This is a genomic window from Nocardioides sp. (assembly GCF_030150155.1).
In the GTDB taxonomy this organism is placed as follows: domain Bacteria; phylum Actinomycetota; class Actinomycetes; order Propionibacteriales; family Nocardioidaceae; genus Nocardioides.
The window spans coordinates 1-57,550 of record NZ_JASLGR010000030.1 but is presented as its reverse complement, the minus strand read 5'-3'; the positions used below and the strand labels follow the sequence as shown (position 1 = coordinate 57,550).

Sequence of the window (57,550 nt, the reverse complement as noted above, 5' to 3'; positions counted from 1 at the left end):
GACCCGCATCGTGGAGTCCTTCAGGTTGAACTGGAGGAGACGCAGGAAGCTGGCGCCGAACCACATCAGGTCGGTGTCGCGGTGGTCGGCGGTGCCGTCACCGTCGACGTCGATGGTGCCGTCGCCGAGCGGCTTGCACTTCGTGCCGGCCTTGGTGGTCGGGTTGTAGACGTCGCTCAGCCCGGCCGCGGTGCAGCGCTCGTAGGTGAAGATCTTGCTCGCCGGCGCCTGGTAGTTCTGGTAGTCGGCGAGCAGCTCGACCGTCTTGTGCGTGACGGTCGCGGTGCTGTTCTTCACCTGCAGCAGGTTGGTGCCGACACCGTGGACGTGACCGGCCAGGACCAGGAACACGTTCGGGTTGGCGGTGACGACCTTGGTGAAGAGCCGTGAGCCGTCGCCGCTCTTGTTCGCCCCACGACCGTCGACGTTGGTCGAGGCGCCCAGGTAGGCGTGCGTGATCAGGATGCCGTTGCGGTCGGCGTACCGGGCGAAGATCGAGCTCGCCCAGTCGGCCTCGGCCTTGGTCACGCCGTAGGACAGACCCACCGAGACGAAGTCCTGGCCACCGGCGGAGAACAGCACGTAGTTGTTCTGGTTGTCGGTGCCCGGGGTGATGGTGCCGTCGGGCGCCACCGTCTCGTCGATGGTGTGGTACGACGCCCCCGCGGGCCACTGCTGCGCCTGGGCGTAGTAGCTCGCGGCGGTGAAGGTGTCGTTGTAGAAGTTGTCAGCAGTGGTGTCCTGCGCCGCCCCGTTGGTCGGGTCGGTGGCACTGGTGACGGTGTCGGTGCCGCCGCGGTTGTCGTGGTTACCGGCGACGACCTGGCTGGGCAGGCCCTTGCCGTCGGTCCCGCGCCAGCTCCAGACCTTCTCGAACGCGTTCTTCGCGACCGTGTTCTCCCGGTCGATCTGGTCCTTGACCTCGGAGTAGGCCTGACCGGACTTGTTCACGGTGCCGCCGGCAGCGGCGCCATACTTGGCCATCGCCTCCGCGCTCGCCGGGTCGGAGTGGTTGTTGTTGATGATGTCACCGGTGTTGGACGCCCAGACGATCTTGCGCTGCTCGGCGTTGGTGACGCTCCACTCGGCGGCCTGGTCGTAGGCCGACTTCCAGACCTTCTGCTCCGCGGCGGTGGAGCGCTCGACGTTGGCACCCTTGACCGTGGTGTACGTCGGGCTCGCCGGGTAGTAGCCCGAGCCGCCGGCCGCACCCTCGGCGACGTACTGCGGGTCGGTCCAGTGCGTGAAGGCGAAGTCGTACGCCGACGGGTCGGCGAACTTCTCACCGGCGTTGGACCCATCCCGCGGGGTGAGGTCGTCGGCGAACGGGTCGCTCGCCACGGCCAGGACGTGCACGACGCCGACGGACGGGGCCGCGACGCTGACCGTGGTGTCGACCATCGAGTCGACCACGGCGCTCTCCAGCTGGGTGAGGCCGGCGGCGTTGCCCCGGGCGGTGGCCAGCTGCTTCCAGGCCAGCTCGGAGGTGTCCCAGGCGTAGAGCGTGAGGGCGCGTGCCGGGTCGACGGTGCCGGCCCAGCGCACGTGCCGGACGTCACCGGCCGGGACCGCGACGTCGAACTTCTGGTACGGCAGCTGGTCGTGCGACTTCAGGGACGCGACGGTGGTGCCGTCGAACGCCTGCGCGCCCGAGAGCGGCTTGGTCGCGGTCGAGGAGAACGCCAGCGTGGACGGGATCGAGGCGATCGTGCCGGTCTCGCCACCGTCGGCCACCGAGGCCTCGGCGACCTTGAAGGTGGTGGTGACCTTGCCCCCGGTCGGCGAGGTGCCGACGGCCGAGAGCGTGACCTTGCCCGAGCCCTGGTCGGTCCCGGCGGCAGTGGCGGCCGGGATCGCGGCGGAGGTGAACGGCACCGTGTAGGAGATCGGCAGCCCGAAGGAGTCGGTCGCCGTGATGGTCAGCACGTGCGCGCCGGCAGCGAAGCCGGCACCGATCGTGGAGCCGGGCTGCACCGCGACACCGTCGATGGCGTAGGCCCAGCCGAAGGCCTGCTCCTTGTTGCGCACCTTCACCTTGAGCTCGGCGGCCTTGGTGAGGGTGTCACCGGCGGCGGGCGAGGTGGAGAGCAGCGCGACGTCGGTGGCGGCGTCGGCGAGGTCGGCGCTGTAGAGCGCGGCGACCTCGTCGGCGGTGATGGCGTGACCCCACATCCGGGCCTCGGCGATGGTCACCGGGGCCGAGGCCTCGGGCTGGCCGAGACTGTTGATGTCGGCGCCGACGGCCCAGGCCTTCGGGTTGGCCTCGGGGTCGTCGCCCGTGCCCGACGCCGTGCCGATGCCGACCAGCTTGCCGTTGAGGTAGAGCCGGTAGTCACCGGTGGTGGAGTCCCAGGTGGCCACGGCGGCATACCAGATGCCGGCCTTGATCGGGGAGCTGAGCGTGATGCAGGTGGTGCCCCCGGTGCCGACACACGTACGGATCCGCACCGAGTTGCCCGACACGTTGAGCGAGTAGCCACCGGCCTGCTTGCCCGAGCACACGTTGGACTCCGAGCTGGCCGGCAGGGTGCCGTCATAGCGGAAGTCGCACTGGATGGTGAAGCCGTGGACGATGTTGAGGGGCGCGGTCGCGTCCCACATCGGGGTGATGTCGTAGACCTGCGCGGAGCCGTCGCCGGCGAACGTGCTGACCTGACGCTTCAGGGTCGGGTCGGTGACGATCTGCGGGGTGCCGTACTCCTCGGGGACCAGCTGGTTGGCCGAGGCATCCAGGGCGTTGTTGCCGGAGAAGTCGACGTCGAGGACGTCGGCCTTCGGCGCGGTCGCCGTGGTGGTGTCCTGCTTGTAGAGCAGCTTGACCTGCTCGTCGCTCAGCGCCGAGCTCCAGATCCGCGAGGTCGCGATCGTCGCGGCGGTGAAGCTCTCCGCGGTCGGGTAGGAGCCCGCGATGTCGGCCCCCAGGTTGAAGCCCAGGCCACCGGGCGGCGAGACCCGACCGGTGATCTTGGAGAAGCCCTTGAGGACGCCGTTGACGTAGACCTTCTGGCCGGCACCGTTGTAGGTGAAGACGACGTGGTTGAACGCGCCTGCGGTGATCGGCACGGTGAGCGCCTTGTAGCCGCCGGCGATGTAGGCCTCGGCCTTGACCGTCGAGTTCGACGAGGCCGGGATCTGGATCGAGACGCCACCGGTCTGCTCCCCGGAGCAGGTCTTCTGAGTTGCGCTGCTGGTGGCGTTGAGCTTGAAGTAGCACTCGACGGTGAAGCCGGTGGTGAGGTTCGGGGTGTTGGCCGGGTTCCAGAACGACGAGAAGTCGTAGGAGAGCGCGTCCTTGCTGCCGTTGAACGTCACGCCGGTGTGCTTGATCGCGCTCTGCCAGGTCTTGGTCGGGGCACCGAAGACCGAGGGCGAAGAGCCGTCGGCGTGGTTGGTGGTGTCACCGTGCAGCAGGTCGACGTCGAGCACGTCGGCCTTGGGCACCGACGTCGCGGTGGTGCCGGTGCCGGTGTCGCTGCTGGGCACGCCGGAGAACGTGTAGAGGGCGCTGATCTCGGCCTCGGTCAGCGGCTTGGACCAGACCCGCGACGAGGCCACCGAGCCGTAGAGGCCGTTAAGGGAGCTGGTGTTGAGGGCCGTGGCCGACTTCGCGGCACCGCCGACGGTGAAGAAGTTGTACGTCGGCGCGGTGAACTGCTTGCCCGCCATGTTGGCCATCGCAGCCAGGGCGCCGTTGACGTAGAGCGCGACGTTCTCGCCGTCCCACACCGTCACGGCGTGGTACCAGGTGTCGGTCTTGATCGACGTGGAGACGTCGGTGTAGCTCGGGAAGCCGACCCGGCCGCTCAGCGTCGCGGTGGCCGCACCGGCGGCGTAGGTGGAGGTGACGAAGCCGGCACCACCGCTGTAGATCTGGCTGCACGGGTAGGAGCTGTGCGTTGCCGCGACGGAGGAGTCGAGCTTGAAGACGCACTCCATCGTGATCGCGTTGCCGCTCACCAGGGTGCTGGTCGTCTTCCAGGCGTCGGTGGCGAAGGCGAACCCGTTGGTCCCGTCGAAGGCGGCGACCTGCTGGTCGAGCGTCGCGTCGGCGACGTACGCCGGCGAGGTCGTGCCGCTGCTGCGCGCCACGGTCGCGGTGTTCCCGCTGACGGTGTCGGTCGCGCTCGCGGTGGCGAAGTTGGCGTCGAAGACGTCGGCCTGCCGCACCGAGGCCGGCCAGGTCTTCCCGGTCGGCAGGACCGGCGCGGACAGGGCCGCCAGGGAGGTCCGGGTCAGGGCCGGGGCCGCCGGGGTGGCGGCGCTGGCGCCGTCGATCCCGGCGGAGAGGCCGGCGAGGGTGCCGGCCGTCAGGGAGAGGCTCGCCAGGAGCGCAGTGGACCTGCGCCGCCAGTTCCTCAGGGGTGGTGTTGTCACAGCTCTGCTTTCTGGTGGTGATCGGATACAGCAGGTGGTGAGGTCAGCGACGTCGCCGCCAGCGCACGACGGCGGCGGTAGCGACGCAGGCCGACCCCGGCCGCCCCGAGAACGATGAGGAGACCGATCACGGCGCTGATCTGGAGCAGCGCGGACCGGCCGGTGTTGAGTGCCGCAGGTGCGGCGCTGGGATCGAAGCTCCAGCTGTACGACGTCTGCGAGCCGTTGTAGGCCTCGCGCTGCCCCTCGGGGCCGGTGGCGAGCGTCGTGTAGTACGCCGACAGGTCGGTCAGCATGCTGATCATCACGTCGGCCCGGGTGACGTCCCCGGTGCACTGGAAGTCGACGTCGACGCCGTCGGCGACCAGGTCCTCGATCGGCTGCACCGTGCCCCGGCAGGCGGCACCGTTGGCGGTGACGCCGAGGTGGCGCAGCAGGTAGGCGGTGAACTTCGGCGACGCGGCGACCAGCTCCGGGTCGCCGTCACGGGCGTCGACCACCCCGTCGAGGAGGGTGCGCTCCTCGGGAAGGAGGTCGAGGCTCTGGGCCAGGTAGGTGTAGTCGTCGACCATCCCGACCTGCCAGTGCACCCGCACCGAGTCGGTCGTGATCAGCGAGATCGCCGCGCTCTCCGGGTCACCGAAGGGATGGGCGGTCGCTGATCCGGCCGGGAGGGCGATGGCGGTCGAGACGACGCCGACCAGCATCATCACCCTGAGCCACCAGACCTGCGGCCTACCCCTGTTCACCACAGCGAGTACCCCATCGGGGTCGGCTCAACGAGCGGACGCTTTCAGGTGTCTCTCAGGAAAGCCTCGAGTGAACAAATGGGGACCGCCCCCGGGCTGCTCGCGCAGCCCCGGGGGCGGTCGACTCCGGTCGGCGTACCGGAGCAGGGATCACGCGATCGGTGGATCAGTGGAAGAAGTGCCGGGTCCCGGTGAAGTACATCGTCACCCCGGCGGCCTTGCAGGCCTCGATGGTGAGCTCGTCGCGGACCGAGCCGCCCGGCTGCACGATCGCCTTGACCCCGGCCTCGATCAGGATCTGCGGGCCGTCCTCGAACGGGAAGAAGGCGTCGGAGGCAGCGACCGCGCCGCGGGCCCGCTCCTCCCCCTCGACCAGGGTGTTGGCGCGCTCGACGGCCAGCTTGCAGGAGTCGACCCGGTTGACCTGGCCCATCCCGATGCCGACCGAGCCACCATCGGCGGCCAGCAGGATGGCGTTCGACTTGGCGGCCCGGCAGGCCTTCCAGGCGAAGGCGAGCTCGGCCAGGGTGGCCTCGTCGGCCGCCTCACCGGTGGCCAGGGTCCAGGTGGAGACGTCGTCCCCGGGAGCGTCGACGTGGTCGACCGTCTGCATCAGCAGGCCACCGGAGATCGGACGGGTCTCGACCGGGCTACCGCCCTCGGTCGAGGCGATCAGGATCCGGATGTTCTTCTTGCCCTGCAGGATCTCCACGGCGCCGTCCTCGTACGCCGGAGCGACGATCACCTCGGTGAAGACCTCGGCGACCTGCTGGGCCATCTCGACCGAGACCGGCCGGTTGGAGGCGATCACGCCACCGAACGCGGAGACCGGGTCGCAGGCGTGCGCCTTGCGGTGCGCCTCGGCGATGTCGGCGCCCACGGCGATGCCGCACGGGTTGGCGTGCTTGATGATCGCCACGGCCGGCTCGGCGAAGTCGTTGGCGGCACGACGGGCGGCGTCGGTGTCGACGTAGTTGTTGTACGACATCTCCTTGCCGTGCAGCTGCTCGGCCTGGGCCAGGCCCTCGGGGCCGAAGCCGTTGAGGTAGAGCGCCGCGGCCTGGTGCGGGTTCTCGCCGTAGCGCAGCACGGTGGCCTTGTCGTACGTGCCGCCGATCCAGGCCGGGAAGCCGGTGCCCTCGCTCGAGTCGACGAGCACCGAGCCCATCCAGGAGGCCACGTGCACGTCGTACGACGCGGTGTGCACGAAGGCCTTGGCGGCCAGCGCCTTGCGCTCCTCGTAGGTGAAGCCCTCCCCCTGGGCCGCAGCCAGGGCACGGCCGTAGTCGGCGCCGTCGGTGATGATCGCGACGCTCGGGTGGTTCTTGGCGGCGGCACGGACCATCGAGGGGCCGCCGATGTCGATCTTCTCGATGATCTCCTCGACGGTGCCACCGGCGGCGACGGTCGCGGCGAACGGGTACAGGTTGACCACGACGAGGTCGAACGGCTCGACGCCGAGGTCGGCCAGCTGGGCCTCGTGGTCGGCCAGGCGACGGTCGGCCAGGATGCCGGCGTGGACGCGCGGGTGGAGGGTCTTGACCCGGCCGTCGAGGCACTCGGGGAAGCCGGTCAGGTCCTCGACCTTGGTGACCGGCAGGCCGAGGGACTCGATCAGGGCGGCGGAGCCACCGGTGGAGACGAGCTCGACACCGGCCTCAGCCAGGCCGCGGACCAGGTCGTCGAGACCGGTCTTGTCGAAGACGGACACGAGTGCCCGCTTGATCTTGATGGTGTCCTGCTGCCCGGCCATGCCGCATCTCCTCAGTCGTGAACTCGACGAGGGGGCACCCAGGCGGACGATGCCAACTCACGCCACTCCCTGGTGGTGACCCACCCGCGCCAGTCGTGGTTGACCTCAGTTTAGGCGCTCAGCCCTGACCGAAGCGAACCCGCCGACCCTCGACGGTGAACCCCTCGCGGGCCACCCGGCCGACGGTGTCGACCAGCATCGTGCGCTCGGCGACCTTGATCCGCTCGTGCAGGCTGGCCACGTCGTCGTCCTCGGCGACCGGCACGGCGGTCTGCGCCAGGATCACCCCGGTATCGACCCCCGCGTCGACGACGAAGAGCGTCGCACCGGTGATCTTGACGCCGTACTCCAGGGCGTCGGCCGGGCCGCGGGTGCCGGGGAAGCTCGGCGAGAGCGCCGGATGGGTGTTGAGCGTCATTCCGCCGTACGCCGCCAGGAAGGACGCCCCGACGAGCTTCATGAACCCCGCCAGGACGACCAGGTCAGGCTCGTACGACGCCACCGCAGCGCTCAGCGCCGCGTCCCAGTCCTCGCGGCTCTCGAAGTCGCCCAGCCGGGTGACGAAGGTCGGCACCCCGGCCGCCTCGGCCCGCTCCAGACCGAGGATCTGGTCACGATCGGCACCGACCGCGACGATCTCGACGCCGTAGCCGGGGTCGGCACTCGCATCGAGCAGAGCCTGGAGATTGGAACCGGTCCCGGAGACGAGGACGACAACACGCACGAGGCGGGACCCTACCGGGCCGACGCGGCACGCCGCTGCCACCAGGTCATCGCCAGGCCACCGACCATCCCGCCGATGCCCATCGTGGTGACCGCCTTGACCGTCGCGTCCATCGCGTGCGGAGCGACGGCGACCATCCGGCCAGGTCCGACGGCGCCACCGGACCAGTGCGCCAGGATGCCGAACAGCAGGCCCGCGCCGACCCCGCCGGCCAGGCCGCGGATCAGCCCCTCGGTCCAGACCGTGGTGGGGTGCTGGCGCTGCACTCGGGCCACCACCGCGGCGGCGACCAGGGCCGGGACGAGGACGAGCCACGCCATCCAGGCCGGCTGCGGTCCGGCGTCGGGCAGCGCCGCGAGCAGCGGCACCATCGGCAGCGGTCCGAGGACGACGCCGCTGGGGGCGACCAGGGTGCCGGTGCCGACGGTGAAGCCGGGACCGAGCAGGAACGCACCGCCGAAGATGACCGCGTTGGGCACGATCAGCAGCATCGCCAGGACGTAGACCAGGCCCTGGCTGCCGCTGGTGCCGAGCTGGTCCATCAGGTTCGCGGCGGTGGAGAAGTCGAGCAGGAGGGCTGCGACCACGGCGACCGTGCACACGGCCAGCCAGGTCAGCACCACCTTCCAGGCGATCAGGGCCGCGACCCGGATCGTGCCGGGGACCGCCATCGCCCAGATCGCCGCGCGACCGGAGCCGACGCTGATCCCCAGGCCACCGACCACGGCAGCGAGCACGACGGCCCACATCGTGGCGCCGGCGACGTCGATCCCGAGCGCGGTGGTCGAGGTCAGGGTGCCCACGATGGTGACGGTCAGCGCGTAGCCGACCGTGAACAGACCGGCGCCGATCGGGACGGTCCAGTCCCGCTCCCCGTCGGCGAGACGATCGGCGTCGGGGCCGTGGTCGGAGATCGCGTCACCGACGCGCACCCCCGAGCGCCACAGCGAGCAGCCGACCAGGCCGACGAGGCCGAGCGGCACCATCGTGATCAGGCTGCCCGAGGCGTGCACCCCGGAGCCGTGCGCGACGAGCCAGGCGACCGAGCCGATCTGGACGGCGTCGCCGGGCGTGCCGTGCGAGCCCGAGTCGGTCAGGAACCAGCCCACCAGCACCAGGGCGCACAGCACTACCAGCGCACCCAGAGCAGCCAGTACGCCGCCGAGGGTCGCCACCAGCACCAGCGGTCGCCGGTGCCGCAGGTCGGCCATGATCTCCTCGGAGCCACGGGCCTGCGGGCCGAGATGAGGGAGCAGCGAAGTCATCTCCCCCATCATCACCTTGTCGTCGGCTGATGCGGACGACGGCACGCCGGGTACGGTGTCCTTGCTCATGAGGACTGCCACATCGACCACCGCCGACGCTGCGACCTTCGAGACGTTCTACCACGACGTCCGAGGGCGCTTGCTGCTGCAGACGTGGGCGCTCACCGGTGACCTGCCCGCCGCCCAGAAGGCGGTGCGCGACAGCCTGATCGTCGCCTGGCACCACTGGCGCAAGGTCAGCCTGCTGGAGGACCCGCAGTCCTACGTCCGCCCGGTGGCCTGGCGGCACGCGCTGCGGCGCGCCACCGCCCGCCCGTTCCACCGCGAGCGCGGCTTCGACGAGGGCATCCGCGCCACCCTGAGCGCCCTGGCGAAGCTCTCCCTGACCCAGCGCCGCATCCTGCTCCTGGCCCACCTCACCACGCTGCCGCTGGACGACATCGCCCGCGAGGTCGGTCTCCCCTTCGCCCGGGCCGAGGCCGAGCTCCAGACCGCCACCACCAAGTTCGCCATCGCCCGCGACGTCGCCGCCACCGACGTGCTGCGGGTCTTCGAGCCGATGGCCGCCGAACTGCGCGAGGTCCGCTGGCCGCGGACCTCGATCATCACCCGGGCCGGCACCGGTCGACGCCGGATCCACACCGCTATCGGTGCGACGGTCGCCGTGGCGGCCTTCGTCGGCGCCGGCGCGATCGCGACCGACTCCTCGGGCTCGCACCCGAGCCTGCACACCCTCGCGCTGCACTCCCCCACGTCGGCCGCCCCGAAGACGTCGTACCCGCTGCGGACGCAGAACCTGCTCAGCGAGGGCATCGTCACCAACGAGCTAACCGGCCAGTGGTCCACCGAGCAGACCTCGGACAACACCAGCGGCGACGGTCTGGTGCTGCCGTGCCAGCAGGCACGCTTCGCCGACCGGACCGCCCAGGCGACCCTGATGCGCACGCTGTCGGCCTCCGACGGCCGCACCGTGGGTCAGGCCGTCGAGGTCTCGGGCAACGCCACCCAGGCCCACGCCGCCCGGGCGTCGTCGCTGGCCTGGTACGCCGGCTGCAGCGACTCCCGGGTGCAGCTGATCTCCACCCAGTCGATCGGGAACGTCGGCGACGAGGCGACCCTGGTCGTGCTGCGTGACTGGGAGGACCAGGGCCGCACCATCGTGGCCAGCGTCGCCCGCACCGGCATCCTCACCACCACGATCGTGACGGCCCAGCCGCGCACCGCCCCGAAGGCCGTCGGGCAGAACACCGACCTGCTCAGCCTCGCGGTGACCAAGCTGTGCGCCCTGCCGCAGGCCGGCAAGTGTGCCGGCAAGGCGACCACCGCCGACATCGCCCCGATCCCGGTCGGCAAGCACCCGGCGATGCTCAGCACCGTCGACCTGCCGCCGGTGGCCGGGGTCAACCAGCCCTGGGACGGCACCGACCCGGTCGCGGCAAAGACCAACCTCGCCGCGACCCGGTGCGACAGCCTCGACTTCAGCACCAAGGGGATCAAGAACGGCCTGACCCGGTCCTTCGTGATCCCGGCCGCCACCTCGCTGCCCGCACAGTTCGGCCTCACCGAGTCGATCGGCACCTGGGCGAACCCGTCGGCGGCCGCCGGTCTGATCAAGGTCGTCCGCTCCAAGCTGGCCGCCTGCCCGCGCACCGACCTCGGCACCGAGGTACAGCAGCTGGAGTCCACCTCGACCAAGCAGCGCGACCTGGCCGTGTGGCGGGTGACCGCGGAGATCTCCGACAACCGGTCCGTGACGTACCTGATGGGTCTGACCCGGGTCGGCTCCCACATCGCCCAGGTCGGCTTCGTGCCCGACGGCACCCACACCATCGCGACCAGCGACTTCGTGGACCTGACCCACCGGGCCGCCGACCGGCTCGCGGCCCTCTCCTAGCCCACTTCCGGGTTCACCACCACCGACTTCCGGGTTCACCACGCGCGAGATCCGGGTTCACCACCGCCCAGATCCGGGTTCACCACCCCCGACTTCCGGTTTCACCACCGCCCAGATCCGGGTTCACCACCCCCGACTTCCGGTTTCACCACCAACGCGAACGCCCCGCCCGGTCGAAACCGGGCGGGGCGTACGTGTGGTGCTTGGTCAGCCTCGGGAGGCTGGATCAGCAGGCTCAGAGGCCCTGCATGATCTCCCGCATCAGGGCGGCGGTCTCGGACGGCGTCTTGCCGACCTTCACGCCCACGGCCTCGAGGGCCTCCTTCTTGGCGGCGGCGGTGCCGGCCGAGCCGGACACGATCGCGCCGGCGTGACCCATCGTCTTACCCTCGGGGGCGGTGAAGCCCGCGACGTAGCCGACGACCGGCTTGGTGATGTGCTCGGCGATGTAGGCGGCGGCACGCTCCTCAGCGTCACCACCGATCTCACCGATCATCACGATGGCCTTGGTCTCCGGGTCGTCCTGGAACGCCTGGAGGGCGTCGATGTGGGTGGTGCCCACGATCGGGTCGCCGCCGATGCCGATGGCGGTCGAGAAGCCGAAGTCACGCAGCTCGTACATCATCTGGTAGGTCAGGGTGCCGGACTTGGAGACAAGACCGATCGGGCCCTTGCCCGCGATGGTGTGCGGCGTGATGCCGGCCAGCGACTCGCCCGGGGTGATGATGCCGGGGCAGTTCGGGCCGATCATCCGGGTGGACTTGCCCTGGAGGTAGCTCCAGACTTCGGCGGTGTCCTGGACCGGAACGCCCTCGGTGATGACGACGATCAGCGGCATCTCGGCGTCGATGGCCTCGATCGCGGCGGCCTTGGTGAAGGCCGGCGGGACGAAGAGGACCGACACGTTGGCGCCGGTGGCAGCCATCGCCTCGGCGACGGTGCCGAAGACCGGCAGCTCGACGTCGGCGCCGTTGGCGTCCTTGTGCGTAACCGTGGTGCCGGCCTTACGAGCGTTGACACCGCCGACGATCTGAGCGCCGGAGTCGAGCATCAGGGCGGTGTGCTTGGCACCCATGCCGCCGGTGATGCCCTGGACGATGACCTTGCTGTCCTTGTTGAGGTAGATGCTCATGTTTCTCTCTCCCCGTCTCAGGCGTTCGCCAGCTCGGCGGCCTTGTCGGCACCGCCGTCCATGGTGTCGACAACCGTGACGAGCGGGTGGTTGGCGTCGTTGAGGATCTGGCGGCCGAGCTCGACGTTGTTGCCGTCGAGGCGGACCACGAGCGGCTTGGTGGCCGCGTCGCCGAGAAGCTCGAGCGCGCCGACGATGCCCTTGGCGACCTCGTCACACGCGGTGATGCCACCGAAGACGTTGACGAAGACGCTCTTGACCTGCGGGTCGTTGAGGATCACGTCGAGGCCGTTGGCCATCACCTGGGCGTTGGCGCCGCCACCGATGTCGAGGAAGTTGGCGGGCTTGACGCCGCCGTGGTTCTCACCGGCGTAGGCGACGACGTCGAGCGTCGACATGACGAGACCAGCACCGTTACCGATGATGCCGACCTGGCCGTCGAGCTTGACGTAGTTCAGACCGAGGTCCTTGGCCTTCGCCTCAAGCGGGTCGGCCTCCTCGCGGATCTCGAACTCGGCGTGCTCGGGGTGACGCACCTCCGAGGCGTTCTCGTCGAGGGAGACCTTGCCGTCGAGAGCCTCCAGCTTGTCGCCGGCGAGGCGAGCGAGCGGGTTGACCTCGACGAGGGTCGCGTCCTCTTCGACGAAGACGGTGTAGAGGGCCTGGATCATCTCCACGGCCTGCTCGAACACAGCCTCGGGGAACTTCGCCTCGGTGGCGATCTCACGGGCCTTGGCCTCGTCGACGCCCTTGCCCGGGTCGATGCCGATCTGCTTGACGGCGTCGGGGTTGGTCTTGGCGACCTCCTCGATCTCGACGCCACCCTCGACCGATGCGATGCACAGGTACTGGCGGTTCGAGCGGTCGAGCAGGAACGAGAAGTAGTACTCCTCCTCCGGCGGGGTGGCCGGCGTGACCAGGACACGGTTGACCGTGAGGCCCTTGATCTCCATGCCAAGGATGTTCGTGGCGTACTCGAACGCCTCGTCGGGGGTCTTGGCGAGCTTGACGCCACCGGCCTTGCCACGGCCACCGGCCTTGACCTGAGCCTTGATGACGGTCACGCCGCCGATCTTTTCGGCAGCGGCCTTCGCGTCCTCAGCGGTCTCCACGACAACGCCGAGGGTGGTAGCCACACCATGCTTGGCGAAGAGCTGCTTCGCCTGGTACTCCATCAGATCCACGGATCCACCACTTCTGTTGAGTAAGTCGGCGAGCCGAACGATGACCTCGTTTGGCCCCCCGCGACTCTAGACCTGTCAAGGCCTCCTGTAACCATCCAGGTCCCACAGCGTGACGTACGCCACGTCCCGGTTCGCCTAGCCCATCGGCGTGCGAACCAGCCCCGTTCGGTCCGTTTCTCCCCAAATTTGTCCATCTGCACCCACATTTACCCGGCAGAACGATTTACAGCCGCTGGGACCCGTCGGCTAAGGTCGGTTCTCGCCGTCTGAACCCGAGCAGCGGAGATGTGAACTGTGGGATCCCACCGGGCCAATGCGGCCGTCGATCAACCGAGCCATGCCTCGGTGACCCCGAACGCCGGCAAACGCGCCCGACGCTCTGCTGAGACCGGAGAGCTCGCGCTCGACGTCAGCGCCCCCGTGACGCCGTACGTCGGCCGCCGCGCGATCCGTAGTGAGGCGGCCCCCGTGCCGACTGCTGCGGTCGTCCCGGCGCCCGCCGCGCCGCTCGAGGTCGAGTCCCCGCTCGCCCGTGCCGAGGCCGCACTGGCCCTGGCCGGGATGCCCGAGCCGCGCCAGCCCGTCGGCTGGGAGCTGTTCGCTGCGGAGTCCCCCGAGGACACCGGCGCGCTCCCCTACGCACTGACCGAGGACTTCACCGGCTCGCTGCCCAAGATCACCGACGACATGGTCTTCGGTCCGTCGGGCACCGACCTCTCCTACGACACCACCACCGCGCTGCCGATCGCCAAGGCCGGCAAGCGCCGCGCCGGTCCCGACGCCAAGCCGTCGGTGATCAAGCGGATCCCGTCCCTGCCCAGCCTGGTCGGCGTCGCCGTCCTCGCCGTCGCGGGTCTCGGTGCCGTCACGTCGGGTCGCACCGACCTGGTCAACGTCTCCGCCGGCCCGCTGCACCAGGCCGGCGCCCTGTCGGGCACCTCGGCCGTCGCCGTCGTGGGCAGCGCCCGCGAGGCCAGCCTGAGCCGCAGCGACAACCGCACCGAGGACGCCGACACGACCGCCGCGGCGATGGCGAAGGCCCTCACCAAGCTCCAGGCCGCCGCGCAGGTCCAGTCCGACAAGCGCAAGGCCAACCAGTGGCAGCTGCCGATGGCGCACGGCGTCTACCGGCTGACCGCCCGCTTCGGCGACTCGGGCCTGTGGGCGAACCGCCACACCGGCCTCGACTTCGCCGCGCCGGTCGGCACGCCGATCCACGCGGTCGCCAACGGCACGGTCAGCTCGGCGCAGTACAGCGGCGCCTACGGCAACCGCACCGTGATCACGCTCGATGACGGCACCGAGCTCTGGTACTGCCACCAGGTCCGCTTCGGGGTGAGCCCGGGCGAGTACGTCCACGTCGGCCAGGTGATCGGCTACGTCGGCGCGACCGGCCACGTCACCGGCCCGCACCTCCACCTCGAGGTCCGCCCCGGTGGTGGCGACCCGGTGGACCCGTTCACCGCGCTGGTCGCGCAGGGCCTGCAGCCCTGAGCCACCCCGACGACAGACAGATCAGGCCCGGCGATCCGCCGGGCCTGATCTGATTTCGGGGGTTCGGGTCGAGGCCGCTCAGAGCTTCTCGACCGGGGCGTAGCGCAGCAGCAGCCGCTTGACGCCCTCGCTGCCGAAGTCGATGTTGGCGACCGTCTTCTCCGCGACGCCCTCGATCGAGACCACGGTGCCCATCCCGAAGGTCTGGTGCAGCACCCGGTCACCGGGGTCGAGGGACGGGATCTGGGCCGGCTTCTTGGCCCGGGAGGCGGTGTCGGCCCGCAGCGCGGCACTGCTGAAGTTGCGCCGCCCCGCCGCGGTCGGGGCACCGAAGCCGGCGAAGCCCGAACCGCCGGAGCGGTCGCTGTCGCCGTACGCCGGCCGCGACCAGGAACTCTGCTCGGGTGCGGTTCGACGCCAGTCGATCAGATCCACGGGGAGCTCGTCGATGAAGCGGCTGGCCGGGTTGTGCATCGGGGCGCCCCAGGCGCTGCGCACGACCGCGCGGGAGATGTAGAGCCGTTCGCGGGCTCGGGTGATGCCGACGTACGCGAGTCGGCGCTCCTCCTCCAGCTCCGTGGTGTCACCGAGCGCGCGGGAGTGCGGGAAGACGCTGTCCTCCATGCCGGTGAGGAAGACGATCGGGAACTCCAGGCCCTTGGCGGTGTGCAGCGTCATCAGCGTGACGACGCCCTCGCCGTCGGTGGGGATCTGGTCGGAGTCGGCGACCAGCGCGACCCGCTCCAGGAAGTCGTCGAGGCCCGGGACGGGCGGCTCGGCGCCCTCCTCCAGGTCGGCCGGGTCGGCGCTCGGCCCGACCACCGGGCTGTCGGCGAACTCGCGGGCGACGGCGACCAGCTCGGCGAGGTTGTCGACTCGGCTGGCGTCCTGGGGGTCCTCGGAGGACTCCAGGGCCGCGAGGTAGCCCGAGCGGTCCAGCACGGACTCCAGGACGACGTCGGCGCGCTCGCCGCCGGCGACCATCGAGCCGAGCTCCTCCATCATCTCGACGAAGGCCTTGATCGGGTTCAGGGAGCGGCTGGTCAGGCCGGGGGCCTCGATCGCCCGGGTCAGCGCGGTCCAGAAGCTGATCCCCTCACGCTCGGCGAGGAGGTTGATCGAGGCGATCGCCCGGTCGCCGATGCCGCGCTTGGGGGTGTTGACGATCCGACGCAGGCTGACCTGGTCATCGGGGTTGGCCAGGGCGCGCAGGTAGGCCAGCGCGTCGCGGACCTCCTTGCGCTCGTAGAAGCGCACTCCCCCGACCACCTTGTACGGCTGGCCGGTGCGGATGAAGACCTCTTCGAAGACGCGGCTCTGGGCGTTGGTCCGGTAGAAGATGGCGACGTCGTTGGCGTGGTGGCCGTCGTCGATGAGCCTGTCGATCTCGTCGCTGACGAAGCGGGCCTCGTCGTGCTCGGTGTCGGCGACGTACCCGACGATCCGCTCGCCGTCCCCGGCATCGCTCCACAGTCGCTTGGGCTTGCGGCCCTTGTTGAAGTCGATCACCGCGTTGGCCGCCGACAGGATCGTCTGGGTGGAGCGGTAGTTCTGCTCGAGCAGGATCGTCTGGGCGTCGGGGAAGTCTGACTCGAAGTCGAGGATGTTGCGGATGTTGGCGCCGCGGAAGGCGTAGATGGACTGGTCGGCGTCACCGACGACCATCAGCTCGGCTGCGTCGACCCGCTGGCCGTCGAGCTCGTTCGGATTGGGGGCGCACAGCTCGTGGACGAGGGCGTACTGGGCGTGGTTGGTGTCCTGGTACTCGTCGACCAGGACATGGCGGAAGCGACGCCGCCAGGTCTCGCGCACCTCGGGGAAGTCCCGCATCAGCATCACGGTGGTCATGATCAGGTCGTCGAAGTCGAAGGCGCTGGCCTCGGCCAGGCGGCGCTGGTAGAGCGCGTAGGCCTTGGCGTAGATCTCCTCGACGCCGTTGGAGGCAGCGGCGGCCGCCTCCTTCACCCCGCGCAGTTCGTTCTTCTGGTCCGAGACCCAGTTGAGCACCTGCTGGGGCTGGTACTTCTTGGCGTCGAGCTCGAGGTCGTGGCAGACCAGCGTCATCAGGCGCTTGGAGTCCTGAGCGTCGTAGATCGTGAAGCTGGTCTTGTAGCCCAGCCGGGTGACCTCCTTGCGCAGGATGCGCACGCAGGCGGAGTGGAAGGTCGAGACCCACATGATCCGGGCGCGCTTGCCGACCAGCTCCTCGACCCGCTCCTTCATCTCGGCCGCGGCCTTGTTGGTGAAGGTGATCGCGAGGATCGAGCCGGGGTGGGCGTGACGCTGGCTGATCAGCCAGGCGATCCGTCGGGTCAGCACCCGGGTCTTGCCCGAACCGGCACCGGCGACGACGAGGAGCGGCGCGCCGGCGTGGACCACGGCGGCGCGCTGGGGCTCGTTCAGGCCGTCGAGAAGGTCCTCGGCACTCGGACCGCGTGGAGCGGCCGGTGGCGGGGTCGGGGCGGCAAAGGACTCAAGACCAGGGATCACAGACATGCTGGAACCAGCCTAGGGGGAACCACCGACAATCTCGGACCGCTCACACCCTGCTGCCGGAATACTCCTCCTTAGTTGAATGTTCCAGTGACTGTGAGCGATCAGCGCAAGAACATCGGCTTCCTGTCCTTCGGACACTGGACGCCCTCCCCGCAGTCCGCGACGCGGTCCGCGTCGGACTTCCTCCTGCAGTCGATCGATCTCGCCGTCGCGGCGGAGGAGATCGGCGTCGACGGCGCCTACTTCCGGGTGCATCACTTCGCCCGCCAGGCCGGCGCCCCCTTCCCCCTGCTGTCGGCGATCGGCGCCAAGACCTCGACCATCGAGATCGGCACCGGCGTGATCGACATGCGCTACGAGAACCCGTTGGCGATGGTCGAGAACGCCAGCGCCGCCGACCTGATCAGCGAGGGCAGGCTCCAGCTCGGCGTCTCCCGAGGCAGCCCCGAGCAGGTCGTCGACGGCTTCCGCTACTTCGGCTACGAGCCGGCAGAAGGCGACGACTCGGGCAGCGAGATGGCCCGCAGCCACACCGAGATCTTCCTCGAGCTGCTCAAGGGGAACGGCTTCGCCCAGCCGAGCCCTCGCCCGATGTTCGCCAACCCGCCGGGACTGCTCCGCCTGGAGCCGACCTCGGAGGGGCTGCGCGACCGGATCTGGTGGGGCGCCGGCTCCGACGCCACCGCCCGCTGGGCCGCCGAGCGCGGCATGAACCTGCAGTCCTCCACCCTCAAGGAGGACGAGTCCGGCGAGCCGTTCCACGTCCAGCAGCGCAAGCAGATCGAGGTCTTCCGTGAAGCCTGGAAGGAGGCCGGCCACGAGCGCACCCCGCGCGTCTCGGTCAGCCGCTCGATCATGCCGATCGTCACCGAGACCGACGCGATGTATTTCGGTGGCGAGGGCGAGAGCCGCGACCAGATCGGCTCGATCGACAGCTACCGGGCCGTCTTCGGCCGCACGTACGCCGCAGCCCCCGACAAGCTGATCGAACAGCTCGCCGAGGACGAGGCCATCGCCGCCGCTGACACCCTGCTGTTGACGGTGCCGAACCAGCTCGGGGTGGACTACAACGTCCACCTGATGGAGTCGCTCCTGACGCACGTGGCGCCGGGCCTCGGCTGGCGCTGACTTCCGGGTTCACCACCGCCGAGATCCGGGTTCACCACCGCCGAGATCCGGGTTCACCACCGGTGACTTCCGGATTCACCACCGGCGACTTCCGGATTCACCACCGGCGACTTCCGGATTCACCACCAAGCGCCGCCCTTCCGTGTCATGGAGGGGCGGCGCTTCGGTCTGTGCCTATGCGGGGCTATCCCACCAGCCCGCGCGAGCAGAGGATCCGATCGATGTCGATCCTGATCGCCGCCCTGCCCTCACGGTTCGATGACGGGGGCCGGTAGCGCTCGGCGTACAGCGTCGTCGCCCGCTCGATGCCGACCGGATCGAGCACGACGCTGGCCCGGCCCTCGATGGTCGACCACTGCCCGCGCTCGACCTGGCACACGGTGACGTGGGCGGTCTCGCCGTGGCGTTCGGCCTCGAGGATGTTGGTCACCTTGCGCGACGTGGCGCGGGTGATGATCCAGCCGCACTCGTTCTCCGCATCGAGCATCACCCCGACGGGCACCGTGTGCGGTCGCCCGTCGGGTCTCAGCGTGGTGAGCGTGCTCAGCCGGTACGTCGTGTAGAACTCCCACAGGGCAGATGGGAAGGCGTCCCATCCGGGACGGAAGGCGGTCATGCCCCCATTGTCCGGCGAAGCGTGACGAACCCGGATCTCGGCGGTGGCGAACCCGGAAGTCGCGCGTGGTGAACCCGGATCTCGGCGGTGGCGAACCCGGAAGTCGCGCGTGGTGAACCCGGAAGTCGGTCAGTAGGAGCCGTGGGCGGGCTTGAAGAAGAGAGCGACCAGCAGGTTCACCACGGTCAGGCCGAGGACGAGGTAGTACAGGGCCTGGGTGACCCGGGCCTTGCGACCGTTCGCCTCGACCAGGCCCAGGATGACCAGGCCGACCAGGAGCTTGATCCCGACCTTGGCGTGGTTGACCGTGACGTCGTCGTCGGACTCGAGCACGCCGACCAGGCCGAGACCGGCCAGGAACGCGATCCGCGCGCCCCAGCGGATGACCTGGGTGAAGGACCGCTCCGACTGCCCGAGCTGGGCGAGCAGGCCACCGGCCAGGGCGGCGAAGCCGAGCAGGTGAGCGGTGAGCAGGATGAGGCGCAGGATCTCCATGGGCGGATCCTAACAATCTGTCAGGAACTACAGCAGTCGGCGGTCGTTCGCCCACCGGGTGAGCTCGTGGCGCGAGGAGAGCTGGAGCTTGCGCAGCACCGAGGACATGTGGGTCTCGACCGTCTTGATTGAGATGAACAGCTCCTTCGCGACCTCCTTGTACGCGTAGCCGCGGGCGATCAGCCGCATCACCTCACGCTCGCGCTCCGAGAGCCGGTCGAGGTCCTCGTCGACCGCCGAGACGTCGATCGACCCGGCGAACGCGTCGAGCACGAAGCCGGCCAGGCGGGGGCTGAAGACGGCGTCACCGTCGGCGACACGGCGTACGGCATCGACCAGCTCGGGCCCGGTGATCGTCTTGGTGACGTAGCCGCGCGCACCCCCGCGGATGGTGCCGATCACGTCCTCGGCGGCATCGGAGACCGACAGCGCCAGATAGAGCGGCCCGGGCGCGCGCCGCATCACCTCGACCCCGCCGCCGCCGGGCAGGTGCACGTCGAGGAGTACGACGACCGGGGACGCCCCACGGATCACCGCGACCGCCTCGTCGACGTCGGCGCCCTCCCCGAGGATGGTGATCGGACGCCGCGCGGCCTCCGAGCCACCCGATCCGCCCGATCCGCCCGATCCGCCCGGACCACCCGTGGCAGCCGCCTCGGCCGCCATCTCGGTCTCCAGCTCGGCGTGCACCCCGCGCCGGAACATGGCGTGATCGTCGACGATCACCACCCCGATCTCGGCCGGGTCGCCCGTCGTGGGTCCGTCGGTCTCACTCATGCCTGGCTCACTCATGCCTGGTCCTCCTGCTCCCGTGCCGGGCTCCGCATCGGCATCCGCAGATGCACCTCGGTGCCCTCCCCCGGCGCGGACTGCACCTGCGCGACGCCACCGTGGCGTCGCATCCTGTCGATGATGGAATCGGTGACTCCGTGCCGATCCTCGCCGATCGCCTCCCGGTCGAAGCCGACCCCGCGGTCGCGGACGAAGACCTCGGCCTCGTTGCCGCCCACCTCGGCGTAGAGCGAGACCTGCGTGACGCCGGCGTGCTTGGCCGCGTTGGTCAGGGCCTCCTTGCTGGCCGCGACCAGCGGGCGCAGCTCCTCGGTGAACGCCACGTCGCCGACGACCACGACCTCCACCGTGAGGCCACGGGTGTCCTCGACCTCGGCGGCCACCGCCCGCAGCGCGCTGGCCAGGGTCTCGGGGCCGTCCGCGTCGCCGGCGTACAGCCAGGACCGCAGGTCCCGCTCCTGGGCGCGGGCCAGCCGGGCGACCACGGTCGGGTCCGCGGCGCTCTTCTGGATCAGGGCCAGGGTCTGGAGCACCGAGTCGTGCAGGTGGGCGGCCACGTCGGCCCGCTCCTGGGTACGGATCCGCTCCTCGCGCTCGGCGGAGAGGTCGCGAGCCAGCCGGGCCAGCAGCGGCCCGACCATCAGGGCCAGCGCCCCCAGCACCAGGATGACGGTGACGCCCAGACCGGTCACGGTCGCGTTCATCACCGCGACGTAGACCGCCGCCAGCGCCAGCAGCGTCAGCCCCGCGCCGATCCGCACCCAGGACTGCCAGCCCCGGCCGAACAGCACTCGCATCGGGTCGATCCGGCCGGCGCTGTCGATCCACCGCTCGCGCTGGGCCTCGTCGGCCTGGCGCCAGATCAGGCCGATGCCGACGCCGGCCAGCAGCAGCGGCCAGAACGCCTGGCGGAGCCCGAAGACCGCCTCGAGGATGAAGATCACGCCCACCCCCAGCGCCGCCAGGGCGACGGTCGGCCCGGCATCGGCCAGCCGGCGGATCGGTCCGGGACGCCGCCCGCCCCGGGAGGCGGACTCGCCCCCCGGGGTGGAGACCTCGAACCGGTCCCGCGAAGGCAGCGCCGCCCACAGCGCCAGGTAGAAGACGGCACCGAAGCCGCCCAGCGCGCTCAGCACGATGAAGGAGACCCGCGTCCACAGCACCGGGACCGCCAGATGCTCGGCAAGTCCCGCCGCGACTCCCCCGAAGATCGAGTTCTCGGTGTCGCGGGTGGCACGCCGTACCGGCGGGTCCAACGGCGTCCGGGGGAAGGTCTGCTGGGTCATGATGGCTCCATCGTCGCCCATCGGGCGCGGCGCGCGCGATGCGGTGATCCCCTGACCCACCCCTGAATCGGTCGCGCGGGTCGGCCGGGGCGGCTCAGGGTGCCTCAGGTCCGGTTCAGGGTCGCCCCCGATACCGCGACGCTGGACGAGCCGCCAGGCTGGAGCCATGAGCGACACCGGCACCCAGGCACCCCAGGGACCACGGACGAACCGCGACGACCTCCGCGATCTCGGCCGGCTGGTCCGCACGACCTCCTCCAGCCCCGAGAACCGCCACGTCGCCGGTGTCGCCGGCGGCATCGCGCGCCACCTCGACATCGACCCGATCATCGTCCGGATCGCCCTGGTGATCTCCGTCTTCTTCGGCGGCTCCGGCCTGATCGTGTACGGCGCCGGCTGGCTGTTCATGCCCGACGAGCGCGACGGCAAGGCGATCGTCACGGTCGACGCACGCTCTCGCACCTTCGTGCTGTGGCTGGGCCTCGCTCTCGGCGGCCTGGCCGCGATCAGCGACATCGCCGGCGGCTTCAACTTCCCGTGGTGGCTGGTCGTGGTGCTCCTGGTCTGCCTCGGCCTGAGCCAGGTCTGGGGACGGCGCTCGGATCCCGAGGCCGACCGCGGCGCTGCCGAGATCGCCGTCGCCGACGCCCTGGAGCAGGCCCAGGCCAGCACCCAGGAGGCCTTGGAACGGGCCAAGCGCGAGGCGGACGCAGCACGGATCGTGGCGCTGACCAAGGCCCAGGTGGCTACCGAGCAGGCACTGGCCAAGGCCCGCGAACACGCCGACCGTGCCGCCGCCCGCCGGCTGCGCGGCTCGACCAAGCGCGGACCGCTGCTCTTCTGGTTCACGATGGCCCTGGTCATCCTGGCCGAGATCGGCCTGGGCGTGATCGACGCCGCCGGCGCCACCGTCGCCGAGCCCGCCTACCCGGCCCTGGCGCTCGGACTGATCGCCCTGATGCTGCTGGTGGGCTCGGTCTGGGGTCGCGCCGGGGGGCTGATCGCCGCCGGCCTGATCGCGGCACTGTGGCTCGGCGGTGCGGTCACCCACGACCGCTGGGGCACCAACGACACCGTCAACGCCCGGCCGGTGACGGCCTCGGCCGTCGACGACTCCTACCGGATCGGGGGCGGGGACCTCACCCTCGACCTGCGCGACGTCACCGACCTGACCGGCCTCGACGGCCGCCGGATCGAGCTGCACGCCAACGTCGGCACCATCCGGGTCTACCTGCCCAGCTCGATCGGGGTCCGCGCTACGGCGAAGGTCTCCGGCGTCGGCCACCTGGACGTCCTGGGCCACGAGCAGGGCGGGATCAACCTCAACGCCAGTGCCGGCGACTCCCCCGTGACCGGCCAGCCCACCGTGACCATCGACGCCAGCGTGGCGGTCGGCGACATCCGCATCACCACGCCGAACGAGAGCGAGAACTGAGATGACCCCCCCTCCCGTCGAGCCGACCGCCGGTCAGACTCCCGAGCCCGACACCACGCACGACACCAGGTTCGACACCACGCCTGACACCACGTCTGACATCGCGCCGGACGTCGCAACGACCGGCGAGGCCACCTCGCCGACGATCAGCTTCACCAAGGAGACGCCGACCGCTGCGTTCTCCCCCGACGAGCCCCCTGCGCAGACCGAGCCCACTGACCCGACGGACCCGACTGGGCCGATCGGACAGACCGAGCAGAGCGAGCCGAGCGAGGTGGAGCCCTGGGAGCCCGCACGCCGCACCTCCGGCTGGCACCCGCTCAACATCGGCCAGCTGGTGATGAGCCTGGCCTTCGCCTGCATGGTCGGTGCCTGGGCGCTGGTGCAGACCGACACCGTCACCGGCGACGACATCCGCTGGCTGATGCCGATCCCGTGGCTGATCGCCGGGGCGGTCGGCCTGATCGCGACAGCGGTGACGAGCGCCCGCCGCCACGGCGTACGCCGTTAGAGGGCGGGCACCAACCCACGGGCCGTCAGCGCGACCTCGGGGTCGTCGCTGAAGACACCGTCGACCCCGGCGTCGAGGAAGCGCCGCGCCTGGGCGACGTCGCCGCGCAGCGTCCAGGCGAAGACGTAGAGCCCGGCCCGGTGCGCCTCGGCCACCAGCCCGGTCTCGACCGTGTCCCCGGCGAGCACCAGGCTCCGGTCGGGCCCGATCGCGTCGGCGTACGCCGCCACCGCATCGCACCGGAAGGGCTGGTCGGCCTCCAGCAGCTGCACCAACGGCAACGTGGTGGCCGGGGAGATCAGCCGCAGGAACTGCTCGTCGAAGGACTGGATCCAGACCCGCTTGCCGCGCCGGTCGAGGCGGTGGTCGCGCAGGGTGGCCAGCAGCGGGCCGGCGATCGGCAGCCCGGCGGCCGCGAAGTAGGCGGGGTTCTTCACCTCAAGGTGGAGGCCGATCCGGCGCCCGGCGGCAGCCGACTCGGCCGCAAGCAGCAGGAGCAGCTCGTCGAGGGTCGGGATACGGCGGGACTCGGGGGTGAGCGTGCGCAGCTCGGCCAGGGTGAAGTCGTCGACGAACCAGCCCTCCAGGAGCTGGTCCCCGACCACCCGGGTGGTCCGCCGCTCGGCGTACTGCGGAAGCAGCGCCACGTCGGTGGTGCGCGACAGCTCGGTGTCGTGGACCAGCACCAGGACGCCGTCGGAGGAGACCTGGACGTCGGTCTCCACCGAGTCGGCGCCTGCGCGGCAGGCGAAGCGGAAGGAGGCCAGGGTGTTCTCAGGGAGGTGTGACGGCGCACCGCGGTGCCCGATCACCAGCCCCAAGCCGAGCGAGGTCATGCCTCCAGGCTCATCGCCCCAGGTGTCACCCCAGCACCATCGAGGTGAACACGAGCCGTCGCCTCAAGGACGGCTCACGGTCAGCTCAGGGGCGGTCCTCCCCGTCCCAGGTGACGCCCTCGCGGATCACGCGGGCCGGAGCGCCGGCCACCGCGACCTGGGCCGGCACCTTCTGGTTGCGCACCATCGCGCGTGCCCCCACGACCGAGCCGTCGCCGATCTCGACATCCCCGGTCACGATCGCGTCGCGGCACAGCCACACGTGTTCCCCGAGCCGGATGTGGCCGCCGTACGGATTGAGTCGGGCTCCGGTGGCGACGTCGGTGAGCCGGTGCATGTCGTCGGTGGCGAGGTAGACGTCGGCGGCCCAGAGCTGGTCGTCGGCGCAGTAGATGGAGCCCCCGTTGCGGGCGTCGATGATCGCGCAGCGGGTGGCGACCACGTGGCCGACCAGCACGATCGAGGAGCCGGCGCCGCAGTAGATCTCCGCGGCGGTCAGCGCGCAGCCGGGCCCAAGGAAGATCAGCTCGTCGTCTCCCCCGACCAGCATCGAGACCACGTGCTCGATGTCGGTGGCGATCACGATCAGCACGTTGCTGAACGGATAGAGGGTGAGCGTCTCCAGCAGCCCGTCGTGAATGACGACACCGGGTGCCAGATAGATCGCGCTGCCCGAGCCGGGCCACCAGGCGGGCAGGTCGGAGTCGGCGATGGCGCGCAGGTCCAGACCGTCCAGCACCTCCGCCGGGACACCGGAGGCGGTCAGCCGCTGACGATGCTCGGTCGTGAGCGACGCTCCGAGGGTCCACGACCGAGGTGAAGTCATGGGCTGATTCTGCCCTAGTTGTGGGCTAGGTTTCGGTGGGTGAAGATCTCGATGGCTCTCCAGTACGCCGGAAACCCCCGCGACGCCGCCGATCAGGTGGTCGAGCTGGAAAAGGCAGGACTCGACCAGGTCTGGGTTGCTGAGGCCTACGGCTTCGACGGCGTCTCGCTGCTGGGCTACCTGGCGGCCAAGACCGAGACCGTCGAGATCGGCGCCGGCATCCTCAACGTCTTCTCCCGCACGCCGGGCGCGATGCTGCAGACCGCCGCCGGGCTGGACAACGTCTCCGGCGGCCGCGCGATCCTCGGCCTGGGCGCCTCGGGGCCGCAGGTGATCGAGGGGTTCCACGGGATGCCCTACGACAAGCCGCTGGGGCGCACCCGCGAGATGATCGAGATCCTGCGGATGGGCCTGCGCCGCGAGCCGCTGGTCTACTCCGGCAAGCACTTCACCCTGCCGCTGCCCGAGGGCCAGGGGCTCGGCCTGGGCAAGCCGCTCAAGCTGCTCACCCGCCCCGAGCGCGCCGACCTGCCGATCTGGATCGCCGCCCTGGGTGATGCCAACGTGGCGCTGACCGCCGAGGTCGCCGACGGCTGGCTGCCGATCCTGTTCGCCCCCGAGCACGCCGACAAGGTCTGGGGCGAGGCCCTGGCGAAGGGCACCGCGAAGCGCTCGGCCGACCTCGGTCCGCTCGAGATCAGCGCCGGTGGCCTGGTCGCGATCGGCGACGACGTCAAGGGCCTGCTCGACTTCGTCAGGCCGCACGTGGCGCTCTACGTCGGCGGCATGGGCGCCAAGGGCAAGAACTTCTACAACCACCTGATCTCCTCCTACGGGTGGGAGAAGGAGGCCGCGGAGATCCAGGAGCTCTACCTCGCCGGCCACAAGAAGGAGGCCGAGGCGAAGGTCCCGCTCGAGCTCCTGGAGCTGATCAGCCTGGTCGGCCCGGAGTCCTACGTGAAGGAGCGGATCGCCGCCTTCGCCGAGGCCGGCGTGACCAGCCTCCAGGTGATCCCGGTCGACGAGAACCCGGCGTCGGTGATCTCGCGGCTCAAGGAGTGGAGCAACTAGACGCAACTCCGAGCGCGCCTCACCGACGCCGCTGCCCCCACACCACCCCGAGTGCGAGGTGGGAGGTGACACCGAAGTGGTCCATCGCGTCGGCGAGACGCCGCCGACCGGTGCGTTCGGAAATGCCGAGGATCCGCGCGGCTGCCTCGAGCGTGGAACCGGTCGCCATCAGACGGAGCAACGGGTCCCAACTGTCGGCCGGGGTGTGCGGCGAGACGGCTCCCACCCACAGTCGGTCGAATGCCCAGGACGCCAGCCCCGCAAGAGCGGGGCTGGCGATCGCCACCACCGACGTCGGCCAGTGCTCACCCCACTGCAACGGCAAGGCCACGATCTGGCCGTCCGCGACCCAGAACCACGACGGCGGCTCATGCATGAACCGGATCTCCACCCCCGCTGCCAGCTCATCCGACATCCGGCGTTGCAGAGCCGGGGCGACGGCGTCGGTGACACTGCCGAGCACGCGTGCCCGGTTGCCGGGGGCGGCGATCACTTGGTGCCACGACTCTTGAAGGGCCGGATCGGCCACCGCCAGAGAGGAAGCATCGGGCAGGACGATGTCGGTCTCGCGCAACGGCATCCGTCTGAGCAGGTGGTGCCACAGGTCGGTCACCGCGCTCTCGCCGTGGAACAGCTCCACGCTCAACCGGGGCACGTCGTCCCCGAGTGCCTGCGCCGCAACCAGATCAGGCAACGCCTCCACGGTCGACGTCATCTGCTCGACGAGAGTGCCCAGGTCGGCCAGCAAGGCGGAGGCCTGACGACGTACGTCGGCAGCGACGGCCCCGGCGGGCTGCTCGTAGATGACCCGCTCGCCGGCGAGCACCAGATACCCCGCCTCCGCCAAGGCATCGAGCTGGCGGCGCGTGGTGCCCACGTCGCGGCGGGCCAGCGACGCGATGTCGGTCACCGTGGCCGCGCCGGATCGGAGTCCGACGGCGAGCAGATCCAGTGCGAGTACCACCGGGCCATCGTTGCATCGCCCAGGAGGAACTGGTGGTCGGGACCTACGTCCTCTCGTGGTGACCAGTCCCTGACATGGCCAGAATCGGACATCGCTTCCCCGGCCGCTGCCATCACCCTGAGTACCTGGTGGCCGTACTGCGCTGCCGCGAATCGACACTGAAGGACCCCGATGAACCTCACCTCTCGCCGCATCGGCGTCGGCCTGGCCTCCGCCGGCCTGATCTGCCTCGGCCTCACCACCGCCCCGGCGCATGCCGATCCCGCGCCGTCGACGGCGGGCACCTCGATCGACCTGAACGCGGCGGCGTACGGCTTCAGCTACGCTGCCGACTTCGCTGTCTCCCCCGACGACTCCACCGCGTACGTGGCCGGATACGGCCAGGCTGAGGAGACCATGGTCGAGGCGATCGACCTCGCCACCGGCAGCGCCGAGATCCTCGACACGAGCGAGGCCGCGGGCCTGGTCACCACCCCGACCGGCGTCTTCTTCACCGCTGGCGGAGACGTCTGGTCCTGGTCCGGCAACAGCGAGGACGAGGCGGTCCGCTATGCCTCACCGGAGGGTGTCGCGGCCTCCGCCTTCACCCTGGTCGACGGTGTTCCCGTCGCCGTCGGAATCGCCGACGACGACCCCCACTCACCCTTCACCTGGACAGCGCACGCTGACGCCGCCCCGACCGCCGTGGCGCAGCTCACCTACGTCCCCGACAACGCCACCCTCGTCGACCTCACCTTCGTCGATGGGGCGAGCCAGCCGGTGGTGATCGGCTCGACCTGGGAGGAGGACGGACAGGGCGGCTGGTTGTGGACGCCCGAGGAGTCGACGAACCTGGGCGGCTACCAGCCGGTCGACCTGCTCAAGGCCTCCGACCACCAGGTTCTCGTCTCCGGTGGCGCACAGAACGACCTCCACTCCTACACCGTGGCTGCCGACGGCACCCTCAGCAACACAACCGACGTCTTCATCGGCAACACTGCGGGAAGGATGACCCTCTCCGACGACCATCAGCAGGTCTACCTCGGGACCAACCAGACGCTCACCATGGTGGACCTGGACAAGCTCGCGAAGTACGCCGACGAGAGTCTCTACCCGCGCTGGTACTCCTTCAACGACGACGATCTGCGCATGACGTCCTTCGTCGTCTCCGCTGCCAGCCGGACGGCATGGGCCCTGGATCCGGGGTCCTCGAGGATCGTGATCGCCGGGGCGCCGACGCCCGGCCACCCCACCGCGCGAGCCACTGCCAGTGACCCGAACTCGATCACTGTCACGTGGGACGCGGACTACGACACCACGCACATCGTGACCGCCACACCGGTGAACGCACCTGCGTCGGTCAAGCCCCGCACCTTCACCGTCACCAACTCGCACGGGTGTGACGTCGACGAGACCACCACCAGCTGCAGCCTCGGTGACGCCACCACCCTCGCAGCCGGAACCACGTACGCCATCACGATCGCGGTCAGCGATGCCCTCTTCGTCGGCGACCCGGTCAGCGTCGGAACCGTCACCACCGCTCCGCCGTTCGTCGCTCACCCCAGCGCCTTCCGGATCACCGGCACCGCCAGGGTCGGCGGCACGCTGTCGATCGCACCGTCAGCCGGCGCGTGGGCACGCGGTGCCACGGTCACCTACACCTGGGCCATCAACGGGACCCCGTTCGCCACCGGCACGCGGGTGGTGCTGGCCAAGGCCCAACTCGGCGGTTACCTCGCGGTTGCGGCCACGGGCACCCTGCCCGGCTTCACCACCTGGTTCGCCTACGCCGCCGGTCTCAGCACCCCGATCGCGGCTGCCGCAGCACCGCCGACCGTGAAGGTCACCGCTGCCCCTCAGGTGAAGACGAAGGGCAAGACCAAGGTGGGCACGAAGCTCACCGTCACGAAGCCGAAGGCTCCCGCCGGCGCGACGACCAGCTACCAGTGGCTGCGCAACGGCACTGCCATCAAGGGCGCCACCAAGGCCACGTACAAGCCGACCAAGAAGGACAAGAAGAAGGTCCTCTCGGTGCGGGTCACCGTCACCCAGGCCGGCCACGCCCCGTACGTGAAGGTCATCCGCGTCGGCAAGGTCTCCTGAGCCCTCCGACCCGGCAGGCACGAACGAAACGGTCCTCCCCCGTGGGGAAGGACCGTTTCGTCGTTCTGCGGGATGCGGACCGTGAGCGCTAGCTTCTGCCGCTGCTGGTCCGAGCCCGACGGCTGACCGAGTCGATCGCGACAGCGAGCAGCAGGACACCACCGGTGACCATGAACCGCACCGAGCTGTCCACGCTCAGCAGGTTCAGGCCGTTGGAGATCGCCTGCAGCACCAGGATGCCGAGCAGGGCGGCGTACGCCGACCCGCGCCCGCCGAACAGCGACGTGCCGCCGATGACGGCCGCGGCGATCGCGGTCAGGTTCGTGTCCGTCGTACCGCTGGCCTGGGAGACCGAGGTCTGGAGTCCTGCGGCCAGCAGACCACCGACGGCCGCGAAGAAGGACGTCAGGGCGAAGACCGAGAGGTAGACCCCGGTCACCTTGATGCCCGAGCGCCGGGCGGCCTCGACCTGTCCGCCGACGGCGAAGACGTGCCGTCCCCAGCGGGTGCGGCGCAGCACGAAGTCCATCACGATCACCAGGGCGACGAAGAAGACGAACAGGTAGCTGAACCCGCGGTCGCGGTTGACGTACCAGGCCAGCAGCCCGAGGCCGACCGCGAGGCCGACGGCCTGGAGGCCGATCATCGGCATCCACGGGGTGCTCAGACCGGCCGCCTTGCGGGCTCGTGTCCGCCACAGCGTGCTGGCCACGAAGACCAGCACGACGAGCGCGACCAGCACGTACGACGCCGCCGGGCTGACCCACTCGGTGCGGGCGAAGGAGCGCAGCCAGGCGTCGTTCTTGAGGTTGATCGTGCCGTCCTTGCCGAGCACGTAGAGCAGCAGGCCCTGGAAGGCCATCAGACCGGCCAGGGAGAAGACGAAGGACGGCACCCCGACCCAGACGAAGAGCGCCCCGTAGACCAGGCCGATCGCCAGGCCGACGAGCATCGAGATCGCGATCGCCACCCACTCGGCGTAGCCGTGGTTGACCACCGCGACCGCCATGATCGCCGAGGCCAGACCACTCACCGAGCCGACCGAGAGGTCGATCTCGCCGAGCAGCAGGACCAGCACGATGCCGAGCGCGATCACCCCGGTCGGCGCGGCGAACTGGGTGATCGAGACGATGTTGCGCGAGGACAGGAAGCTGGAGTCGGCGCTGTAGAAGCCGATGCAGATCACGAACAGGCCGAGCACGACCGGCAGGCTGCCGAGCTCACCGGAACGGAGCCGACGCAGCTGGGAGCGGACGATGCCGCCCAGGCCCTGGTTCTGGATCAGCCGCTCGTCGGCCAGGTCGGCGGCGACACTGCCCGCAGCGGGCTGGCCGGACTGGCCGGGCTGGCTCGGCGGAGCTGTCTTCTCACTCATGGCTGCCCTCCTGAGTGTGGCGTTGGCTGCGGGCGGCGACGACGTTGTCGGAAGCGCCCGTGATGGCGGCCACGAGCTGCTCGGTCGTCGTGGACTTCACGTCGAACTCGGCGGCGTTCTTGCCCAGCCGAAGCACGAAGATCCGGTCGGCCACTGCCTGCACATCGGCCATGTTGTGACTGATCAGGATGACGCCGAGGCCCTGGTCGCGCAGCCGCTCGACGAGGTTGAGCACCTCGGCGGTCTGGGCCACGCCCAGCGCCGCGGTGGGCTCGTCGAGCAGGATCACCTTGGGGGCGCCGACCAGGCTGCGCGCGATCGCGACGGTCTGACGCTGGCCGCCCGACAGCGATGCGATCGGGATCCGGACCGACGGGATCTTGGCCGAGAGGCTGCGCAGCAGCCGCCAGGACTCCTTCTCCATCGCGACCTCGTCGAGTACGCCGAGGGAGCCGCGCTCCTGGCCGAGGAAGAGGTTGGCGACCACGTCTAGGTTGTCGCACAGGGCCAGGTCCTGGAAGACCGTGGCGATGCCGAGGCCCTGGGCGGCCGACGGGCCGGGGACCCGGACCTCGGAGCCGCTGATCCGGATCGATCCCTCGTCGGCCTGGTAGACCCCGGAGATGATCTTGATCAGGGTGGACTTGCCGGCGCCGTTGTCGCCGACCAGGGCGACGACCTCGCCGGGCTTGACGTCGAGGGAGACGTCCGTCAGCGCCTGGACGGCGCCGAAGCGCTTGGTGATACCCGACAAGGACAGGACGGCGTCCGCCGAAGCGGCCGCCGCCCCGCCCTTCCCGAGCGTGTCGGGGGCGTTCATCAGGAGAGTCCCGCCGCCTTGCACGCCGCGGCGTAGTCGGAGGTGCAGATCTGGGCGGCGGTGTAGAAGCCGTCCTTGACCACGGTGTCCTTCACGTTGTCCTTCGTCACCACGATCGGGGTGAAGATGTAGGACTTCACACTCTGGTACTCGCTCTGCGCGATCCCGGTGGTGGTGGTCGCGGCCGGGGTCTCGCCCTTGGACAGGGCCACCGCGACCTCGGCGGCGGTGTCGGCCTCGATCTTGATCGGCTTGTAGATCGTCATCGACTGCTCACCGGCCAGGATCCGCTGGATCGCGGCGAGCTCGGCGTCCTGACCCGTGATCGGAGGCAGGTTCTTGGTCGTGAAGCCGCCGCCGGTGAGGGCGGCGACGACGCCGCCGGCCTGGCCGTCGTTGGCGGCGTACACGCCGTTGATCTCACTGGTCTTGTACTTGCTCAGCTGGTCGGTGACGAACTGCTGGGCGTTGTCCGGGCTCCAGTCCGGGTTGTCGTACTCCTTGCCGAGCAGCTTGAGGCCGCTGGTCTTGAAGACGCTCTCGGCACCCTTCTTGAACTGGGCCGCGTTCGGGTCGCTCGGCGCACCGTTGAGCATCAGGTAGTTGCCCTTGTTGCCCATCGCCTTGACCAGTGCCTCGGCCTGCATCTTGCCGACGGTCTCGTTGTCGAAGGACAGGTAGTAGTCGGCGCCGGAGATGAACCGGTCGTAGGCCACCACCGGGATCTTGGCGTCGTGAGCGGACTGGACCATCCCGCCCGCACCGTCACCGTTGACCGGGTCGAGCACGATCACCTTGGCACCGGCGTTGATCGCGCTGTCGACCTGCTGGTTCTGCTTGGTCTCGTCCTGGTCAGCGTTGTAGTACTTCACGTTGCAGTCCGAGCAGAGACTCGCCACAGCCTTCTCGAAGAGCGGCTTGTCGAACGTCTCGTAGCGGGTCGTCTTCGACTCCGGGAGCAGGAGCGCGATGGTCGCGCCCTTGCTGCTGGAGCCCTTGGACGACGTGTTGTCCGAGCTACCGCAGGCCGTCAGGGCACCGGCGCCGGCCAGCAGCGCGACACCGAGGACAGCCGTCCGTCGAATGGAACTGATCACGATTGGTCTCCTCGAATCGGGGCGGCCATACCACCGCCTCACCGATTTCGAGTGTCATACGTCACAAGATTGCCGTCAAGGATTGAAGGTAAAACGTCCCCAATCGGGCGTATACCTACTTTTGTCATTACGCCTTGACGTTAAAGCCTGGGGCCTGCACAGTGATCCTCATGGCGCGCCAGAACCCGTCACCGGGCTCCCACGCGTCGCTGCGTTCAGCGAACCAGCGACGCGTCCTCGACGTACTCCGCGCCAGCACCACGGACCACACCCAAGCCGAGCTGGCCCGTGTCACCGGGCTCGCACCCGCCACGGTCTCCAACATCGTGCGCGACCTGACCGCCGCCGATCTGGTCGAGGCCGAGGCCGGCAGCGGTCGGCGCGGATCCTCGGTCCGGCTCAGCCGCAAGGCCGGCCTGGTGGCCGGCGTCGACTTCGGTCACTCCCACATCGCCGTCGCGATCGGCACGTTGACCGGGGAGATTCTGGCAGAGGCCCGGGAGCGTCTGGAGAGCACCCACGCGTACGACGACTCGCTCAAGCTCGCCGCGCGGCTGATCCGCGAGCTGGCCCCCGACGACGCCCCGGTGATGCGGGCCGCGATGGGCATCCCGGCCCCGATGACCGAGAACGTCGTCCAGGGCCCCGGCATCCTTCCGGGCTGGAACGGCGCCGACAGCCGCGCCCAGGCCGAGAAGATCTTCGGCCTGCCCGTCGACGTCGAGAACGACGCCAACCTGGGCGCCCTGGCCGAGCACCGTCGTGGGGTCGCGCACGGCTTCCACAGCTCGGTCTTCGTCAAGATCTCCTCCGGTGTCGGTGCCGGGATCATGCTCGACGACCAGCTCTTCCACGGCGCCTCGGGCACCGCCGGCGAGCTCGGTCACCTCACCCTGGACGCGGCCGGACCGATCTGCCGCTGCGGCGGCCGCGGCTGCCTGGAGGCCTACACCTCGATCAACACCGTCCTGGCCCGTACCGCCGGACAGCTCCCGGCGGCGACCCTCGACGACGTGATCGAGGCGGCCGAGGCCGGCGAGGCCTCGGCCCGGCGCGCGCTCGAGGACGCCGGCATGCACCTGGGCTGGGGCCTGGCCAGCGTGGCGAACCTGATCAACCCCGAGATCATGGTGATCGGCGGGGACATGGCCCGCGCCGGTGAGCTGCTGCTGGAGTCAGCGCGGATCGGCCTGCGCCGCCACGCCCTCGACAACGTCGCCCAGACCCCCGTGCGGACCAGTGACCTCGGCCACCGTGCCAGCCTGCTCGGAGCCGTCCTGCTCGCCGCCGAGCAGACCGAGCTGACCCTCCCCTGAGTCACCTGGGTCACGTGGGGACGGCGCCACCGGACCCAGCAGCGCATCCGGTACGACGTCCACGGAGCCGCCACTGACGTCGGCGAGCACCACCAGCACATGCCGAGCCAGCCGGGTGGCGAGCTGCTCTTGGGACTCGTCGTCGTGGTCGAGCCACCACAGGATCGAGGCGTCGACCATCCCGACCAGCGAGGAGACCACCCCCTCGGGCGGACCGATCGGCACCTCCAGGTGCGCCACCAGCGCCACCACCAGGTCGCGCAGGAACCGCTCCCGGCTCAGCCGGGTGCGCTGCAGCGCCCGGGTCTGGGGCCGTGAGGCGAGGAACCGGTACAGATTGGGGTGGTCGGCGGCCCAGGCGACGGAGACCTCCGTCAGGCGGGCGACGAGCGTGCGCGGCGTACCGGGTTCGGCAAAGACGGCGCGGACCTGATCGACCAGGTCGGCCGAGGCCACCACCGCGACGGCGACGTCGAGCTCCTCCTTGCCGGCGAAGAGGCGGTACATGTTGGGTCGCTGGACGCCGGCCCTGCTCGCGATCTGGGCCATCCCGACGTCGGGACCGATCTCGAGGATCGCCTCGATCGCGGCGGCGATCACCTGTTCACGGCGGTCGTCGGCGGCCGGAAGCGCCTCGGCATGGAGCCGGGGTGCCCACAGCACGGCCAGCCGATGCCAGTGCTCCGCGTCCCTCACGGGGGTCACGGTACGGGGCGAACTCCTTGTGGCGACACCTCCCGCCATGTTAGGAACGCTCTGATACACCGTGTATCAGCCCTCTGACTGGAAGAGCAGACCCCCATGCCGCCTCGCCGTTCACCCTGGATGGACTCCGACCTCGACGACTTCCGCGCCCTGGCGCAGACGTTCATGAGCAAGGAGATCACCCCGCACATCAGCCGGTTCATCGAGAACAAGCACGTCGACCGGGAGCTGTGGGTCTCGGCCGGCGCCGTCGGTCTGCTCTGCGCCTCCGTCCCCGAGGAGTACGGCGGCGGGGGCGGCACCTGGGCCCACGAGGCGATCCTGATCGAGGAGCAGGCCTACGCCGGAGACTCCAGCTGGGGCGCCTCGCTGCACAGCGGCATCGTCGCGCACTACCTGCTCGCCTACGGCTCCGAAGAGCAGAAGCAGCGCTGGCTCCCCCGGCTCGCCTCGGGCGAGGCGGTGGCCGCGATCGCGATGACCGAGCCCGGCACCGGCTCCGACCTCCAGTCGGTGCGGACCAAGGCGCTCAAGGACGGCGACGACTACGTGATCAACGGCGCCAAGACGTTCATCACCAACGGCTCCCAGGCCGATGTCGTGCTCGTCGTGGTCAAGACCAACCCCGAGGAGAAGGCGTCGGGCATCTCGCTGGTGATCGTGCCGACCGACACCCCCGGCTTCCGCCGCGGGCGGGTACTCGACAAGATCGGGATGCGGGGCCAGGACACCTGTGAGCTCTTCTTCGACGACGTACGCGTGCCGCAGGCGAACCTGCTGGGGCCCGAGGAGGGCCAGGGGTTCGTCCAGCTCATGCTCCAGCTCCCCCAGGAGCGCCTGATCGTGGCGATCAGCTGCCTGGCCGCCGCCGAGGCGGTGGTCGACCTGACCCGCACCTACACCGAGGAGCGCGAGGCGTTCGGCAGGCCGATCTCGGCGTTCCAGAACACCAAGTTCACCCTCGCCGAGGTCTTCACCGAGGTCCGCGTGATGCGCTCCTTCATCGACGAGTGCATCACCCTGCACCTGACCGGCGACCTCGACATCCCCACCGCCGCGATGGCGAAGCTGTGGGCCTCCGAGCGCGCCCAGAAGGTGGTCGACAAGTGCCTCCAGCTGCACGGCGGCTACGGCTACATGAACGAGTACCCGGTGGCGCGGGCCTGGGCCGACCTCCGCGTCTCCCAGATCTACGGCGGCACCTCGGAGATCATGAAGGAGATCATCGCCCGCTCCCTGCCGGCCACCTGACCAGAACCTGCCATCTCCCTGACTGTGCGCGCTCGCGCACGCTCGCCGATGTTTGAGGCACTCCATGACGGGTAGGTATCAAGTCCCGTCACTGAAGGAGGAAACGATGGCGTTTGTGCTCTGGCTCATTGCAGTGGTCTTGGTGATCTCCGGGATCGTCGCCCTGTTCAGGGGGCAGATCCTGTGGGGGATCGTCTTGATCGTCGTCGGTCTGTTGGTCGGACCCGGGGGTGTCTCGATCTTCACGTAGACCGCATCGTCCCCTCTGCGGGAACAACGAAGGGCCACGACCGTCACGGTCGTGGCCCTTTCGTCGGAGTGAGTGGGTCAGCTCCCAGCCGGCGAGCGGGGTCGCTCACTCCCAGCCGGCGGTGGTCGCTCGCTCGCTCGCCGCAGAGGATCACACACACTCGCTTCGCTCGGCGTTTGATCCTCTGGGCTCGCTCACTCCCATTCGATCGTGCCCGGGGGCTTGGAGGTGATGTCGACGGTGACGCGGTTGACGTCCTTGACCTCGTTGGTGATCCGGGTCGAGATCCGCTCCAGCAGCTCATACGGCAGGCGCGCCCAGTCGGCGGTCATCGCGTCCTCGGAGGTGACCGGACGCAGCACGATCGGGTGACCGTAGGTGCGACCGTCACCCTGGACGCCGACCGAGCGGACGTCGGCGAGCAGCACGACGGGCATCTGCCAGATGGTGTGGTCCAGGCCGGAGCGGGTGAGCTCCTCGCGGGCGATCGCGTCGGCCTCGCGGAGCAGGTCCAGACGCTCGCGGGTGACCTCGCCGATGATCCGGATGCCCAGGCCGGGGCCGGGGAACGGCTGGCGCTGGACGATCTCCTCGGGCAGGCCCAGCTGGGCACCGACAGCGCGGACCTCGTCCTTGAACAGGGTGCGCAGCGGCTCGACCAGCTCGAACTCGAGGTCCTCGGGCAGGCCACCGACGTTGTGGTGGCTCTTGATCGTGGAGGTGCCGGCACCGTGGCCGGACTCGACCACGTCGGGGTAGAGGGTGCCCTGGACGAGGAATCCGACCGTGGTGCCCTCCGGGGCGGCGTTGATGATGTCGGCCTGCGCCTGCTCGAAGGAGCGGATGAACTCGCGGCCGATGATCTTGCGCTTGGTCTCAGGGTCGGAGACACCGGCCAGAGCGTCGAGGAACTGCTTCTCGGCGTCGACCACGACGAGCTTCGCGCCGGTCGCGGCGACGAAGTCGCGCTCGATCTGCTCGGTCTCGCCCTTGCGCATCAGTCCGTGATCGACGTACACGCAGGTGAGCCGCTCACCGATCGCCTTGGTCACGATGGCCGCGGCGACGGCGGAGTCGACACCGCCGGACAGGCCGCAGATGGCGCGACCGGTCTCGCCGATCTGCTCCTTGATCCGCTCGATCTGCTCCTCGGCGATGTTGCCGATCGTCCAGGTCTGCGCGCAGCCGGCGATGTTCCACAGGAAGTGCTCCAGGACCGCCTGGCCGTGCTCGGAGTGCAACACCTCGGGGTGCCACTGCACGCCGGCGAAGCCCGCCTCGACGTTCTCGAAGGCCGCCACCGGGGTGCCCTCGGTCGAGGCCAGGACGGTGAAGCCCGCCGGTGCCTGCGAGACCGAGTCGCCGTGCGACATCCAGACGTTGTGCTCGGCCGGGATGTCGGCCAGCAGGACGCCGCCCTCGGCGACGGTGACCGGGGTGCGGCCGTACTCGCGGTAGCCGTTGTTGTCGACGGTGCCACCCAGGCCCTGGGCCATCAGCTGGAAGCCGTAGCACATCCCGAAGACCGGGGTGCCGGCGCTGAACAGGTCGCCGTTGAGCTGCGGCGCACCCTCGGCGTAGACCGAGGACGGTCCGCCCGACAGGATGATCGCCTTCGGGTTGCGGGCCAGCATCTCCGCGACCGGCATGGTGTGCGGCACGATCTCGGAGTAGACCCGCGCCTCGCGCACCCGGCGTGCGATCAGCTGCGCGTACTGCGCACCGAAGTCGACAACGAGAACCAGATCATGGTCGGCGACAGCGTCCGTCATGCGGCGATCCTATCGAGCAAGCAGCCGTGGGCCGAAATGCACTGACGCCCGGCCGGGGAGGGAGGGTGGCCGGGCATCAGTCGCAGTCCCGACCCATGAATCGAGGGCTGCACAAGACCCGGAAATCTAAGGGAGGGAGCAAGTCCCGGGTCCGTCTCTTCAACGAGACGTCCACAGAGCGGTTACGCGGGGGACGCAGAATCGTCCGAAGTTTTTTCCTCGGCCAGGTGCCGACCCGAGGTGACGGACACGATCGGGAGGCGCAGCGCACCCACCGCCGCCTCCGGCACCGCGGGACTGCGCGGGGCGACAGGCGTGAGTCGGACGTACGACGCCCCCACGGCCGGACGCGGGTCGGCCTCGCCCTTGTTCGGCCAGAAGCTCATCGCGCGCTCCGCCTGGGCCGCGATCGTCAGGGACGGGTTCACCCCCAGGTTGGCCGAGACCGCCGACCCGTCCACGACGTGCAGGCCCTCGTAGCCGTAGAGCCGCTGGTAGGGGTCGAGGACGCCGGTCTCGGCGGAGTCCCCGATCGCGCAGCCGCCGATGAAGTGCGCGGTCATCGGCACGTTGAACGGCTCCCCGATGGTGCCGCCGGGGAACCCCTCCTCGCCGTTGCTGCTCATCGCCTGCGCCATCAGCCGGGCGCCCTCGTTGGCCGCCGGGATCCAGGTCGGGTTCGGGGCGCCGTGGCCCTGCTTGGAGGAGAGCCGCCAGCCGAACGGGGTCTTCTTCGGGAAGACGGTGATCGAGTTGTCCAGCGCCTGCATCACCAGCAGCACGATCATCCGCTCCGACCAGTGCTTGACGTCGTAGAGGCGGCCGATGTTGCGCCGCTGCCCCCACATCTCACGCAGCCAGCGCCGCTTGCGCCCCGGCCCGCCGTCGGTCAGCACCGTCTGGAGGAGGGACATCGCGTTCGACCCCTTGCCGTAGCGCACCGGCTCGAAGTGGGTGGAGGGGTCGGGGTGGATCGACGAGGTGATCGCCACCCCCTCGGTGTAGTCCACGGCCAGGTCCGGGGCGATCGCCCCGAGGATCGCCTCGGAGTTGGTCCGGGTCAGCATCCCGAGCCGGTCGGAGATCTGCGGCAGGTCGCCGGTGACCTTGAGCCGGTGAAGCAGCTTCTGGGTGCCGATCGCGGCAGCGGAGAAGATCACCTGGTCGGCGGTGAAGCGCTTCTCGGCCTCGCCGCCCCGGCGCACCTTCGCCTTGGTCCAGCGGGCGTGGATCTCGTAGCCGCCGCCCTCCGACTCCGCCCGCGGCACCACCCGGTGCACGGTGGTGAGCGGGTGCACCGCGGCACCGTTCTTCTCGGCCAGGTGCAGGTAGTTCTTCACCAGCGTGTTCTTGGCGTTGTGCCGACACCCGACCATGCACTCCCCGCACTGGGTACAGGTGTGGCGCGCCGGGCCCTCGCCGCCGAAGTACGGGTCCTCCACCCGGGTCCCGGGCGCCTGGCCCGGCGTACCGAAGAAGACGCCGACGGGGGCCTGGTGGTAGCTGTCGGCGACGCCCATCTTCTCGGCGACGGACTGCATCACGGTGTCGGCCGGGGTGAGATGCGGGTTCTCGACCACGCCCAGCATCCGCTTGGCCTGGTCATAGTACGGCGCCAGCTCGTCCTTCCAGTCGGTGATGTGGCTCCACGACGGGTCCCGGTAGAACGGGTCGAGGGGCTCGTACAGGGTGTTGGCGTAGACCAGCGACCCGCCGCCGACCCCGGCGCCGGCCAGGATGATCGCGTCCTTGAGCACCTCGATCCGCTGGATGCCGTAGCAGCCCAGCGCCGGGCTGTAGAGGAACCGCTTGAGGTCCCAGGAGGTGTCGGCGAAGTCGGCGTCGGAGAGCCGGGCACCGGCCTCCAGGACCGCCACCGTGTAGCCCTTCTCGGTCAGCCGCAGCGCCGAGACGGAGCCGCCGAAGCCCGACCCGATGATCACCACGTCGTAGTGCGGCACGCCGCTGCCCTGCGTCATCAGGCTCGTCCCATCTTCTTGAGTGCTCCGAGGCCGACGGTGAGCAGCTTCGCCCAGGTCTCCTCCTTCATCCCCAGCGGCGGTCCGATGTTCATCACCCGCTGGGTGGCGATCGTCTGCGACTCGGTGAACCGCAGCAGACCCTCAGCGCCCTGGCGGCGCCCCATCCCGGACTCGCGCATCCCGCCCATCGGGGCCGCGATCGAGCCGAAGCTGGCCGCGAACCCCTCGTTGACGTTGACGGTGCCGGCCTTGATCCGGGCCGCGATCCGGCGGCCGCGGGCCGCGTCGCGGGTCCAGACGCTGGCGTTGAGGCCGTACTCGCCGTTGTTGGCGCGCGCCACCGCGTCGGCCTCGTCACTGAACCGGTAGACGCTGATTACCGGCCCGAAGGTCTCGTTGCCGAAGACGTCCATCTCCGGGGTGACGCCTTCGAGGATGGTCGGCTCGAAGAAGTACGGCGCCAGGTCCGGTCGCGCCCGGCCACCGGTGCGCACTCGTGCCCCCTTGGCGACGGCGTCCTCGACGTGGGCCACCACGTTGTCCAGCTGGGCCTGGCTGATCAGGGAGCCCATGTCGATCTCCCAGTCCAGACCCGCGCCCAGCGTCATCGCCTCGGCGCGCGCGGCGAACCGCTCCAGGAACCGGTCGTAGATCGCGTCGGCGACGTACATCCGCTCGATCGAGACGCAGAGCTGACCGGAGTTGGAGAAGACCGCACGGATCGCACCGTCGGCGGCGCGCTCGATGTCGGCGTCGGCCAGGACGACCATCGGGTTCTTCCCGCCGAGCTCCAGGGAGCAGCCGATCAGCCGCTCGGCACAGCCGGCGGCGACGCTCTTGCCGGTCGCCGTCGAGCCGGTGAAGCAGAGGTAGTCGGCCTGGGAGATCAGCTGCGGACCGACCTCGGAGCCGGGACCGGCCACGACGATCCACAGGTCACGCGGGAAGCCCGCCTCCTCCAGCAGCTCGGCACCGAGCAGCGCCGAGAGCATCGTCTGGGCGTCGGGCTTGGCGACCACGGCGTTGCCGGCCGCCAGCGCCGCGATGCCGTCGCACAGCGCCATCGTGAACGGGTAGTTCCACGGCGAGATCACCCCGACGACGCCCTTGGGGGCGTGGTGCAGGTCGACCCGGGTCAGCAGCGGCAGCACCCCGGGAAGTCGCTCGCTGGCCAGCAACCGCGACAGCGTCCGGCCGTAGTAGCGCGCCGTCAGCGCGATGTGGGTCGGCTCGTCGAAGGCATGCTTGCGGGCCTTGCCCGACTCCCGCACGATCAGGTCGAGGATCTCGTCCTGGCGGTGCAGCACCAGGTCGTGCAGGCGCAGCAGGATCGCCTCGCGCTCCTCCACCGGGCGGCGCACCCAGAGCTCCTGGGCGGCCCGCGCGCGACGGAACGCCTCGGCGACGTCGGCCTCGCTGGACTGCGGGATGTGGGCCAGCGTGGCCCCGTCGATCGGAGAGCGGACCTCGCGGGTGCGCCCCGACGTGGCCAGCACCCGGGACGTCAGCGAGGCGACGTACGACGGCTCCAGCGCGAGCACGGCGGCGGGGTCGTGCTCGGGGTCGCGCACAGTGGCAGCGAAGTGGCCGTCCGACGGCGCCTGCGGATCGTTCATGTACCGAGAGTATGTGAACTGGAGCACGTCCCACCAGCCCCCGGGGCCGAGCTCCGGACGCTCGCCGCTCCCCCTAGCGACCACTCATCAGACGCCCGATCACAGGGGTGGTGGGACAGACCTGTAACACAGCCGTTACATTTCGGCCCGTGGCAACTCTTGATCCCAAGCTCCAGTCCATCTACGACCTCGTGCTGCGTCGTAACCCGGCCGAGGTGGAATTCCACCAGGCCGTCGCCGAGGTCCTGGACTCGCTCGGCCCGGTCATCGCCGCGCACCCCGAGTACGCCGACGCCCGCGTGATCGAGCGGATCTGCGAGCCCGAGCGCCAGATCATCTTCCGCGTCCCGTGGGTCAACGACGCCGGCAAGATCGAGATCAACCGCGGTTTCCGGGTCGAGTTCAACTCCGCGCTCGGGCCGTACAAGGGCGGTCTGCGGTTCCACCCGAGCGTCTACCTCGGCATCATCAAGTTCCTCGGCTTCGAGCAGATCTTCAAGAACGCCCTCACCGGCCTGCCGATCGGAGGCGGCAAGGGTGGCTCCGACTTCGACCCGAAGGGTCGCTCGGACAACGAGATCATGGCGTTCTGCCAGTCCTTCATGACCGAGCTCTACCGCCACATCGGCGAGTACACCGACGTCCCCGCCGGTGACATCGGCGTCGGCGGCCGCGAGATCGGCTACATGTTCGGCCAGTACAAGCGGATCACCAACCGCTACGAGTCCGGCGTGCTGACCGGCAAGGGCATCGGCTGGGGCGGCTCGGCCACCCGCACCGAGGCCACCGGCTACGGCACCGTCTTCTTCGTCGACAACATGCTCAAGGTCAAGGGCGAGTCCCTCGAGGGCAAGCGCGTCGTCGTCTCGGGCTCCGGCAACGTCGCGATCTACGCGATCGAGAAGGTGCACCAGCTCGGCGGCACCGTCGTGGCCTGCTCCGACTCGGCGGGCTACATCGTCGACGAGGCCGGTCTCGACCTCGACCTGATCAAGCAGATCAAGGAGGTCGAGCGCGGTCGGATCTCCGAGTACGCCGACCGCCGCGCCGGTGCCACCTACGTGGCCGGCGGCTCGATCTGGGACGTCCCGTGCCAGGTCGCGCTCCCCTGCGCCACCCAGAACGAGCTCGACGACCAGGCCGCCCTGACCCTGGTCAAGAACGGCCTCCAGGTCGTCGCCGAGGGCGCCAACATGCCCACCACCCCCGGTGGCGTCTCGGTCTTCGCTGAGGCCGGTGTGCTCTTCGCCCCGGGCAAGGCCGCCAACGCCGGTGGCGTCGCCACGTCGGCCCTGGAGATGCAGCAGAACGCCTCCCGGGACCGCTGGACCCACGAGTTCACCGAGGCCCGCCTCGGCGAGATCATGGCCGGCATCCACGACCGCTGCGCCACCGCCGCCGAGGCCTACGGTCGCCCCGGCGACTACGTCTTCGGTGCGAACGTGTCGGGCTTCAAGCAGGTCGCCGACGCGATGCTGGCACTCGGCGTCATCTGAGTCTCAAGCAGGACGTGTGAGGACGGGCGGTTCGGGGTGACCCGGACCGCCCGTTCGGCATTTCCGGGACCGGTCGCCTCAGACCAGGTCGGTGACGCGGACCCGGGCGCGGTCCGCCTCGGCGTCGGTCGCCATCGTCTGGCTGAGCCGCTCGGCCTCGGTGCGGGCGGCGTACCACTGCACCTGCTTGGCGATCTCGGCCTCGTCCCAGCCCAGCTCCCCTGCCATCAGCCGGGCGACCTGCTCGGAGGCGGCGACACCGCGGTCGAAGGTCTCGATCGAGATCCGGGTGCGGCGGGTCAGCACGTCGTCGAGGTGGCGGGCGCCCTCGTGCGTGACGGCGTAGACCACCTCGGCGGCGAGGTAGTCGTCGGCCCCCTCCAGCGGCGCGGCCAGCTCCGGCCGGGCGGCGATCAGGTCGAGCAGGTCGTCGATCATGCCGCCGAAGCGGCCCAGCAGGTGGTCGATCCGGGCCACGTGCAGGCCGCTGCGCCGAGCCAGCAGCACCCGCTGGTTGGCCCGGGTCTCGTAGCCGTCGGCGCCGAGCAGACGGACCTTGTCGGTGATCGACTCCCGGATCGTCGGCCCCAGCGCCCGCAGCGTCGTGCCGGCGGCGTCGACCGCGTCGGCCGCCATCACCCGGTACGTCGTCAGCTTGCCGCCCGCGATCATGACCAGGCCCGGCACCGGGGTGACCACGGTGTGCTCACGGGAGAGCTTCGCCGTCTGATCGGACTCGCCGGTCAGGAGCGGGCGCAGGCCGGCGTACACGCCCTCGACGTCGTCGTGGTCCAGCGGCTCCTTGAGCACGGTGTTGACCCGGGCCAGCACGTAGTCGATGTCGGACCTGGTGGCCGCCGGGTGTGCCAGGTCGAGCTCCCACGGGGTGTCGGTGGTGCCGATGATCCAGTGCCGGCCCCACGGGATGACGAAGAGCACCGACTTCTCGGTGCGCAAGATGATGCCCGACTCCGAGCGGATCCGGTCGCGTGGCACCACCAGGTGGACGCCCTTGGAGGCCTGCACCTGGAGCGCGCCCCGGCCGCCGACCAGCTCCTGGATCTCGTCGGTCCAGACCCCGGCGGCGTTGACCACGACCTTGGCCCGGATCTCGAGCTCGCGGTCGTGCTCCAGGTCGAGCGCCCGGACGCCGACGACCCGCTCGCCCTCGCGCAGGAAGCCTGTCACCCTGACCCGGGTGGCGACGTGGGCGCCGTGGCGGGCCGCGGTGCGGGCCACCGTCATCACCAGCCGGGCGTCGTCGACCTGGGCGTCGTAGTACTGGATCGCACCGCTGATCTCGTCGGTGCGGAAGTCCGGCGCGATCCGGGCCACCCCCTTGCGGGTCAGGTGACGGTGCCGGGGCAGGCCCATGTCGTACTTGCCCGCCATCGCCATGCCGTCGTACATCATCAGCCCGGCCCCGACGTAGGGGCGCTCCCACAGCCGGTGGGTGAGCGGGTAGAGGAACGGCACCGGTCGGACCAGGTGCGGCGCCAGCCGGGTGAGCAGCAGGCCGCGCTCCTCCAGCGCCTCCCGGACCAGGGCGAAGTCGAGCATCTCCAGGTAGCGCAGGCCACCGTGGACGAGCTTGCTGGAGCGCGAGGACGTGCCCGAGGCGAGGTCGCGCTGCTCGACCAGCCCGGTCGCCAGCCCACGGGTGACGGCGTCGAGCGCCACCCCCGCACCGACCACTCCCCCGCCCACGACGAGGACGTCGAGCTCGCCCTCGCCGGCCAGACCGCCGGGCGAGGCCATCGCCGCCAGGGCAGCGTCACGGGCAGCGGGACTCAGCACTCCGGAGGCGCTCATGCCCCCAGTCTGTCAAACCGACGGTGAGCCCGGAACCCGCTCAACGACAGGGGTCACGGCATCGGCGGCGCCGACAGGTAGACCGACTTGAGCTCGGTGTACTGCGCCAGCCCCTCCGGGCCGAACTCGCGTCCGATCCCGGAGTCCTTGAATCCACCGAACGGTGCCGCGAAGTCCATCGTGTAGGTGTTGACCCCGAAGGTGCCGGTGCGCACCCGGCGGGCCACCTCGACCCCGGCGTCGTGGTCGCTGGTCCAGACCGTGCCGGCCAGTCCGTAGGTCGAGTCGTTGGCCAGCCGGACCGCGTCGTCGACGTCGTCGAACGCGATCACCGACAGCACCGGCCCGAAGATCTCCTCCTGCGCGATCCGTGAGGAGTTGTCCACGTCGGCGAAGACGGTGGGGCGGACGTACCAGCCCTGGTCGAGGCCGTCGGGGAGCCCGGGCCCACCGGTGAGCAGGCGGGCCCCCGACGCGATCCCGAGGTCGATGTACGACGCCACCCGCTCGGCCTGCCGCGCCGCGACCATCGGCCCGATCTCGGTGGCAGGGTCGTGCGGGTCGCCGACCCGCATCTGCTCCACCGCCGATGCCAGCGCCGCAGCGAACGCGTCGTGCCGCTCCCGCGAGACCAGCACCCGGGTCTGGGCGACGCAGGCCTGGCCGGAGTTCATCAGGCCGATGAACTTCAGCCCCTCGATGGTGGCGGCCTCGTCGGCGTCGTCGAGCACGATCGCCGCCGACTTGCCGCCCAGCTCCAGCGAGACCCGGCGCAGCCGCTCCCCGGCCAGCGAGGCGATCCGACGCCCTGCCGCGGTCGAGCCGGTGAAGGCGATCTTGTCGATCGCCGGATGGGTGACGAGATGCTCGCCGACCTCGCGGCCCCCGGCGACGATGTTGACCACCCCGTCGGGCACGCCGGCGTCCATCAGCATCTCGGCCAGCAGGTAGGCGTCCAACGGGCTCTCCGCAGCGGGCTTGGCCACCACGGTGCAGCCGGCCAGCAGCGCCGGGATCACCTTGGAGAGCAGCGTGAACTGCGGGACGTTCCACGGCGGGATCGCGGCCACCACGCCGATCGGCTCGTGCCTGACCATCACGTCGCCGCCGAGCGCGCCAGGACGGGTGGACTCCCAGGCGAACTCCCGGGCGATGCCGAGGAACGCCTCGATCTGCATCCACGGCGCGGGCGCCTGGGCGAGCTGGGAGAACGAGATCGGCGACCCGATCTCGGTGGTGATCACGCCGGCCATCTCGTCCAGGCGGGCGGCGTACAACGCGGAGAGCCGGGCGATCACCTCGATCCGCTCGGCCGGGGCCATCCGCGGCCAGGGGCCCTCGTCGAACGCCGTACGGGCGGCGGCGACGGCGGCGTCGATGTCGGCCGCGGTGCCGGCCGGGACCCGCGCGACGACCTCCTCGGTGTGCGGGCTGATCACCGTCAGCACCTCCTCGGAGGCGGGCCGGGCCCACTGCCCGCCGAGGTAGAAGGCATCACGGTCGAGGTCGGGGCGACGGCTGCTCACGGCGATCAGATTTGTAGAACGTGTTCTCGTTGTCAATGGTCCTGAGCGATCGCCCCTGTCCGGCGCGAGTGTGACCTAGGGTGCGTGCATGAGCAGCGACACCGAGGTCCTGAGCACGTACGTCGACACCTGGCGCTCCAGCGCCGCCGAGGTCAGCGCCCTGCTGCGCGACCTCGACGCCGCGGAGTGGGACCTGCCCACCGCCCTGCCGGGCTGGGACGTCCGGGCGGTGGCCGCCCACCTCGCCCACCTGGAGTCCGAGCTGGCCGGGATCCCCCAGCCCGAGGTCGTGGTGGCACCGGCGCCGCACATCACCGGCCCGATGAGCGAGTTCACCGAGCGCGGCCCGATCGCCCGGCGCGGCTGGGCGCCGTCGCAGATCGTCGACGAGCTCGACCACGCGGTCGCGCTGCGCTCGGCAGCACTGACCGCCGACCCGCCGCAGGACCCCGACGCGCTGGCGCCCGGGTTCGCCGGCCTGATCGGCTGGACGTGGCGCACGCTGCTGTCGAACCGACCGCTCGACCTGTGGATGCACGAGCAGGACATCCGCCGTGCGACAGGGCGGCCCGGCGGGCTGACCAGCGCCGGGGCACGTCACACCGCCGCCGTCGTGGCCGCCTCGCTGCCGTTCGTCGTCGGCAAGCGGGCCCAGGCACCGATCGGATCGACGGTGGCGCTGGAGGTCACCGGAGCGCTGCCGGCGACGTACGCCGTCACCGTCGGCGAGGACGGTCGCGCCCGGCCCACCGAGGCGGTCGCGGAGCCGACCGCGAGGATCACCCTCGACTTCGGCGACTGGATCGCGCTGGCCGGTGGCCGTGTCGCCGGGGACGCGGTGCCCGCGGTCGTGCAGGGCGACGCCGACCTCGCCGAACGCGCCCTCAGGTCGATGGCCGTCACCCCGTAGACTCAGGGCGTGACTGAGATCGAGATCGGCAAGGCGAAGCGCGCTCGGCGCGCCTATGGGTTCGACGACGTAGCGATCGTCCCGAGCCGGCGCACCCGTGACACCGAGGAGGTCAGCGTCGACTGGCAGATCGACGCCTACCGGTTCGAGCTGCCGATCCTGGCCGCGCCGATGGACTCGGTGATGTCGCCGGCCACCGCGATCGCGCTGGGCAAGCTCGGCGGCCTCGGGGTGCTCAACCTCGAGGGCCTCTGGACGCGGTACGACGACCCCGAGCCGATCCTCGCCGAGCTGGCCGAGCTCACCGGGCCCGAGGCCACCAAGCGGATGCAGGCGGTCTACTCCGAGCCGATCAAGGCCGAGCTGATCGGCCAGCGCCTGGCCGAGATCCGTGCTGCCGGGGTGACCGTCGCCGGTGCCCTGAGCCCGCAGCACACCAAGGAGTTCGCCAAGACGGTCGTCGACGCCGGCGTCGACATGTTCGTCATCCGCGGCACCACCGTCTCGGCCGAGCACGTCTCCTCGCAGAGCGAGCCGCTCAACCTCAAGGACTTCATCTACGAGCTGGACGTCCCCGTCATCGTCGGTGGCTGCGCCACCTACCAGGCCGCCCTCCACCTGATGCGCACCGGTGCCGCCGGTGTCCTGGTCGGCTTCGGTGGCGGCGCCGCCCACACCACCCGCACCGTGCTCGGCGTCGCGGTCCCGATGGCCTCGGCCGTCGCCGACGTCGCCGCCGCCCGCCGCGACTACCTCGACGAGTCCGGCGGCCGCTACGTCCACGTCATCGCCGACGGCTCGATCGGCACCTCGGGCGACCTCGCCAAGGCGATCGCCTGCGGCGCCGACGCCGTCATGGTCGGCAGCCCGTTCGCCCGCGCCACCGACGCCCCCGGCCGTGGCTTCCACTGGGGCTCGGAGGCGCACCACGCCGCCCTCCCCCGCGGCCTGCGCGTCGAGTTCGACCAGGTCGGCTCCCTGGAGGAGATCCTGTTCGGGCCCTCCTACATGGCCGACGGCACGATGAACCTGATCGGCGCCCTCAAGCGCGCGATGGCGACCACGGGCTACACCGAGCTCAAGGAGTTCCAGCGCATCGAGGTCGTCGTCAACACGTGACGCACCCGCCGGCCTAGCCGGACCAGCAGACGCAGCATCGAGGGAGACGGACTCAGTCCGTCTCCCTCAGGGTCTCTCCGATGTCTCGACTGGTGTGGAGCAGGCGCAGAAGCCTCACAGCCTCCGTGCCAGAAGCAAAGATCACGACATACGGGAACCCCTCGATCCGCCGTGATCGGATCCCGGGAATGCCGGCGACGTCGCCGTAGTGACGAGATCCCAGACCAGGTCTCGCCCCGACCGATCTCACGGCGCGTTCCACCTCGTTGACCAACCGCTCCGCCAGTTCGGGGTTCACCTCGCGGGCGTACCACTGCACGGCGTCCCGCAGATCGCACCCGAACGCCCCCGAACGATCGACCCGGGTCATCGGCGAGTCACCGGTGGATGCTGGCCCGAATCTCGTCGAACCACGCTGCGTCCGCCTCGCCTTCGACCGGCGACGCCAGGCCCTCGGCGATCAGCGCCCGGAAGCGCATCGTCTCCTGATCCCGGCGAATCAGATCACGGACGTACTCACTGCTGGTCTGGTAGGCCGAGGAACTGACACGCTGATCGACGTAGGCCTTCAGCTCCGCCGGCAGCGACACGTTCATCGATGACATAGGTCGATGCTACGCCGCGATGACAAACCTTGCCATCAGTCGAACTCGCCGTTGCGGAGCCGGTCGAGCAGCCGCCGGTCACGCTTCGTCGGCCGACCGGCCCCCCGCTCGCGCTCGAACGTCACGACGCGTTCGGGCTTCGGCGGCAGGGCCGGCGTGCGGTCGTCGTACGCCGCCTGGGCCAGCGGCGCCCCGACGCGCTTCACCAACAGTTGGCGCACCACCACGATGTGCTCACGGTCGGTGAAGACGCGGACCTCGTCGCCGACCTTGACCGGCTGGGCGGGCTTGGCGCGATCGCCGTTGATCCTGATGTGACCGGCCTTCGCGCTCGCGGTGGCCTGCGAGCGCGACTTGTACAGGCGCACCGCCCAGCACCAGGCGTCGACGCGGGTCGTTCCAGTCATGACGACATCATGCCGTGTCCACCTCCGGAGGCGGACACGGCATGATGATCGGACGGGTGCGTCAGGCGGAGTAGTTCGGCGCCTCGACGGTGACCTGGATGTCGTGCGGGTGGGACTCCTTGAGGGAGGCCGAGGTGATCCGCATGAAGCGGCCCTTGTCCTGCAGCTCGGCCACGGTGCGGGCACCGACGTAGAACATGGTCTGGTGCAAGCCGCCGACGAGCTGGTGGGCCACGGTGGACAGCGAGCCCTTGAACGGCACCTGGCCCTCGACACCCTCGGGGACGATCATGTCGTCGCTGGTGACCTCGGCCTGGAAGTAGCGGTCCTTGGAGTAGGACTTCTTGCCGCGGCTGCTCATCGCACCCATCGAGCCCATCCCGCGGTAGGCCTTGAACTGCTTGCCGTTCATCAGGATCAGGTCACCGGGGGCCTCGGCGGTGCCGGCCAGCATCGAGCCGAGCATGACGGTGTCGGCACCGGCGACCAGGGCCTTGCCGATCTCGCCGGAGTAGCGCAGACCACCGTCGGCGATCACCGGGATGCCGGCGGGCTTGCAGGCCAGGGACGCCTCGTAGACGGCCGAGATCTGCGGGACGCCGACACCGGTCACGACGCGGGTGGTGCAGATCGAGCCCGGGCCGACACCGACCTTGACCGCGTCGGCACCGGCGTCGACGAAGGACTGGGCGCCCTCCTTGGTCGCGACGTTGCCGCCGATGACCTGGACGTGCTTGGTGGCCGGGTCGGTCTTGAGCCGCTTGACCATGTCGATCAGCATCCGCACGTTGCCGTGCGCGGTGTCGGCGACGAGGACGTCGACACCGGCCTCGATCAGGGTGGTGGCGCGCTCCCAGGCGTCGCCGAAGTAGCCGATCGCGGCACCCACGAGGAGGCGGCCGTCGGCGTCGTACGAGGCGTTCGGGAACTGCTCGCCCTTGACGAAGTCCTTGACCGTGATCAGGCCGGCCAGGGTGCCGTCGGCGTCGATCAGCGGGAGCCGCTCGAGCTTGTGCTGGCGCAGCAGCGCGGTGGCCGCGTCGCGGTCGATGCCGGCCGGAGCGGTGATCAGCGGAGCGTGGGTCATCACCTCGTCGACCTTGGTGGTGCCCCACTCGGCGACCGGGGTGAAGCGCAGGTCGCGGTTGGTGATGATGCCGATCAGCTTGTTGCCGGCGTCGACGACCGGGAAGCCGGAGATGCGGTACTCCCCGGCGAGCTTGTCGAGCTCTTCCAGGGTCGCGTCGGCACCGATGGTGACCGGGTTGGAGATGATGCCGGTCTGGGTCCGCTTGACCAGGTCCACCTGGTAGGCCTGGTCGGCGATCGACAGGTTGCGGTGCAGCACACCGAGGCCGCCCTGGCGGGCCATCGCGATGGCCATCCGGGACTCGGTGACGGTGTCCATCGCGGCGCTGACCAGCGGGACCTTCAGCGAGATCTCACGGGTGAGCCGACTGGTGGTGTCGATCTCGTCGGGGGCCAGGTCCGAATAGCCGGGCAGCAGGAGAACATCGTCGTAGGTCAGACCGAGAGTTGCGAACTTCGCTGGCACGTCGTTGATCTCCATGACGGGATTCTAGAGCGGTCACGGGAGTGTTAACGAACCGACGGTGATGTGGCCCGCCCCACCCCACCGTCAGCGTGGCGCCGCCGCCTTCTCGACCTCGGCGGCGGCGTCGGGCACGGCGCGACCGTAGGCGGCCGGGCGGGCGCCGTACGGGTCCTGATCGCCCCACAGCGTGGTCGGTGCCGCCGAACGGACGACGGGGATCACCTCGGCCGCGACGCGCTCCAGCATGTGCAGCTGCTGCTCGTGAGGAAGGACGGTGGGGAGGCTGAAGGACTGGAGGTCGTGGCCGTAGGCGTCGTGGAACCACAGGATCTTCTCCGCGACCTGAGCCGGACTGCCGACCAGGACAGGTCCGCGCTCGATCGCGTCCTCGATCGACCCGAAGGTGAACTCGTTGCCGGGCGTGTGATTGCCCGGCTGGTTGAAGAACTCCACGATCCGCTCGTACGTCGGCCCGAACGCCTCCCTCGCCTCCTGGGTCGTGTCGGCGACGTAGAGGAACCCGGCGCCCGCTCCCACGTAGGAGAACCGCGGGTCGTGCCCGTGCTCGACGTACTCGCGGCGGTACCGATCGATCAGCACCGTGTAGTTGTCCCGGGGCTGGATCGCGTTGGCACTGAACAGCGGGTCCCCCCAACGCGCGGCCAGGCTCGCCGACGTCGTCGTGGTGGCCGATCCGTGCCACACCCGGGGCGCCCCGGCATAGGGCCGCGGCTGGGCGGTGACCTCGGTCAGTGGCGGGCGCACCGTCCCCGACCAGGTCACCTCCCGCTCGCGCCAGAGTCGGCGGAGCAGCTCGTACTTCTCCTCCAGCGCAGCCCACTGGGTGCCGGCCTCGATCCCGAACATCGGCAGCTGCTTGAGCTCGTTGCCCTTGCCGATGACCAGCTCGACCCGCCCCCGGGAGAGCTGGTCGACGGTGGCGTAGTCCTCGGCGACCCGCAGTGGGTCGAGGATCGAGAGCACGGTGACACCCGACTGGATCCGCACCCGCGTGGTGGTCGCGGCGATGGCTCCGAGTAGCACCGTGACCCCGCTGGAGATCACGTGGCCGGCATGGCGCTCTCCGATGGCGACGGCGTCGAGCCCGAACTGCTCGGCGTACCGCGCCGAGGTGAGCGCCTGATGGAGCCGTTCGTCGGTGCTGACCTCACGCCCGGTCACCGGGTTCACGAAGTGCGGCAGGATGTCGAGGAGCTGGAACCTCATCGCTGCCTCAGAACGCCGGTGTGGGGTTGAGCGAGGACCGGGTCAGCTTGATGTCACCGACGCTCCACTTAGCGAAGATCTTGTCGTAGTCGCCGTCGGCGATCAGCTTGTTGACCGCGTCGACCAGGATCGGGCCCAGCGCCGAGCCCTTCGCCACCACGAACCCCACCTCGGTGAGGCTGAGCTCGCCGAGGTAGGTCAGCCCGGCCTGGTGGTCGACCAGGTACTTCAGGCTCAGCGTCGGGCCGAAGAACAGGTCGACCTTGCGGTTCTTCAGGCTGAGCAGGATGGTCGCGTTGTCCTTGTAGTAGGAGACCTTGTACGGCGCCTTGCCGGCCTTCGCGCACTCGGATGCGTGGGTCTCCAGGATCTGCTGGAAGCTCGAACCCGGGCTCGTCGCGATCGTCCTGCCGCACAGGTCGGTGACGCTGGTGACCTTGTCGATACCGGAGCCCTGCGCCGTGACGAACGACTGACCGTCCTTGAGGTAGGTCGCGAAGTCGACCACCTTGAGCCGCTCCGAGGTGACCGCGAAGTTGCCCTCGCCGACGTCGTACTTGCCGTTCTGGGTACCAGGGACGATCGTCTCGAAGCTGCCGAACTCAACCTTCGGCGTCACGCCGAGCACCTTGGCCACGGCGTCGCGCAGATCGACGTCGAGCCCGATCTGGTCACCGGCGTCGTTGGTCCCACCGTGGGGCAGGAACGCGGTGCCGGTCGCCTCCGTGGTGCCGAAGGAGAGTGACCCCGAGGTGAGCACGCCGGCCGGCAGCCGGTCGTGCAGGGCCGTGTCGGTCTGGATCGAGGAGACCACGTCGGAGGTCGGGATCGCGTCCTGCTTCGTCGTCGTGGTGCCACCGACCTTCTTGTCAGCAGCCGACAGGGCGTCGTTGCTGCTCCCACAGGCGGACAGGGCGAGGGTGGCGGCGAGGGTCAGGGCAGCCAACGGTGCGACGGGCTTGAGGAGCTTCACGGTGGTCCTTACTGAGGATGGCGGGAGTGATGGCAGCGGAGGGTTGAGCAGGGGTTGGCCGAGCAGGGGTTCGGGAGGTCCGGTCACAGCACGGCGGACAGGAATGCGCGAGCGCGATCGTTCTGGGGGTCGTCCAGGACCACCTCAGGCGGGCCGGCCTCGACGATCCGACCGCCGTCGAGAAAGACGACCTGGTCGGCGACCTCCCGAGCGAAGCCGATCTCGTGGGTGACCACGATCATGGTGAGACCGTCGCGGGCCAGGTCGCGGATGACGGCGAGGACCTCTCCGACCATCTCCGGGTCGAGCGCACTGGTCGGCTCGTCGAAGAGCAGGAGCTGCGGCGAGACTGCTACCGCACGGGCGATCGCGACCCGCTGCTGCTGGCCGCCGGAGAGCTGACGCGGGTAGGAGCCCTCGCGGCCGGCCAGGCCGACCCGGGCCAGCAGCTCGCTCCCCCGGACCTCGGCCTCCTTGCGCCGTACGCCGGCGGCGAGCTGCCCCTCGACGATGTTCTCCAAGGCGGTGCGGTGGCCGAAGAGGTTGAACTGCTGGAAGACCATGCCGATCCGTGAGCGTTGGCGGGTCAGCTCGCGCTCGGGCAGCTCCCGCAGGTGCGACCCGTCGCGACGGAAGCCGATCAGCTCGCCGCCGACCTCGATGAAGCCGTGGTCGGGTCGCTCCAGATGGTTGACGCAGCGCAGCAGGGTCGACTTGCCCGAGCCCGAGGGGCCGAGCAGGACGGTGACCGATCCGCGGGCCACGTCCAGATCGATCCCGTCGAGCACCCGGTGCGCACCGAAGTGCTTGCCCAGGTTGCGGATCCTGACCAGGGGCGCGGTCGCACTCATGCCAGGCCTCCGACCTGGGTCCGACCGAGCGGAGAGAGACGTCGCCAGGTGCTGCGCCACACGCCGCCACCCGAGGCGTCGACGGTGCCTCCGCGCCCCCGAGCGAAGTGGCGCTCGATGTAGAACTGACCGATCGAGAGCACCGTGGTGATGACGACGTACCAGATCGTGGCGACGATCAGGAGCGGGATGATCAGGTAGTTCTGGTTGTAGATCAGCTGGACGGAGTACAGCAGGTCCTGCACCGCGATCACGCTGACGATCGAGGTCGCCTTGGCGATGCCGATGATCATGTTGCCGCTGGCTGGGATGATCGCAGGCATCGCCTGCGGGAAGACCACGCGCCAGAAGATCCGACGGCGCCCCATCCCGAGCGACTTGGCGGCCTCGGTCTGCCCGTGGTCGACGGAGAGGAGGCCGCCGCGGACGATCTCGGCCGAGAACGCGGCGATGTCGAAGGTGAGCCCGACGAAGGCTGCCATCAGCCCGGTGAAGAGGTGGGCGGTGTCGACGCTGGCGAACGTCTTCACCCCCGGGATGGAGAGCGAGAGGGTGGGATAGAGCGAGGCGAGCTGGAACCAGAAGAGCAGCTGGACCAGCGGCGGCACCGAGCGGAAGAGCCAGACGTAGCCGAAGCTCACGCTGACCAGCACCGGGTTGCCCGAGAGCCGCATCGCCGCCAGTCCGATCCCGAGGACGTAGCCGACCACGACGGTGGCCGCGGTGAGCCACAGCGTCAGCACTAGGCCGTCGAGGATCGAGGGGCGGAACAGGAAGTGACCGACCACGTCCCACTGGAAACGCGGATTGGTCACCATCGACCACAGTGCCCCCGCCACCAGCAGCAGTACGACCGCAGCCGAGATCCACTGTCCGGGTCGGCGCCGGCTGACCAGGCGAGCCTCGATCAGCTCGTCATCGCCTGCGCGCACGTGCAGAGCCACAGGCTCCCGAACGGTCGTCGTCATGCTTCCTCCTCAGAATGTGTAGTTACTTTATGGACTTAATCATCACTGGCGAGACGCCTGTCCAGATGGCGAGATGCGGCGATCGCCAGTGCAACCGCCTCGAGGCCTGCACAAAGCCAGAGGGCCGGAGCCAGCCGCAGTCCCGACAGCCCGGCATCGGCCCCGCCTGCATGCAGCGCGATCCCGGTCACGGCAGCGATCGCGACCGTCGCACTGAGGCGTTGGGCCAACTGCAGGAACCCGGCCGCCACCCCACGGGACGGCTCCGGGGCATGCATCAACGTCGCGGCACGGTTCGGTGAGTCCACGCAGCCACCCGTGAGCCCGGCCAGCACGTTGACCCCCGCCAGGAGACAGATCGCGGCTCCCGCCGACCGGCCCTGAAGAACGAGCGCGAGCAGCATCGTCAACACCACCTGCCCCACCAGGGCCACGGTGATGACCCGGGGCCCCCATCGCTCCACCGCACGCCAGCTCCGACCGGACGCGAGCGCGAAGGCCACCGCGTTCGGCACCGCAAGCAGGGCCACCACCAGAGGCCGGACCCCCAGGTCACCGAGCAGGTAGAGCGCCACCAGCGCCGTCTCGGCCAGTTGGGCGCCGAACCAGAACGTCGAGACCAGCGTGCCCTGGACGAATCCGGGCGCCGCCGCCAAGGCCGGCGGAACGATCACCGACGCCGGATCACGACGCCCTGCACTCCGCTCGCGAGCCACGAAGGCAGCCGCCGCACCCGCCGCGCCAGCGAAGGCCGCAGCGACCTGCCAGCCACGCAGGCCGACAGGCACGAACGGGGCCAGCAAACACAGCGTCAGGGTCGCCAGCAGCGCCAGCCCCGGAAGGTCGAGCCGCACCCTCGGCCGATGCCCGACCGGTCGTCCGCCGTCTGGCGACACCACCGATGACGGCGCAGCCGGCAACAGCCGCACCCCCACCAGAGCCGTCACCACGGCCAACGGGGCCGACATCACCAGGACCGCACGCCACCCCAGGCTGGGCGGCAGGACGGTGATCAGCACGGCCCCGACGAGTGGCCCGAGCACACCCGCAACGCCCGCCATGACGCCGTACGCCGCCAAGGCCCGCAGTCGCCGAGTACCGCCGAACAGATCCTGGATCAGACCGAGCACCTGCGAGCTGATGATGCCGCCGCCGACGCCCTGGAGCAGTCGCGCGGCGATGATCACCCCGACCTCGGACGCAGCGCCCGAGATCAGGCCGCCCACCCCGAAGACCGCCACACCCGCGACCAGGAGAGCCCGTCTGCCGCGCAGGTCACCGAACCGACCCGCCGGCACCAGCGCCAGCCCGAAGGCCAGCGAGTAGGCCGCCAACAGCCAGGGCAGCTCTCCACGGGTGGCACCGAGATCGCGCGCCATCGCCGTCGCTGCTAGATTGATCATGGACTGGTCGAGCAGCGTGGTGAAGCCCGCCGCCAGGCACACCCCGAGCGCCAGGGAGGACGGCGAGAGCCGACTCCGGCCGGGACCGCCGACCTGCCGACGCGGTCGGGACGACGAGAGCGTGACCATAAAGGCCACAAGATCAATCGATTTAAGGTTATTCCGTTGATGTCACCCAGAAGGTGATGTCACCCGGAAATGGCCATCGGCCCCCTTCCCTGTGCGGGGAAGGGGGCCGATGTCAGCGTTGCTGAGGTCAGTGACCGTGGCCGTGGCCGTGGCCGCCGGCGGGAGCCGGCTCCTCGTCCTCGGGCTTGTCGACGACCAGGGTCTCCGTGGTGAGCAGGAGGCCCGCGATCGAGACGGCGTTGACCAGCGCGGAGCGGGTCACCTTGACCGGGTCGATGACACCCTGGGCGACGAGGTCGGTGTACTCGCCGGTCGCGGCGTTGTAGCCGAAGCTGTCACCGCCCCGAACGCCTTCCTCACGCACCTTGGTGGTCACGACGTAGCCGTTCTCGCCACCGTTCTCGGCGATCCAGCGCAGCGGCTCGTCGGCGGCCTTGCGCACGATGCGCACGCCGATCGCCTCCTCACCGGTCAGGCCGAGGTCGTCGTTCAGGACGGAGACCGCGTGGATGAGAGCGGAGCCGCCACCGGCGACGATGCCCTCCTCGATCGCGGCGCGCGTCGCGGAGACGGCGTCCTCGATCCGGTGCTTCTTCTCCTTCAGCTCGACCTCGGTCGCAGCGCCTACCTTGATCACGCACACGCCGCCGGCCAGCTTGGCCAGCCGCTCCTGCAGCTTCTCGCGGTCCCAGTCCGAGTCCGAGTTCTCGATCTCGGCCTTGATCTGCTTGATCCGGTCGGCCACCTCGGCGGCTTCGCCGGCGCCGTCCACCAGCGTGGTGTCGTCCTTGGTGACGACCACGCGGCGCGCGGTGCCCAGGACCTCGAGGCCGACCTGGTCGAGCTTGAGGCCGACCTCGGGAGCGACGACCTGGCCGCCGGTGAGGACAGCGATGTCCTGCATCATCGCCTTGCGGCGGTCACCGAAGGCCGGGCTCTTCACCGCGACGGCGTTGAAGGTGCCGCGGATCTTGTTGACGACCAGGGTGGAGAGCGCCTCGCCCTCGACGTCCTCGGCGAGCACGACCAGCGGCTTGCCGGCCGCGATGACCTTCTCCAGCAGCGGCAGCAGGTCGGCGATCGCGGAGATCTTGCCCTGGTGCAGCAGGATGTAGGGGTCGTCGAGGACGGCCTCCATCGACTCCGGGTCGGTCACGAAGTACGGCGACAGGTAACCCTTGTCGAACTGCATGCCCTCGGTGAACTCCAGCTCGGTGCCCATGGTGTTGGACTCCTCGACCGTGATCACGCCGTCCTTGCCGACCTTGTCGAAGGACT

Annotated in this window: 46 protein-coding genes, 1 pseudogene and 1 riboswitch (1 of these 48 cut by a window edge); of the genes and pseudogenes, 13 read left to right on the top strand and 34 right to left on the bottom strand. The window is 69.9% G+C overall.

All coding sequences use genetic code 11. The annotated features are described in order from the left end of the window. From Q1V88_RS19575 to Q1V88_RS08825, 5 genes are all read right to left on the bottom strand, one after another. A protein-coding gene (locus Q1V88_RS19575; protein ID WP_366914069.1) for a LamG-like jellyroll fold domain-containing protein crosses the window boundary here: on the bottom strand, positions 1–4,374 show its 5' portion. 1,155 nt of this gene lie to the left of the window's left edge; the window shows 4,374 of its 5,529 coding nt (coding positions 1–4,374); its start codon is at positions 4,372–4,374; its stop codon lies off the left edge, out of view. Continuing rightward, entirely contained in the window at positions 4,371–5,084 is a 714-nt protein-coding gene (locus Q1V88_RS08840) for a hypothetical protein (RefSeq protein WP_300680558.1), read from the bottom strand. Before Q1V88_RS08840 ends, Q1V88_RS19575 begins: the two co-directional genes overlap by 4 nt. A gap of 205 nt (positions 5,085–5,289) precedes the next feature. Continuing rightward, the gene (gene purH / locus Q1V88_RS08835; protein WP_300680557.1) at positions 5,290–6,876 is read right to left on the bottom strand and encodes a bifunctional phosphoribosylaminoimidazolecarboxamide formyltransferase/IMP cyclohydrolase; all 1,587 of its coding nucleotides are present in this window, start codon (positions 6,874–6,876) and stop codon (positions 5,290–5,292) included. Positions 6,877–6,905: 29 nt separating this feature from the next. Then, positions 6,906–6,982: riboswitch (ZMP/ZTP riboswitch) on the bottom strand. Between the two features lie 12 nt (positions 6,983–6,994). Continuing rightward, positions 6,995–7,600, bottom strand: a complete 606-nt coding sequence (gene purN / locus Q1V88_RS08830; RefSeq protein ID WP_300680555.1) for a phosphoribosylglycinamide formyltransferase — start codon at positions 7,598–7,600, stop codon at positions 6,995–6,997. 11 nt (positions 7,601–7,611) lie between these two features. Continuing rightward, positions 7,612–8,865, bottom strand: a complete 1,254-nt coding sequence (locus Q1V88_RS08825; RefSeq protein WP_300680553.1) for a DUF6350 family protein — start codon at positions 8,863–8,865, stop codon at positions 7,612–7,614. A gap of 67 nt (positions 8,866–8,932) precedes the next feature. Here Q1V88_RS08825 and Q1V88_RS08820 point away from each other — a divergent pair, with 67 nt between their 5' ends. Then, the gene (locus Q1V88_RS08820; protein WP_300680552.1) at positions 8,933–10,759 is read left to right on the top strand and encodes a hypothetical protein; all 1,827 of its coding nucleotides are present in this window, start codon (positions 8,933–8,935) and stop codon (positions 10,757–10,759) included. A gap of 235 nt (positions 10,760–10,994) precedes the next feature. On the opposite strand, the gene sucD is transcribed toward Q1V88_RS08820, so the two are convergent. Both sucD and sucC read right to left on the bottom strand, forming a co-directional pair. Further along, the gene (gene sucD / locus Q1V88_RS08815; protein WP_300680550.1) at positions 10,995–11,891 is read right to left on the bottom strand and encodes a succinate--CoA ligase subunit alpha; all 897 of its coding nucleotides are present in this window, start codon (positions 11,889–11,891) and stop codon (positions 10,995–10,997) included. Between the two features lie 17 nt (positions 11,892–11,908). Further along, complete coding sequence (gene sucC, locus Q1V88_RS08810) at positions 11,909–13,075, bottom strand: ADP-forming succinate--CoA ligase subunit beta (RefSeq protein ID WP_300680548.1); 1,167 nt, start codon at positions 13,073–13,075, stop codon at positions 11,909–11,911. A gap of 345 nt (positions 13,076–13,420) precedes the next feature. On the opposite strand from sucC, the gene Q1V88_RS08805 reads away from it, so the two are divergent. Beyond that, complete coding sequence (locus Q1V88_RS08805) at positions 13,421–14,569, top strand: M23 family metallopeptidase (RefSeq protein WP_300680547.1); 1,149 nt, start codon at positions 13,421–13,423, stop codon at positions 14,567–14,569. Positions 14,570–14,647: 78 nt separating this feature from the next. Here the strand turns inward: Q1V88_RS08805 and pcrA are convergent, their stop codons facing one another. After that, entirely contained in the window at positions 14,648–17,065 is a 2,418-nt protein-coding gene (gene pcrA, locus Q1V88_RS08800) for a DNA helicase PcrA (RefSeq protein ID WP_300680545.1), read from the bottom strand. A gap of 87 nt (positions 17,066–17,152) precedes the next feature. On the opposite strand from pcrA, the gene Q1V88_RS08795 reads away from it, so the two are divergent. Beyond that, positions 17,153–18,193: an LLM class flavin-dependent oxidoreductase gene (locus Q1V88_RS08795; RefSeq protein ID WP_300680543.1), complete on the top strand. Its 1,041-nt coding sequence runs from the start codon at positions 17,153–17,155 to the stop codon at positions 18,191–18,193. Positions 18,194–18,377: 184 nt separating this feature from the next. On the opposite strand, the gene Q1V88_RS08790 is transcribed toward Q1V88_RS08795, so the two are convergent. From Q1V88_RS08790 to Q1V88_RS08775, 4 genes are all read right to left on the bottom strand, one after another. After that, on the bottom strand, positions 18,378–18,809 hold the full coding sequence (locus tag Q1V88_RS08790; protein WP_300680542.1) for a pyridoxamine 5'-phosphate oxidase family protein: 432 nt from the start codon (positions 18,807–18,809) through the stop codon (positions 18,378–18,380). A 129-nt stretch (positions 18,810–18,938) separates the two neighbouring features. After that, positions 18,939–19,304: a hypothetical protein gene (locus Q1V88_RS08785; protein ID WP_300680540.1), complete on the bottom strand. Its 366-nt coding sequence runs from the start codon at positions 19,302–19,304 to the stop codon at positions 18,939–18,941. A gap of 27 nt (positions 19,305–19,331) precedes the next feature. Then, positions 19,332–20,081, bottom strand: coding sequence for a response regulator transcription factor (locus tag Q1V88_RS08780; protein ID WP_300680538.1), 750 nt, complete (start codon positions 20,079–20,081; stop codon positions 19,332–19,334). A gap of 11 nt (positions 20,082–20,092) precedes the next feature. Then, the gene (locus Q1V88_RS08775; protein ID WP_300680536.1) at positions 20,093–21,382 is read right to left on the bottom strand and encodes an ATP-binding protein; all 1,290 of its coding nucleotides are present in this window, start codon (positions 21,380–21,382) and stop codon (positions 20,093–20,095) included. Between the two features lie 166 nt (positions 21,383–21,548). Between Q1V88_RS08775 and Q1V88_RS08770 the strand changes: the two genes are divergently transcribed. Both Q1V88_RS08770 and Q1V88_RS08765 read left to right on the top strand, forming a co-directional pair. Then, positions 21,549–22,817 (top strand): PspC domain-containing protein, encoded by a 1,269-nt coding sequence (locus Q1V88_RS08770; protein WP_300680534.1) that lies wholly within the window; start codon positions 21,549–21,551, stop codon positions 22,815–22,817. 1 nt (position 22,818) lies between these two features. Next, entirely contained in the window at positions 22,819–23,328 is a 510-nt protein-coding gene (locus Q1V88_RS08765; protein ID WP_300680533.1) for a hypothetical protein, read from the top strand. Here the strand turns inward: Q1V88_RS08765 and Q1V88_RS08760 are convergent. Both Q1V88_RS08760 and Q1V88_RS08755 read right to left on the bottom strand, forming a co-directional pair. Further along, a complete protein-coding gene (locus Q1V88_RS08760) occupies positions 23,325–24,164 on the bottom strand; it encodes a glycerophosphodiester phosphodiesterase family protein (RefSeq protein WP_300680531.1) in 840 nt (279 codons plus the stop codon). The genes Q1V88_RS08765 and Q1V88_RS08760 overlap by 4 nt on opposite strands. A gap of 85 nt (positions 24,165–24,249) precedes the next feature. Beyond that, positions 24,250–24,990 (bottom strand): hypothetical protein, encoded by a 741-nt coding sequence (locus Q1V88_RS08755; RefSeq protein ID WP_300680529.1) that lies wholly within the window; start codon positions 24,988–24,990, stop codon positions 24,250–24,252. Between the two features lie 39 nt (positions 24,991–25,029). On the opposite strand from Q1V88_RS08755, the gene Q1V88_RS08750 reads away from it, so the two are divergent. Further along, entirely contained in the window at positions 25,030–26,061 is a 1,032-nt protein-coding gene (locus Q1V88_RS08750) for an LLM class F420-dependent oxidoreductase (protein ID WP_300680527.1), read from the top strand. A 19-nt stretch (positions 26,062–26,080) separates the two neighbouring features. On the opposite strand, the gene Q1V88_RS08745 is transcribed toward Q1V88_RS08750, so the two are convergent. Then, a complete protein-coding gene (locus Q1V88_RS08745) occupies positions 26,081–27,025 on the bottom strand; it encodes a hypothetical protein (RefSeq protein WP_300680525.1) in 945 nt (314 codons plus the stop codon). Positions 27,026–27,196: 171 nt separating this feature from the next. Between Q1V88_RS08745 and Q1V88_RS08740 the strand changes: the two genes are divergently transcribed. Further along, positions 27,197–29,107 carry a hypothetical protein gene (locus Q1V88_RS08740; RefSeq protein WP_300680524.1) on the top strand — a complete coding sequence of 637 codons (1,911 nt, stop codon included), beginning with the start codon at positions 27,197–27,199 and terminating at the stop codon, positions 29,105–29,107. Between the two features lie 88 nt (positions 29,108–29,195). Here Q1V88_RS08740 and Q1V88_RS08735 read toward each other — a convergent pair whose 3' ends face one another. From Q1V88_RS08735 to Q1V88_RS08725, 3 genes are read right to left on the bottom strand one after another with little or no spacing between them, the layout of a single operon-like run. After that, on the bottom strand, positions 29,196–30,482 hold the full coding sequence (locus Q1V88_RS08735) for a sugar ABC transporter permease (RefSeq protein ID WP_300680522.1): 1,287 nt from the start codon (positions 30,480–30,482) through the stop codon (positions 29,196–29,198). Continuing rightward, positions 30,475–31,302: an ATP-binding cassette domain-containing protein gene (locus tag Q1V88_RS08730; RefSeq protein ID WP_300680521.1), complete on the bottom strand. Its 828-nt coding sequence runs from the start codon at positions 31,300–31,302 to the stop codon at positions 30,475–30,477. The genes Q1V88_RS08735 and Q1V88_RS08730 overlap by 8 nt, the downstream gene beginning before the upstream one ends. After that, a complete protein-coding gene (locus tag Q1V88_RS08725; RefSeq protein WP_300680520.1) occupies positions 31,302–32,399 on the bottom strand; it encodes a substrate-binding domain-containing protein in 1,098 nt (365 codons plus the stop codon). The genes Q1V88_RS08730 and Q1V88_RS08725 overlap by 1 nt, the downstream gene beginning before the upstream one ends. Positions 32,400–32,569: 170 nt before the next feature. On the opposite strand from Q1V88_RS08725, the gene Q1V88_RS08720 reads away from it, so the two are divergent. Further along, on the top strand, positions 32,570–33,715 hold the full coding sequence (locus tag Q1V88_RS08720; protein WP_300680518.1) for an ROK family transcriptional regulator: 1,146 nt from the start codon (positions 32,570–32,572) through the stop codon (positions 33,713–33,715). A 486-nt stretch (positions 33,716–34,201) separates the two neighbouring features. Here Q1V88_RS08720 and Q1V88_RS08715 read toward each other — a convergent pair. Then, a pseudogene (locus Q1V88_RS08715) lies at positions 34,202–34,459 on the bottom strand (TetR family transcriptional regulator); the annotation flags it as partial. Positions 34,460–34,516: 57 nt separating this feature from the next. Here Q1V88_RS08715 and Q1V88_RS08710 point away from each other — a divergent pair. Together Q1V88_RS08710 and Q1V88_RS08705 are read left to right on the top strand one after the other, a co-directional pair. Beyond that, positions 34,517–35,671, top strand: coding sequence for an acyl-CoA dehydrogenase family protein (locus tag Q1V88_RS08710; protein WP_300680517.1), 1,155 nt, complete (start codon positions 34,517–34,519; stop codon positions 35,669–35,671). A 106-nt stretch (positions 35,672–35,777) separates the two neighbouring features. Then, a complete protein-coding gene (locus Q1V88_RS08705; RefSeq protein WP_300680515.1) occupies positions 35,778–35,921 on the top strand; it encodes a GPGG-motif small membrane protein in 144 nt (47 codons plus the stop codon). A gap of 194 nt (positions 35,922–36,115) precedes the next feature. Here the strand turns inward: Q1V88_RS08705 and guaA are convergent, their stop codons facing one another. From guaA to Q1V88_RS08690, 3 genes are all read right to left on the bottom strand, one after another. Further along, positions 36,116–37,693 (bottom strand): glutamine-hydrolyzing GMP synthase, encoded by a 1,578-nt coding sequence (gene guaA / locus Q1V88_RS08700; protein ID WP_300680513.1) that lies wholly within the window; start codon positions 37,691–37,693, stop codon positions 36,116–36,118. Positions 37,694–37,875: 182 nt separating this feature from the next. Then, positions 37,876–39,672, bottom strand: coding sequence for a GMC family oxidoreductase (locus Q1V88_RS08695; RefSeq protein WP_300680511.1), 1,797 nt, complete (start codon positions 39,670–39,672; stop codon positions 37,876–37,878). Beyond that, entirely contained in the window at positions 39,672–41,291 is a 1,620-nt protein-coding gene (locus tag Q1V88_RS08690) for a succinic semialdehyde dehydrogenase (RefSeq protein WP_300680509.1), read from the bottom strand. The genes Q1V88_RS08695 and Q1V88_RS08690 overlap by 1 nt, the downstream gene beginning before the upstream one ends. Before the next feature lie 149 nt (positions 41,292–41,440). On the opposite strand from Q1V88_RS08690, the gene gdhA reads away from it, so the two are divergent. Next, positions 41,441–42,787 (top strand): NADP-specific glutamate dehydrogenase, encoded by a 1,347-nt coding sequence (gdhA, locus tag Q1V88_RS08685; protein WP_300680507.1) that lies wholly within the window; start codon positions 41,441–41,443, stop codon positions 42,785–42,787. Positions 42,788–42,865: 78 nt separating this feature from the next. On the opposite strand, the gene Q1V88_RS08680 is transcribed toward gdhA, so the two are convergent. Together Q1V88_RS08680 and Q1V88_RS08675 are read right to left on the bottom strand one after the other, a co-directional pair. Then, the gene (locus Q1V88_RS08680; RefSeq protein WP_300680505.1) at positions 42,866–44,599 is read right to left on the bottom strand and encodes a glycerol-3-phosphate dehydrogenase/oxidase; all 1,734 of its coding nucleotides are present in this window, start codon (positions 44,597–44,599) and stop codon (positions 42,866–42,868) included. Between the two features lie 53 nt (positions 44,600–44,652). Then, positions 44,653–46,125, bottom strand: a complete 1,473-nt coding sequence (locus tag Q1V88_RS08675; RefSeq protein WP_300680503.1) for an aldehyde dehydrogenase — start codon at positions 46,123–46,125, stop codon at positions 44,653–44,655. An 88-nt stretch (positions 46,126–46,213) separates the two neighbouring features. Between Q1V88_RS08675 and Q1V88_RS08670 the strand changes: the two genes are divergently transcribed. Then, positions 46,214–47,035, top strand: coding sequence for a maleylpyruvate isomerase family mycothiol-dependent enzyme (locus Q1V88_RS08670; RefSeq protein ID WP_300680501.1), 822 nt, complete (start codon positions 46,214–46,216; stop codon positions 47,033–47,035). Positions 47,036–47,044: 9 nt separating this feature from the next. After that, positions 47,045–48,154, top strand: a complete 1,110-nt coding sequence (locus Q1V88_RS08665; protein WP_300680500.1) for a GuaB3 family IMP dehydrogenase-related protein — start codon at positions 47,045–47,047, stop codon at positions 48,152–48,154. A 52-nt stretch (positions 48,155–48,206) separates the two neighbouring features. Here the strand turns inward: Q1V88_RS08665 and Q1V88_RS08660 are convergent, their stop codons facing one another. The 10 genes from Q1V88_RS08660 to groEL all read right to left on the bottom strand — a co-directional run. Then, positions 48,207–48,524 (bottom strand): type II toxin-antitoxin system RelE/ParE family toxin, encoded by a 318-nt coding sequence (locus Q1V88_RS08660; protein ID WP_300680498.1) that lies wholly within the window; start codon positions 48,522–48,524, stop codon positions 48,207–48,209. Between the two features lie 7 nt (positions 48,525–48,531). Further along, complete coding sequence (locus tag Q1V88_RS08655; protein WP_300680497.1) at positions 48,532–48,759, bottom strand: hypothetical protein; 228 nt, start codon at positions 48,757–48,759, stop codon at positions 48,532–48,534. A 35-nt stretch (positions 48,760–48,794) separates the two neighbouring features. Continuing rightward, the gene (locus Q1V88_RS08650) at positions 48,795–49,166 is read right to left on the bottom strand and encodes an RNA-binding S4 domain-containing protein (protein ID WP_300680496.1); all 372 of its coding nucleotides are present in this window, start codon (positions 49,164–49,166) and stop codon (positions 48,795–48,797) included. 61 nt (positions 49,167–49,227) lie between these two features. Further along, positions 49,228–50,736, bottom strand: a complete 1,509-nt coding sequence (guaB, locus tag Q1V88_RS08645) for an IMP dehydrogenase (protein WP_300680495.1) — start codon at positions 50,734–50,736, stop codon at positions 49,228–49,230. 69 nt (positions 50,737–50,805) lie between these two features. After that, positions 50,806–51,948 (bottom strand): LLM class flavin-dependent oxidoreductase, encoded by a 1,143-nt coding sequence (locus tag Q1V88_RS08640; RefSeq protein WP_300680493.1) that lies wholly within the window; start codon positions 51,946–51,948, stop codon positions 50,806–50,808. A gap of 7 nt (positions 51,949–51,955) precedes the next feature. Beyond that, on the bottom strand, positions 51,956–52,921 hold the full coding sequence (locus Q1V88_RS08635) for a transporter substrate-binding domain-containing protein (RefSeq protein ID WP_300680491.1): 966 nt from the start codon (positions 52,919–52,921) through the stop codon (positions 51,956–51,958). 83 nt (positions 52,922–53,004) lie between these two features. After that, positions 53,005–53,772, bottom strand: a complete 768-nt coding sequence (locus Q1V88_RS08630; protein ID WP_300680490.1) for an amino acid ABC transporter ATP-binding protein — start codon at positions 53,770–53,772, stop codon at positions 53,005–53,007. Beyond that, complete coding sequence (locus tag Q1V88_RS08625) at positions 53,769–54,740, bottom strand: amino acid ABC transporter permease (RefSeq protein WP_300680488.1); 972 nt, start codon at positions 54,738–54,740, stop codon at positions 53,769–53,771. Before Q1V88_RS08625 ends, Q1V88_RS08630 begins: the two co-directional genes overlap by 4 nt. A 35-nt stretch (positions 54,741–54,775) precedes the next feature. Beyond that, positions 54,776–56,185: an MFS transporter gene (locus Q1V88_RS08620; protein WP_300680487.1), complete on the bottom strand. Its 1,410-nt coding sequence runs from the start codon at positions 56,183–56,185 to the stop codon at positions 54,776–54,778. 214 nt (positions 56,186–56,399) lie between these two features. Next, positions 56,400–57,550: chaperonin GroEL (gene groEL / locus Q1V88_RS08615; protein ID WP_300680485.1), on the bottom strand; the 1,151-nt coding region annotated here is incomplete at its 5' end.

What these genes read in the sequence shown, in the direction of transcription:
- Q1V88_RS08780 (WP_300680538.1), bottom strand. Translation starts at nt 20,081, where the DNA reads ATGAGTGAGACCGACGGACCCACGACGGGCGACCCGGCCGAGATCGGG.
- Q1V88_RS08765 (WP_300680533.1), top strand. Translation starts at nt 22,819, where the DNA reads ATGACCCCCCCTCCCGTCGAGCCGACCGCCGGTCAGACTCCCGAGCCC.
- Q1V88_RS08655 (WP_300680497.1), bottom strand. Translation starts at nt 48,759, where the DNA reads ATGTCATCGATGAACGTGTCGCTGCCGGCGGAGCTGAAGGCCTACGTC.
- sucD (WP_300680550.1), bottom strand. Translation starts at nt 11,891, where the DNA reads ATGAGCATCTACCTCAACAAGGACAGCAAGGTCATCGTCCAGGGCATC.
- Q1V88_RS08730 (WP_300680521.1), bottom strand. Translation starts at nt 31,302, where the DNA reads ATGAACGCCCCCGACACGCTCGGGAAGGGCGGGGCGGCGGCCGCTTCG.
- Q1V88_RS08625 (WP_300680488.1), bottom strand. Translation starts at nt 54,740, where the DNA reads ATGACGACGACCGTTCGGGAGCCTGTGGCTCTGCACGTGCGCGCAGGC.
- Q1V88_RS08775 (WP_300680536.1), bottom strand. Translation starts at nt 21,382, where the DNA reads ATGACCCAGCAGACCTTCCCCCGGACGCCGTTGGACCCGCCGGTACGG.
- Q1V88_RS08705 (WP_300680515.1), top strand. Translation starts at nt 35,778, where the DNA reads ATGGCGTTTGTGCTCTGGCTCATTGCAGTGGTCTTGGTGATCTCCGGG.
- Q1V88_RS08825 (WP_300680553.1), bottom strand. Translation starts at nt 8,865, where the DNA reads ATGACTTCGCTGCTCCCTCATCTCGGCCCGCAGGCCCGTGGCTCCGAG.
- Q1V88_RS08630 (WP_300680490.1), bottom strand. Translation starts at nt 53,772, where the DNA reads ATGAGTGCGACCGCGCCCCTGGTCAGGATCCGCAACCTGGGCAAGCAC.
- guaA (WP_300680513.1), bottom strand. Translation starts at nt 37,693, where the DNA reads ATGACGGACGCTGTCGCCGACCATGATCTGGTTCTCGTTGTCGACTTC.
- Q1V88_RS08720 (WP_300680518.1), top strand. Translation starts at nt 32,570, where the DNA reads ATGGCGCGCCAGAACCCGTCACCGGGCTCCCACGCGTCGCTGCGTTCA.
- Q1V88_RS08740 (WP_300680524.1), top strand. Translation starts at nt 27,197, where the DNA reads ATGAACCTCACCTCTCGCCGCATCGGCGTCGGCCTGGCCTCCGCCGGC.
- Q1V88_RS08820 (WP_300680552.1), top strand. Translation starts at nt 8,933, where the DNA reads ATGAGGACTGCCACATCGACCACCGCCGACGCTGCGACCTTCGAGACG.
- Q1V88_RS08770 (WP_300680534.1), top strand. Translation starts at nt 21,549, where the DNA reads ATGAGCGACACCGGCACCCAGGCACCCCAGGGACCACGGACGAACCGC.
- Q1V88_RS08680 (WP_300680505.1), bottom strand. Translation starts at nt 44,599, where the DNA reads ATGAGCGCCTCCGGAGTGCTGAGTCCCGCTGCCCGTGACGCTGCCCTG.
- Q1V88_RS08735 (WP_300680522.1), bottom strand. Translation starts at nt 30,482, where the DNA reads ATGAGTGAGAAGACAGCTCCGCCGAGCCAGCCCGGCCAGTCCGGCCAG.
- Q1V88_RS08660 (WP_300680498.1), bottom strand. Translation starts at nt 48,524, where the DNA reads ATGACCCGGGTCGATCGTTCGGGGGCGTTCGGGTGCGATCTGCGGGAC.
- Q1V88_RS08710 (WP_300680517.1), top strand. Translation starts at nt 34,517, where the DNA reads ATGCCGCCTCGCCGTTCACCCTGGATGGACTCCGACCTCGACGACTTC.
- Q1V88_RS08755 (WP_300680529.1), bottom strand. Translation starts at nt 24,990, where the DNA reads ATGACTTCACCTCGGTCGTGGACCCTCGGAGCGTCGCTCACGACCGAG.
- Q1V88_RS08650 (WP_300680496.1), bottom strand. Translation starts at nt 49,166, where the DNA reads ATGACTGGAACGACCCGCGTCGACGCCTGGTGCTGGGCGGTGCGCCTG.
- purH (WP_300680557.1), bottom strand. Translation starts at nt 6,876, where the DNA reads ATGGCCGGGCAGCAGGACACCATCAAGATCAAGCGGGCACTCGTGTCC.
- Q1V88_RS08690 (WP_300680509.1), bottom strand. Translation starts at nt 41,291, where the DNA reads ATGAACGATCCGCAGGCGCCGTCGGACGGCCACTTCGCTGCCACTGTG.
- Q1V88_RS08760 (WP_300680531.1), bottom strand. Translation starts at nt 24,164, where the DNA reads ATGACCTCGCTCGGCTTGGGGCTGGTGATCGGGCACCGCGGTGCGCCG.
- pcrA (WP_300680545.1), bottom strand. Translation starts at nt 17,065, where the DNA reads ATGTCTGTGATCCCTGGTCTTGAGTCCTTTGCCGCCCCGACCCCGCCA.
- guaB (WP_300680495.1), bottom strand. Translation starts at nt 50,736, where the DNA reads ATGGAGATCAACGACGTGCCAGCGAAGTTCGCAACTCTCGGTCTGACC.
- Q1V88_RS08785 (WP_300680540.1), bottom strand. Translation starts at nt 19,304, where the DNA reads ATGGAGATCCTGCGCCTCATCCTGCTCACCGCTCACCTGCTCGGCTTC.
- Q1V88_RS08790 (WP_300680542.1), bottom strand. Translation starts at nt 18,809, where the DNA reads ATGACCGCCTTCCGTCCCGGATGGGACGCCTTCCCATCTGCCCTGTGG.
- Q1V88_RS08640 (WP_300680493.1), bottom strand. Translation starts at nt 51,948, where the DNA reads ATGAGGTTCCAGCTCCTCGACATCCTGCCGCACTTCGTGAACCCGGTG.
- Q1V88_RS08840 (WP_300680558.1), bottom strand. Translation starts at nt 5,084, where the DNA reads ATGATGCTGGTCGGCGTCGTCTCGACCGCCATCGCCCTCCCGGCCGGA.
- Q1V88_RS08695 (WP_300680511.1), bottom strand. Translation starts at nt 39,672, where the DNA reads ATGACGCAGGGCAGCGGCGTGCCGCACTACGACGTGGTGATCATCGGG.
- Q1V88_RS08670 (WP_300680501.1), top strand. Translation starts at nt 46,214, where the DNA reads ATGAGCAGCGACACCGAGGTCCTGAGCACGTACGTCGACACCTGGCGC.